Here is a 48,777-nt window from a genome sequence, read left to right on the forward strand (position 1 = left end):
CGGATCACAAGACCCGGACGGGGTTATAAATTTGGCATTGAACATAGTGCACGCTGTTGAGTTCTCAAGAATCGGACACATCCCGCCTCCACACCACAAGAGGTGCTTCACAACGGAAGTGATCGAAGATGTTGTACCGAGAGCCGGCCTGATTCAGGCGGGCCGTTCGATTTGTTCGTGTCGCCGAGACCGGGTAGGCTTATCAGAACCGAAGTCCCGATCGCCTCCGTGGCAACTCGACTAACTTAGCACATCCGCAGGCCGTGTCAAGTCGGCGTCTTCGTGATGCTTGGCGTCGGATCCGGAGATCGTCTCGCCGTCATCGTGCGCAGCCTAAGCCGTGCACCGAAGCCGAGGACCTGGGTCCCGCGGAGGCTTTGCATCTTACGCTCGCGATCCGCCGCCATCAAGAGACGAATCTCTAACAGGCTTGAGAGCGAGGGGATGGTCATCGCTTGAGGGGGGCCGGCGGGTCACGATGCTCTGCATCCGACTCTCGCTGTCCGCTCCTTTGGGCTGACGAGGAGTTACATTACGTCGAGGTTTCGCGGCCCTGCAAATCGCTCGTCGCCCGGGCGTGTCGCGATCCGGGCTCCTCTCGGCGCGGACCGGGTCCGCGTCAGGAGACGAAGGCGCCGGCGAAGCTCTTCTTGCCTCGGCGCAGCACCGCGATCCCGTCGATCAGCGGGAGGTCGCCGAGCACGGCGGCGTCGTCCGACACCGCGGTGTTGTTCACCGAGAGACCGCCCTGGCCGATCGCCCGGCGGGCCTCGCCGAGACTCGCGACGAGTCCGGCCTCCACGAAGGCCTGCACCACCGGAGTCGCCGCGGTCGCCTCGACCGTCGTCACCGCCTGGAGTGCTCCCCGCAGGATCCCCGCGTCGATGCCCTCCAGCGACCCACGACCGAAGAGCGCCGAGGAGGCCGCGATCACCGAGGCCGTCACCGCCTCCCCGTGCACGAGAGTGGTGACCTCGCTCGCGAGCGCGCGCTGCGCCTCCCGCTTGAACGGTGCTTCGACGCTCGCCTGCTCGAGCCGCTCGATCTCGGTGCGCGGCAGGTAGGTGAAGGTCTTCAGCCGGGCCGCCACATCGCGGTCGTCGGTGTTGAGCCAGAACTGGTAGAACGCGTACGGGCTGGTGAGCGACGGGTCGAGCCAGACGGCGTTGCCCTCGCTCTTGCCGAACTTCGTCCCGTCGGAGTTCATCACCAGCGGCGTCCCGATGGCGTGCACCGAGACCCCCTCCGTCCGGTGGATCAGATCGGTCCCGCTGGTGAGGTTGCCCCACTGATCGCTGCCACCCGTCTGCAGGACGCAGCCGTACTGGCGGTAGAGCTCGAGGTAGTCCAGCCCCTGCAGGATCTGGTAGCTGAACTCGGTGTAACTGATCCCCGCGTCGGAGTTCAGGCGCGCGCTGACCGCGTCCTTCTTGAGCATCGTGCCCACCCGGAAGTGCTTGCCGATCTCCCGGAGGAAGTCGATCGCCGACAGCGGCGCCGTCCAGTCCAGGTTGTTCACCAGCCGCAGCGGGTTCTCCCCCTCGGTCGAGAGGAACCGCGACACCTGCGCCTGCAGGCGGGACACCCACTCGACCACCGTCTCGCGGGAGTTGAGCGTCCGCTCGGCCGTCGGCCGGGGGTCCCCGATGAGCCCGGTGGATCCGCCGACGAGACCGAGGGGACGGTGCCCGGCGAGCTGGAGCCGGCGGAGCACGATCAGCTGCACCAGGTTGCCCAGGTGCAGGCTCGGCGCGGTCGGGTCGAAGCCGCAGTAGTAGGTGATCGGGTCTCCGGCGAGGAGTTCGCGCAGTGCTGCCGCGTCGGTCGACACGTGGATCGCGCCACGCCAGACGAGCTCGTCCCAGACGTTCTCGAACGAGGGATCGAGCGACGGGGTGGTCGCGGATCCGCGGGAGTCCTGATCGGTCACCCGTCCAGGGTAGCGCGAGGCCGGCGGCTCGCTCGGCGTGGGATCAAGTCCGAGAGCTTGATGTCGTGGCATCAAGCCGTGATACTTGATCGAGGAGGTCATTGTGTTCGTCATCACCGCCGATCAGCGCGACAGTCGTCACGACGACGACCGGGTCGAGCAGGCGATCGCTGCTCTGCTCGACTCGGAGGAGTCGTCCTTCGTGCTCCCTCCCGAGCGCACCGCGGGCGACGAGTTCCAGTTCGTGCTCGACCGCGCCGAGGCCGTCGTGTCCGTGGTCCTCGCGCTCCACCGCTCCGGGCACTGGAGCATCGGCCTCGGCATCGGCGCGATCGAGCGGCCGCTGCCCCGGACCACCCGTGCCGCCCGCGGAGCGGCGTACTTCGCGGCGCGGCGCGCGGTCGAGGCGGCGAAGGGACGGGCGACCCGCTTCTCCCTCGACCCCGATGCCTCCGGCTCCGATCCGTCCGGCCACGGCTCCCCCGACGACGCCTTCCCCTCGGTCGGCGACGCCCAGGCTCTGTTCGATCCGCTGCTCCACCTCCGGGACTCGCGGACCCCGGCCGGCTGGGAGATCGTCGACCTCCTGGACGCGGGGCTCACGCAGAAGGAGGCGGCCGAGCGTCTCGCCGTCACCCCCCAGGCGGTCAGCCTCCGGGTGCGGACCGCGAGCGCGCGCGCCGACGGACCGGCACGGGACGCCCTCGCCCGGCTGCTGACGGTGGTCGACCGTACGCTCGACCCCGACGCGGCGGCGAGCACCGACCCGTCGCAGCGCGGATCGATCGAGACGGACGCAGCTTCCGCTTCCGCTTCCGTTTCCGCTAGCGCTTCCGCTTCCGCTTCCGCTTCCGCTTCCGAGAGGACACCCCGATGACGGCACTCCGCACCGCACTGCCCGAGACCTTCGCCGTCGCCGCGCAGTCCGCCTCCTGGACCGGAGTGCTCCTGGTGCTCCTCGCCGGAGTCGCGGGCGCCGTCCTCGCGGTGCGCCTGCGCCGCCCCTCGCTCGGCTGGATCAGCATCGGCGCCGCGGCCGCCGCCTTCCTGCTGACCGGCGTGGCCGGCGCCTCCGCTCCCCCGGCGCTCGCTCTCGCCGTCGTGGTGCTCGCCTTCGCACTCGCGGTCCTCGGCGGCGGGCCGGTGGTCCTGCTCACCCTCGATCTGGCGACCACCGACTCCCGCAGCGGTGCGCACGGGGGCATCATGATCGCGGCCGCTCAGCGTCCGGGGACCCCCGGGGTCGCTCCGTCGGCGATCGGCCAGCCGATCGAGGTGCTGCGCGGCGGCACCACCATCGGCGTGCTCGAGCGGATCGCCACCGCGGGCGCCCTGCTCAGCGGTCTGCCGGAGGGCGTCGCCGTGATCGTCGCCGTCAAGGGCGTCGGCCGCTTCAGCGAGCTGGCGTCCCCCGAGGCACGCGAGCGCTTCATCATCGGCACGCTCGCCAGCCTCGCCTGGTCCGCGGCGCTCGGGATCCTCGCGCGGCTCTACCTGGCGGGCTGACCGCCGCCGGCGTCCGGGCGACGCCGGGCCACCGCCCGCCGGTAGGGCGAGACCGATGGATCTCCGGGGATCGAGAACCGCCAGGGGAAGGCGGCGTCGCCGCCCTCGCCGGAGACCCCGGTCCGGGCGGACGACTCGATCGGCACCGGCGACTCGCGCGGCAGCAGCTCGAAGGAGAGAGCCATCGGATCGCCCGACTCCGCGAGGGTCACCCCCAGCGCCTTGGCGAGCCGCGCCGGACCGCGGGCGACGTCGCGGGAGCGCACCGGACCCCGGCGCTGCAGGGCCAGCTCCTCCCCCCACGACCACCTCGCCGGCACGCAGCAGCACCGCGGACGCCGTGCCGGCCGGCGAGCAGACCAGGTTGACGCAGGTGTGCATGCCGTAGCTGAAGTACGCGTAGACCGTGCCCGGCTCCCCGAACATCGGCGCATTCCGCGGCGACCGGCGCCGGTGCGCGTGCGAACCCGGGTCCTCGCCGAGTCCGAGGTACGCCTCGACCTCGGTCAGCCGGACGCCGACGACGCCCTCGCCGGTGCGGTGCAGCAGCACCGCTCCGAGCAGATCGGGAGCGACCTCGAGAGCCGAGCGCGACAGGTCGAGCGGCTCCGGCATCCCTAGAAGAAGCTCTGGCCCGAGACCACGGTGACGATGATGACCGCGATGATCACGACACCCGCGACGACGACGAGGGTCCGCTGCTGCCACGGCGGCAGCGGCGGACGGCCGTCGTCGCCGGGCGGGCCCTGGAGGGTCACGACGCGTCCCCGCGGAGGGCGGACCGGACGACGCGTACGCGCTCGGTCAGCTGCGCGAGCTGCTCCGCCACCCGGTCGGGTGCGGTGCCGCCGACCCCGTCGCGGCTGGCGACCGAGCCCTCGATGCTGAGCACCGAGCGGACGTCGGGGGTCAGCAGGGGCGACACCGAGCGCAGCGCCTCGTCGTCGAGGTCCTCGAGACCGAGGCCCCGGGTCTCGGCGAGCTTGACCAGCTCGCCGGTGATCTCGTGCGCGTCGCGGAACGGCACGTGCTTCTTGACCAGCCATTCCGCGACGTCGGTCGCGAGCGAGAAGCCCTGCGGGGCGAGCTCGGCCATCCGCTCGGTGTGGAAGGTCAGCGTGGCGATCATCCCGCTGAACGCGGGGAGGAGCACCTCGAGCGTCGTCACCGAGTCGAAGACCGGCTCCTTGTCCTCCTGCAGGTCGCGGTTGTACGCGAGCGGGAGCGCCTTCAGCGTCGCGAGCAGGCCCGTCAGGTTGCCGAGCAGCCGACCCGCCTTGCCGCGCGCGAGCTCGGCGATGTCGGGGTTCTTCTTCTGCGGCATGATCGACGACCCGGTCGAGTAGCCGTCGTCGAGGGTGACGAAGGCGAACTCGCGCGTGTTCCAGAGGATGATCTCCTCCGCGATCCGCGAGACGTCGATGCCGATCATCGCGCTGACGAAGGCGAACTCGGCGACGAGATCGCGGCTCGCGGTGCCGTCGATCGAGTTGGGCACGCTAGCGGCGAAGCCGAGCTCGCGGGCGACCGCCCCGGCGTCGAGCCCGAGGGTCGAGCCGGCGAGGGCACCGGAGCCGTACGGCGACACGTCGGCGCGGACCGCCCAGTCGCGCAGCCGCTCGAGGTCGCGCAGCAGCGCCCAGGCGTGCGCGAGGAGGTGGTGCGCGAGCAGCACCGGCTGCGCGTGCTGCAGATGCGTGCGGCCCGGCATGATCGCTGCGGGGTGCGCAGAGGCCTGCGCGGCGATCGCGTCGATCAGCTGCACCACCAGCTCGGCGATGACGGCGGCGTGGTCGCGGAGGTACATCCGCACGAACGTCGCGATCTGGTCGTTGCGCGAGCGCCCGGCGCGCAGCTTGCCGCCGAGCTCCGGGCCCGCCTCGAGCATCAGGCCGCGCTCGAGTGCGCCGTGCACGTCCTCGTCGGCGTCGTCCGCGGTGAAGCGGCCCTCGACCACCGCCGAGCGCAGGCGCTCGAGCGCGTCCAGCATCCCGGTCAGCTCGACGTCGTCGAGGTAGCCGGCGGTCGCGAGGGCCCGGGCGTGCGCACGGGAGCCGGCGATGTCGTACTCGGCGAGCTGCCAGTCGAAGTGCGTCGACTTCGAGAGCGCGGCCAGCTCGGGCGACGGGCCGCCGGCGAACCGGCCTCCCCAGAGCGCGCCGGCCTCGCCCGCGCGGGCGGAGGGTCGTTCCGTCATGGTTCTCCTCGGGGTCGGCTGTCGAGTCTACTGAGCGGCGTCGGGCGTGCCGGCGCGCTCGAGGAGCCAGACCAGCAGGGCCTTCTGGGCGTGCAGGCGGTTCTCCGCCTCGTCCCAGATCACGCTCTGCGGGCCGTCGATCACGTCGGCGGTCACCTCGTAGCCGCGGTCGGCCGGGAGGCAGTGCAGGAACAGCGCGTCGGACGCGGCGGCCGCCATCGTGTCCGAGTCGACGCGGTAGTCGCGGAAGGTGGCGACCCGCGCGGCCTTCTCCTCCTCCTTGCCCATCGACACCCAGGTGTCGGTGATCACGATGTCCGAGCAGGCGGCGCCCGCGGCCGGGTCGGTCGTGGTGGTGGCCGAGCCGCCGGTGGTGGCCGCGATGCGCTGGGCGTCCGCGAGCACGGCCGGAGCAGGAGCGTAGTCCGCGGGCGAGACGATCCGGACGTGCATCCCCGCCGTCGCGCCGGCCAGCAGGTAGGAGTGCGCCATGTTGCTCGCGCCGTCGCCGAAGAAGGTCAGCGTGAGGCCGGCGAGGCGGCCGCGGTGCTCGCGGATCGTCAGCAGGTCGGCGAGCAGCTGGCACGGGTGGAACTCGTCCGAGAGCGCGTTGACGACGGGGACGCGGGTGCCCGCCGCCATCTCCTCCAGCCCGGACTGCGCGTAGGTGCGCCAGACGATGGCCGCGACCTGGCGCTCGAGCACGCGCGCGGTGTCGGAGGCGGTCTCCTTGCCGCCGAGCTGGCTGCTCGCCGTCGAGATGATCAGCGGGCTGCCGCCGAGATCGGCGATGCCGACGGCGAAGGACACCCGGGTGCGGGTGGAGGACTTGTCGAAGATGACCGCGACGGTCTGCGGGCCGGCGAGCGGCGTCCGCGAGAAGCGGTCGCGCTTGAGCTCCAGGGCGAGATCGAGGATCTCGGCCTGCTCGGCGGGGGTGATGTCGTCGTCGCGGAGGAAGTGGCGGGTCACGGCTGCGGTTCGCTTTCGATCGGGGAAGGAGGTCGGGTCGTTCAGGCGTCGAGCGCCTGCGCCGCGCGGCCGAAGCGGGCGACGAACTCGTCGACGTCGGCGGCGGTGATGATGAGGGGCGGAGCGATCCGGATGCTGGACTCGTTCGGCGCGTTGACGATGAGTCCCTCCGCCATGGCGGCCGCGGCGAGCCGGGCGGCGACGGGCTCGCTGAGCGCGATGCCGAGCAGGAGACCGGCGCCACGCACGCCCGCGATCAGCGGTGAGCCGAGGCCGAGCACACCCGCGGTCAGCTGCGCCCCGCGCTCCCGGGCGTTCCGGAGCAGGTCGGCGCGCTCGATCTCGCCGATCACCGCGCCGGCGACCGCGGTCGCGAGCGGGTTGCCGCCGAAGGTGCTGCCGTGGTGGCCCTTCTGCAGCAGCTCGGAGGCCGCGCCGAAGGTGACCAGGGCTCCGACGGGGAAGCCGCCGCCGAGTCCCTTGGCGAGGGTGATCGCGTCGGGGAGGATGCCGGCCCGCTGGTAGGCGAACCAGCTGCCGGTGCGGCCGATGCCGGTCTGGATCTCGTCGACGATCAGCAGGGCGCCCCGCTCCCGGGTCAGCTCCCGCGCCCGCTTGAGGAAGCCGTCCGGCAGCGGGATCACGCCCGCCTCACCCTGGATCGGCTCGACGATCAGCGCGGCGACCGACTCGTCGATCGCGGCCTCGAGGGCCTCGACCGTCGCCTCGATGTGCTCCACTCCACCGGGCATCGGCTCGAACGGCGCGCGCATCGCGGCCTTGCCGGTCATCGCGAGAGCGCCCATCGTGCGACCGTGGAAGGCGTTCTGCAGCGCCAGGATCCGATGCCGGCCGCCGGCCGCGTGCAGGCGGGCGAGCTTGAAGGCCGCCTCGTTCGCCTCGGTGCCGGAGTTCGCGAAGTAGACGCGGCCCGCCTCGCCCGCGCCGGTGAGCTCGCGGAGCTTCTCGGCCAGCCGGATCTGCGGAGCGGTGGCGAAGTAGTTGGAGACGTGCGCGAGCGCGCCGGCCTGGCGGCTCACGGCCTCGACGAAGACCGGGTGCGCATGGCCGAGCGAGTTCACCGCGATCCCGCCGAGGAAGTCGAGGTACTCGCGGCCGTCGACGTCCCAGACCCGGCAGCCCTCGCCGCGCTCGAGGACGGCGAGCGGAGCGGCGAAGGTCTGCATCATCGCGGCGGCGTAGCGGTCGCGGGCCTCCGCGGTGCGGGCGGAGACGGATGCGGGATCGGAGGCGGGGACCTCGGGAGCGGGGACGCCGGGAGCGGTATCGGTGGACATGTCGAGCCTTTCGAGCAGAAGCGGACCGGCCGGGAGGGCCGTCGGTGCGCGCACCCCGTCGGGGCGGCGCTCGGAGCCGGGGCCGCTGGTGGTCAGCGGCCCGACGTTCGCTCCCGGTCGCGGGGGTCGGCCGAGGCGACGACCTCGGTGCCGACGCCCTCGGAGGTGAAGACCTCGAGCAGCATCGAGTGCGGGACGCGGCCGTCGATGATCGCGGCCTTCGGCACGCCGCCGCGGACCGCGTCGAGGCAGGCCGTCATCTTGGGGATCATCCCCGACTCGAGCGACGGCAGCAGCGCCGCGAGCTCGTCGGACGCGATGTGCGAGACGAGCGAGTCGCGGTCGGGCCAGTCGGCGTAGAGACCGGGGACGTCGGTGAGGATCACGAGCTTCTCCGCGCCGACGGCGACGGCGAGCGCGGCCGCGGCGGCGTCGGCGTTGACGTTGAGCGACTGCGTCGGGTCGTCGGAGTCGGGCGCGATCGAGGAGACGACCGGGATGCGGCCGGCGTCGAGCTGGGCGAGGACGGCCGCGGGGTCCACGGAGATCACGTCGCCGACCAGGCCGAGGTCGTGCTCGACCCCGTCCAGGACCACGCCGCGCCGGCGGCCGACGAAGAGGCCGGCGTCCTCGCCGGAGATGCCGGCGGCCAGCGGCCCGTACTCGTTGATCCGCCGGACGATGTCGCGGCTGATGCTGCCGGTGAGCACCATCCGCACGACCGCCATCGCCTCGGGGCTGGTCACCCGGTAGCCGCCGCGGAACTCGCTGGCGATGCCGAGGCGGTCGAGCATCGCGGAGATCTGCGGACCGCCGCCGTGCACGACGACGGGGCGGATGCCCGCGTAGTGCAGGTAGACGATGTCCTGCGCGAAGGCGCGCTGGAGCTCCTCCGACACCATGGCGTTGCCGCCGAACTTGATCACCATCGTCCTGCCGTGGAACCGCTGCAGCCAGGGCAGCGACTCGATCAGGGTGCCGGCCTTGACGGCCACGGCATCGCGCAGCGCGAGCGTCTCGGCGTCGGTGGGGTCCCCGGTGCTCACCGGGTTCTCGGAGGCCCTCGGATTCTTGTCGGCCATCAGCTGGAGTACGCCGAGTTCTCGTGGACGTAGTCGTGGGTGAGGTCGTTGGTCCAGATCGTCGCCGTGGCGTCGCCGGCGTGCAGATCGATGTCGACCGAGACCTTGCGCGGGGCGAGGTCGACCAGGTCGCGGCTCGCGTCGGGCTCGCCGGCCCGGCAGACCTGCACGCCGTTCATCGCCACGTCGATGCCGTAGGGGTCGAACTGCGCATCGGTGGTGCCGACCGCGGCCAGCACCCGGCCCCAGTTGGGGTCGTTGCCGAAGATCGCGGCCTTGAAGAGGTTGCTCCGCGAGACCGCGCGGGCGACGACGACGGCCTCGTCCTCGGTCGCGGCGTTCAGCACCCGGATAGCGACGTCGTGCGCGGCGCCCTCGGCGTCGGCCTGGAGCTGGAGTGTGAGATCGCGGCAGACCTCGGTGAGCGCGGCGGTGAAGTCGGCCGCCTCGGGGCGCACCCCGCTCGCGCCGCTCGCCAGCAGCGCCACGGTGTCGTTCGTCGACATGCAGCCGTCCGAGTCGAGGCGGTCGAAGGTGACCCGGGTCGCCGCCCGCAGCGCGGTGTCGAGCTCGGAGGAGTCGAGGACCGCGTCGGTGGTGATCACGACGAGCATCGTCGCGAGCCCGGGTGCGAGCATCCCCGCGCCCTTGGCCATGCCGCCGACGGTCCAGCCCTGCTCGGAGCGGACGGTCGCCTGCTTGGGCACGGTGTCGGTCGTCATGATCGCGCGGGCCGCGTCCTCGCCCGCCTCCGGGCCGGTCGCGCCCGGGAGAGCCGCCGAGGCCTCGGTCACCCCGGCCGTCAGCTTGCCGAGGTCGAGCTGATCGCCGATGAGACCGGTGGAGCAGACGAGCACGTCGCCGGCCGAGACGCCCAGGCTCCCGCCGACGGCCTCGGCCGTCGCGTGGGTGACCTGGAAGCCCGCGGCGCCGGTGTAGCAGTTGGCGCCGCCGGAGTTGAGGACGATCGCCGAGACGACGCCGTCGCGCATGACCTGCTCGCTCCAGAGCACCGGGTTCGCCTTGCAGCGGTTGCTGGTGAAGACCGTCGCGGCGTTCTGCAGCGGGCCGAGGTTGTGCACGAGGGCGAGGTCGCGGGCGCCGGTCGACTTGAGACCGGCGACGACGCCGGCCGCGGCGAATCCTGCTGCGGCGGTGATGCTCACGGCGCGACTCCGTTCGTGCTCAGGCCGAGGGTCTCCGGGAGACCGAGGGCGATGTTGGTCGACTGGATCGCGGCACCGGCGGTGCCCTTGACCAGGTTGTCGAGCGCGGTGACCACCACGACGCGGCGGGCGCGCTCGTCCACGGCGACCCCGATCAGCGCCGTGTTCGCGCCGACGGTGTCCGCCGTGCGCGGGAAGGTCCCCTCCGGCAGCAGCTGCACGAAGGGCTCGTCGGCGTAGGCCGACTCCCACGCAGCCCGCACATCCTGCGCGGACACTCCCGGCGCGAGCCGAGCGGTCGAGGTCGCGAGGATGCCGCGCGACATCGGCACCAGGATCGGGGTGAACGAGATCGAGACCGGACCGGCACCGGCGAGCGCGAGGTTCTGCCGGATCTCCGGGTTGTGCCGGTGCCCGCCGCCGATGCCGTACGCGTGCGCCGAGCCGAGCAGCTCGCTCGCGAGCAGATCGGTCCGCAGGCTCTTGCCCGCCCCGGACGGGCCGACGGCGAGGACCGAGACCAGGTCGGCGGCCTCGATCACGCCGGCGTGCAGCCCCGGCGCGAGGCCGAGCGTGATCGCGGTGACGTTGCAGCCGGGCACCGCGATGCGGCGGACCCCCGCCAGCACGTCGCGCTGCCGGCCGGTGCCGGGCAGCATCAGCTCGGGCAGGCCGTAGGGCCAGGCGCCCGCGAACTCGCCACCGTAGTAGTCGGCCCAGTCCTGCTCGGCCGTCAGCCGGTGGTCGGCGCCGCAGTCGACGACGAGCACGTCGTCGGGGAGCGTCGCCGTGATCTCGCCGGACCTGCCGTGCGGCAGCGCGAGGAAGACGACGTCGTGGCCCGCCAGGTTCTCGGTCGTCGTGTCGACGAGCTCGAGGTGGCGCAGCGAGCGCAGGTGCGGCTGCACCGCGGCGAGGGGCTGGCCGGCGTTCGAGTGCGCCGTGACCGTGCGCACCTCGAACTCGGGGTGATCGGCGAGCAGGCGGAGCAGCTCGCCGCCCGCGTACCCGCTCGCTCCGGCCACCGCCACGGAAAAAGTCATGCCCGAGAGCCTAGTCGCTGGCGGGACCCGCCCTGGCCCGGTGGCCGCGGGCGGCCGCCGACCGGAGCCGGCGGCCGCCCGCTCACTCGCGCGGGGTCGCGCCGAAGCGCTCGGCGGCGAGCGCGGTGCCGCTCTCCTTCGCCGCGCTGGCCTCGGCGGCGGTGAGCGTCCGGTCGGCGGCACGGAAGCGCAGCGCGAAGGTCAGCGACTTCGAGCCCTCGGGGACGCCCGCACCGCGGTAGTCGTCGACCAGGCGGATCGCCTCGAGCAGCTCGCCGGCGCCCTCGGCGACGGCGGCCTGCAGGTCGGCGGCCGGCACGGCGACGGGCACGACCAGCGAGAGGTCCTGCGTCGCGGCGGGCAGCGCCCCGACCGGGCGCGCCACCACGAGGCGGCCGGCGCGGGCGATCAGCGGATCGAGGTCGAGCTCGACCACCGCCACGCGGTGCGGCAGGTCGAGGTCGTCGGCGAGCGACGGGAGCAGCTCGCCGGCGTGGCCGACCACGGCGCCGTCCAGCAGCACCTCGGCCGTGCGGCCCGGGTGCAGGGCGGCGTGCGAGCCCTGGCGGATCTCCAGCTGCACGCCTGAGGCGGCCGCGACGTCGCGCACGACGTCGAGCGCGTCGCGCCAGTCGAAGTCGCGCGCGGCCACTCCCGGCTGACGCTCGAGCGCCGAGCCCGTCAGCAGCGCGGCCACGTGCAGCGGCTGCCGCGGGATCCCCGCGTTCAGCGCCGCCTCGATCTCCGCGGACGGACGCGCGCCGGCGAGGGGCAGCCCCTCGGAGCCGAACGGAGCGCCGCTCTGCGGCAGGAAGACCGAGCCCATCTCGTAGACGGCCAGGTCGACGAGACCGCGCGAGCGGTTGCGGGCCGCGACCTGCACGAGTCCGGGGAGGAGGGAGAGCCGCAGCTGTCCCGCCGTCGCGTCCAGCGGGTTCGCCAGCGAGACCTGCTGCACCGGCTCGCCGTCGACGGAGCCGAAGCGGTCGTTCATCGATCGGGAGAGGAACGGGTAGGACAGCACCTCGGTGAGCCCGGCGGCCGCCAGCGACTGCGCGACCGTGCGGCGCAGGCGCTGACCGGGCGTGAGGCCGTGACCGGGAGGCGCGACGGGGAGGATCGACGGGATGCGGTCGTAGCCGGTGATCCGGGCGACCTCCTCCGCGAGGGTCGAGCGGTCGGTCAGGTCGGGCCGCCAGCTCGGCGGGGTGACGAGCAGGCCCGCTCCCCCGGCCTCGACGCTCGCGCCGATCTCGACGAGGGCGCCGCGGATCTCCTCGGGCGTGTACTCGAGGCCGATCAGGCCGGAGATGTAGCCGTCGGGGAGCTCGATCGCCGACGCCGTGTCGGAATCGGCGAGCACCGAGCCGAGCTCGTCGGCGGTGCCGCCCGCGAGCTCGACCAGCAGCTGCACCGCGCGCGCGGCGGCGACCGGCGCGACCAGCGGGTCGACGCCGCGCTCGAAGCGTCGCGAGGCCTCGCTCGGCAGCTTGTGCCGGCGGGCCGTGCGGGCGATCGAGACCGGATCGAAGTTCGCGGCCTCGATCAGGACGTCGGCGGTCGTGTCCGTGATCTCGGTGCGGGCACCGCCCATCACGCCGGCGAGCCCGATCGGCCCGCCGTCGTCGGTGATCAGCAGGTCCTCGTGGTGCAGGCGGCGGGTCTGGCCGTCGAGCGTCTCGAGCGTCTCGCCGGCGCGAGCGCGGCGGACGACGATGCCGCCCTCCAGGCGCTCGAGGTCGTAGCCGTGCAGCGGCTGCCCGAGCTCGAACATGACGTAGTTGGTGATGTCGACGACCAGCGAGATCGAGCGCACGCCGGCCAGGCGCAGGCGCGCGATCATCCACGGCGGGGTCGGCAGCGACGGGTCGATGCCGCGCACCACGCGGGTCACGAAGACGGACGAGCCGACGCGACCGCGGATCGGCGCCTCGTCCTCGACCGCGACGGGGAAGACGGGGGCGGAGTCGAGCCGCTCGGGCGCGGTGATCGCCAGCGCGGGGTCGCGGAAGTCGGCGCCGGTCGCGTGGGCGTACTCGCGGGCGATGCCTCGGATCGAGAAGGCGTAGCCGCGGTCCGGGGTCACGTTGACCTCGACGGCGGCGTCGTCCAGCCCGAGCAGCGCGATCGCGTCGGTGCCGACCTCGGGGTCGATGCCGAGGCTCGCCAGCCGGAGGATGCCCTCGTGGTCGTCGCCGAGGCCGAGCTCGCGGGTGGACGCGATCATCCCGTCGGACACGTGACCGTAGGTCTTCCGCGCCGAGATCGGGAACGGGCCGGGCAGCACGGCGCCGGGCAGCGAGACCACGACCTTGTCACCGGCGGCGAAGTTGTGCGCGCCGCAGACGATGCCGCGGACGTCGTCGCCGCCGTCGGCCGCGCGCTCCCCCTCGGGCGCGACGCGGACGGTGCACCAGTTGATGGTCTTGCCGTTCTTCTGCGGCTCGGGCACGAGGTCGAGGACCTCGCCCACCACGACGGGGCCGGAGACCTCGAAGCGGTGGACGTCCTCCTCCTCCAGGCCGACCGACACCAGGGCCGCGTGCACGGCCTCGGTCGTGACGCCCTGCTCGAGGTCGACGTACTCGCCCAGCCAGCTCAGCGGGATGCGCATCAGATCACCATCCCGTACTGCTTGCTGAAGCGGACGTCGCCCTCGACCATGTCGCGCATGTCCTTCACGTCGTTGCGGAACATCAGGGTCCGCTCGATCCCCATCCCGAAGGCGAAGCCGGAGTACTCGTCCGGGTCGATGCCGACCGAGCGCAGGACGTTCGGGTTCACCATCCCGCAGCCGCCCCACTCGATCCAGCGGGCACCGCCGACGAAGGTGGGGTGCCAGATGTCGAGCTCGGCGCTCGGCTCGGTGAAGGGGAAGTAGTTGGGGCGCAGGCGGATCTTCGCCTCGTCGCCGAACAGGAGGCGGGCGACGTGCTCGAGGGTGCCGCGCAGGTGCGCCATCGTCAGGCCGCGGTCGACGGCGAGGCCCTCGAACTGCGTGAAGACGGGGGTGTGCGTGGCGTCGAGCTCGTCGGTGCGGTAGACGCGGCCGGGCGCGATCACGTAGATCGGCGGGGTGCGCTCGAGCATCGAGCGGATCTGCACCGGCGAGGTGTGAGTGCGCAGGACGAGGTGCGACTCGACCGGGTCGACGAAGAAGGTGTCCTGCATCGCGCGGGCCGGGTGGTCCTCGTCGAAGTTCAGCGCGTCGAAGTTGAACCACTCGTTCTCGAGCTCCGGCCCCTCCGCGATCTCCCAGCCCATGCCGACGAAGACGTCGGCGATCGACTCCTGGAGGAGCGAGAGCGGGTGGCGGGCGCCCTGGCGCACGAAGCTCGCGCCGGCGGTGACGTCGACGCGCTCGGCATCGAGTGCCGCGGCCTGCTCGGCCTCGACCAGCTCCGCCTCGCGCTCGGCGTACGCGTCGCCGACCTGCTTGCGGGCGCCGCCCACGAGCTTGCCGGACGCCGCCTTGAACTCCGGCGGCACGGAGCGCATCAGCGCGTTCAGTCGGGCGAGGGCCGAGCCCTCGCCGAGGTGGGCGGTGCGAGCCGCCTTCAGTGCGGCGGAATCGGCGGCCGCGCGGATCGCGGTGAGCGCCTCCGCGGTCGCCGCCGAGACGGCCTCGTCGGTGATCGGGTTGCTGTCAGACACGATCCCCCAGTGTAGGGATGCCCCGCGCGGCCCGCTCGCCGCGGCGGGCGGACGCGATGGCCGATCGCCGATCCGGCCGAGTCATGCTGATCGAGTAGCCGGCGCAGCCGGCGTATCGAGCGGGGAAGCCGCTTCGCCTTCCGGTGGTGAGGGAAAGGACGCAACTGCGCCGCGTCATGTTGGTCGAGTAGCCCCGCAGGGGCGTATCGAGACCCGCCGTTGCCAGCATGGGGGGGTCTGCAGACTCGTCTTTTGACGATGGTGGATCTCGATACGCCCGCTCCGCGGGCTACTCGATCAGCATGGCTTTACCCATGCGGACTAAGTGATCTTTCCTCGGAGATCCTCGACAAGGACGGGCGGCCACCAGTCCTCCTCGCGCAGCGGTGGGTCTCGATACGCCCCTCCGGGGCTACTCGACCAGCATGTGCATGGATATCGAATGGGAATCCTGCAGATCGCCGACCGCCCTCGAGGCGAACGCGTGAATCGCGTGCCAGCGATTCGCGCTAGGCGCTCGCAGGACGCTCTCGGGGACACGACCGCCTCGGTGGCCGACCGCGGTGGGGATCGCCGCAGGCGATCCCCACCATCGGGTTCAGTCCTGGGCGGCGATCAGTGCCGTGTCGGTCGTCGCGCGGACCGCCGGGTGGCCGGTGCCCTTGCGGCCGCCGGTCTTGGTGCGGATCTCGACCCACTTGGCGATGCCGGAGAGGATCAGGCAGATGCCGATGTAGATCGCGCCGACGACGATGGCGGCGGGGATGATCGGGCTGTCCAGGCTCGGCTGGTTGCCGAGGTAGCGGGCGTAGTAGAGCAGCTCGTTGTAGGTGATGATCGAGCCGAGCGCCGTGTCCTTGAGGGCGACGACGAGCTGGGCGATGATCACGGGCAGCATCGACCGGATCGCCTGCGGGAAGAGGATGAGCCGCATGACGCCCGCCTTGCGCAGGCCGATCGCGTAGCCCGCCTCCTTCTGGCCGCGCGGGAGGGCCTCGATGCCGGCGCGGAAGATCTCGGAGAAGACGGAGCCGTTGTAGAGCGTGAGCGCGATGACCACGGCGAGGTACGGCGTGAGCTTGAGCCCGACGAACGGGAGCCCGTAGTACATCAGCATCATCAGGATGAGGACCGGGATGGCGCGGAACAGCTCGATGAAGAGCGTGACCGGGATGTTGATCCAGCGGCGGTCGGAGAGGCGGCCGATCGCCAGCAGCAGGCCGAGCACGATGCTCGCGACGCCGGCGGTGGCGAAGGCGGCGAGCGTCTGCCCGAGAGCGGCGCCGATGCTCTGCCAGACCAGCGGGTAGCCGAACGCCCGCCACTTGGCCGGCGAGAACTGGCCGGACTCGGCGAAGCGCCAGAGCACGAAGGCCAGCAGCGCCACGAGGACGAGGACGACGACGGCGCCGATGACGCGGTTGCGGGCGACCGCGCGGGGTCCGGGGTTGTCGAAGAGGACGGAGCTCATCGGGCGACCCTCCACTTCTTCTCGAGCTGACGTTGGAGGAGGGAGAGCGCGGTGACGAGGACCACGAAGACCAGGGCGACCCAGAGCACGACGATGAGGCTGTTCTCGCCGCGCTCGTTGAGCACGCGGACGATCGTGCCCGCCTCGGCGACCGAGAAGCCGGCGGCGACCGTGGTGTTCTTGAGGAGGGCGATCAGCACGCTCATCAGCGGCGGGATGACCGAGCGGAACGCCTGCGGCAGCACCACCTGGGTCATCGTGAGCCCGAAGTCGAGGCCGATCGCTCGAGCCGCCTCGGCCTGGCCGATCGGCACCGTGTTGATCCCGGAGCGGAGCACCTCGGCGACGTAGGTCGCGGTGTAGATGCTCAGGGCGGCGATCGCGAGGTTCGTGTACTCGACGTCCGGCAGGTCGAGCTTGGGGTAGCCGAAGGCGAAGAAGAACATCAGCAGCGTCAGCGGCGTGTTCCGGATGGTGTTGACGTAGACGGTGCCGACCGCTCGCGCGATCGGGACGGGCGAGACGCGCATCGCTCCGACCACGGTGCCGAGGAGGAGGGCGAAGACGAGCGACACGACGAACAGCAGCAGGGTGTTGCCGAACGCGGGGACGAACACGTCGAGGTTGTTCAGGAGAACATCCATGCTGCGTGCCCTTTCATCGGGGAGGTGGAAGCGGTCGCCGGTGCGGCGCGGGGCAGAGGAGGTCCCGGGGCGAGGCGCGACGCGCCGCCCCGGGACTCCTCAGGGGTGTCGGCCTAGTACGCGTCGACCGCGGGCTGCTCGACCGTGGTGCCGGACTGGCCGAGGGTCTCGTCGTAGATCGCGCTCCAGGTGTCACCGCCGTCGGTCAGCATCTCGTTGATGAAGCCGCGCAGTGCGGTGTCGTCCTTCGCGAGGCCGATGCCGTAGAGCTCGGTGCTGAAGGGCTCACCGACGACCTTCAGGTCGTCCGGGCGCTGGGCGGCGTAGCCGATCAGGATCGCGCCGTCGGTGGTGACCGCGTCGACCTGGCCGTCGGCCAGGGCGTCGACGCACTGCGAGTAGGTGTCGAACTCCTCGGTCGGGACCTCGGGGTAGTTGGTGCGGATGTTCTGGATCGGGGTGGAGCCGGTCGCGGAGCACACGGTGGTGTCGGCCGAGAGGTCGTCCGGACCCGTGATGGTGTCGTTGTCCGCGGCGACCAGCAGCTGCTGCCCGGTCTCGAAGTACGGCCCGGCGAAGCCGACCTGCTCCTTGCGCTTGTCGGTGATCGAGTAGGTGCCGACGTAGTAGTCGATGTCGCCGTTCACGATCGACGCCTCGCGGTTGGCCGAGGGGATCGGCTGGTACTCGATCTTGTCCTCGGAGAAGCCGAGGGAGGCGGCGATCCACTTCGCGATCTCGATGTCGAAGCCGGAGCGCGTGCCGGTCGCGGCGTCGAGGTAGCCCAGACCGGGCTGGTCCTCCTTGACGCCGATGGTGACCGTGCCGTCCTCCGTCATGGCGTCGAAGGTCGGGCTGCCCTCGAGGGTGACGTCGGTGGCGACCTCGTAGGCCGCTCCGCTCCCCTCGGAGCCGGAGTCGGAGCCGGCGCCGGTCCCGGAGTCACCGGCGCAGCCGGCGAGGGTGAGGGCCGCTGCGGCGAGTCCCGCGGTCATGAACATGAGCTTGGTGCGCATGATCGTCCTTCCTGGGGTGTGGCCCGCTGGAGCGGGCGATGTCCGGTCGCTCCCGGGGGTTCGGGGGGCGACCTGTCGAACGGCGGCCGAGGCGGAGTCCGTCCGCGGCGCCGGCGACCTAGTGGGTGATCAGCTTCGAGAGGAAGTCCTTGGCGCGGTCGGTCCGGGGAGCGGTGAAGAACGACTCGGGGTCGGTGTCCTCGAGGATCTCGCCGTCGGACATGAAGACGACCCGGTGCGCGGCCTTCCGGGCGAAGCCCATCTCGTGGGTGACGACGATCATCGTCATGCCCTCTTCGGCGAGGCCGACCATGACGTCGAGGACCTCGTTGATCATCTCGGGGTCGAGCGCCGAGGTCGGCTCGTCGAAGAGCATCACCTTCGGCTTCATCGCGAGGGCGCGGGCGATGGCCACGCGCTGCTGCTGACCGCCGGAGAGCTGGGCGGGCGTCTTGCCCGCCTGATGGCCGACGCCGACGCGGTCGAGCAGCGCCTGCGCCTCCGCCTCGGCCGCCTTCCGCGAGAGCTTGCGGACCTTGATCGGCCCGAGCGTGACGTTCTCGAGGATCGTCTTGTGCGCGAAGAGGTTGAAGGACTGGAAGACCATGCCGACGTCGGCGCGCAGGGCGGCGAGCCCCTTGCCCTCCTCCGGCAGCGTCTGACCGTCGATCGAGATCGTGCCGCCGGAGATGGTCTCCAGCCGATTGATCGTGCGGCAGAGCGTGGACTTGCCCGACCCGGAGGGACCGAGGACCACGACCACCTCGCCGCGGTTGATCGTCAGATCGATGTCCTTCAGCGCCTGGAACTCGCCGTAGTGCTTCTGGACCCCGTCGAGGACGACGAGGGGCTCGCGGGCGGCAGCGGACGATCGCCCGGCCTGGGAGGGTGCTTCCATTCCGTCAGAGAATCACACGGGCATGGGTGGGTCAAATCATGAGCGGATTCTTAACCAGAGCGCAACAACCGGGGCTCGCTCCCAGCCTCATACCATGCCGAGGTGCTCTTCTCTCAGTTCTGGCGTGAAACGTCTCAGGTCGAGTGCACGTCGGGTCGTCAGGAGCGGAGCGCGAAGGCGCTCTCGTAGAGGCAGACCGAGGCGGCGGTGGCGAGGTTGAGCGACTCCGCGGCGCCGTAGATCGGCACGGCCACGACGCCGTCCATCAGCTCGAGCGACTCGTCCTCGAGGCCGCGGGCCTCGTTGCCGAACACCCAGACCGTCGGCTGCGCGAGGTCGCCCCGGGCGCGCACGTCGAGCAGGCCCTCGCCCTTGACGTCGGCGGCGACGGCGCGGAGGCCTGCGGAGCGCAGCCTCTGCAGCACGTCGGGCAGCTCTGCGCCGACCGCGACGGGCAGGTGGAACAGCGAGCCCGTGGTCGAGCGGACCACCTTGGGGTTGTAGAGGTCGACGGAGCGGCCGGTCAGCACGACGGCGTCGGCGCCCGCGGCGTCGGCCGCGCGGATGATCGTGCCGAGGTTGCCCGGGTCGCGGACCTCCTCCAGCACGGCGACGAGGCGCGGCTCGGAGGCGACGACGTCCTTGAGGGAGGTCGGGAACTGCCGGCAGACGGCCACGAAGCCCTGCGGCGTGACGGTGTCGGCCATCGAGTCGAGGACGTCCTCGGTCACGTACTCGATCTCGACCTCCGCCTCCTCAGCTGCGGCGACGATCTCGGGGTGGCGCTCGAGCGCGGTGGGGGTCGCGAACGACTCCATCAGCAGCTCGGGCCGGTAGCGCAGCGCCTCGGACATGGCCTGCGGGCCTTCGAGGAGGAAGAGCCCCGACTCCTGCCGTGCCGGACGCCGGGTGAGCTTGGCGACGGAGCGGACACGGGGAGAACGGGGGTTGTCGAGCATGCGGCGAGCCTATCGGCGCACCGTCGCGGGGCCCGGTCGACACGTCGCCCGCGGGGAAGGCTGACCCGCGGGAAGGAGGTCCTGCGACAACCGGGTCCTGCGGGAACGACGAAGGGGGCCACGACTCTCGTCGTGACCCCCTTCGGGGAAGTGCTGCGGACTACGCGGCCTTCGGGGCCGAGGTGTCGGCCGGCAGTGCGGCCTTCGCGCTCGCCACGAGGGCGGTGAAGGTCGCGGGCTCGGTGATCGCGAGGTCAGCGAGGATGCGGCGGTCGACCTGGATGCCGGCCAGGGCGAGGCCCTGGATGAAGCGGTTGTAGGTCAGGCCGTTGGCGCGGGACGCGGCGTTGATGCGCTGGATCCAGAGGCGGCGGAACTCGCCCTTCTTCGCGCGGCGGTCGCGGTACGAGTAGACGAGGGAGTGGGTGACCTGCTCCTTGGCCTTGCGGTACAGACGCGAGCGCTGGCCGCGGTAGCCCTTGGCGCGCTCGAGGATGACGCGACGCTTCTTGTGGGCGTTGACCGCCCTCTTGACTCTTGCCATTTCTCTTTCTTCCTTACGATCCGGGTCGGTTGTCGAGGACTACGGCGGCAGCGGACTGCCGCGGTGGTCGACTACAGGCCGAGAAGCTTCTTGGCGACCTTGGCGTCCTGCGGGGCGAGGACCTGGTCCTGGTTCAGGCGGCGGGTGCGGACGCTGGACTTCGACTCCAGGTTGTGACGCATGCCGGCCTGCTGCTTCATGAGCTTGCCGGAGCCCGTGACCTTGAAACGCTTCTTGGCACCCGAGTGGGTCTTCATCTTGGGCATGTTCTCTCCTTGTCGACGTCGCACGCGCACTCGGCGGGCGAAACTGGTGCCCCGCGAGCGGGGCGTCCACCGGCCCCGAGGACGGGGCGGCGAAGTATCAGACGGATTCGGACTCGGCCGATTCCTCTTCGGGGGTGTTGGCCTCGCGACGAGCGGCGCGCACGGCGTTCGCCTCGGCCTTCGCCTCGGACTTGTTCTTCAGCGGGCCGATGACCATCACCATGTTGCGACCGTCGATGGTCGGGGTGGACTCGACCTGGCCGAACTCGGACACGTCCTCCGCGAAGCGCTGCAGGAGCCGCACGCCCATCTCGGGGCGGGACTGCTCGCGACCGCGGAACAGGATCATGGCCTTGACCTTGTCGCCGGCCTTCAGGAAGCCCTCGGCGCGCTTGCGCTTGGTCTCGTAGTCGTGCTTGTCGATCTTCAGGCGGAAACGGACCTCCTTGAGGATCGTGTTCGCCTGGTTGCGACGGGCTTCCTTGAGCTTCTGGGCCTGCTCGTACTTGAACTTCCCGTAGTCCATGATCTTGGCGACGGGAGGCTTGGAGTTGGGAGCAACCTCGACCAGATCCAGGTCTGCGTCCTGCGCGAGTCGCAGGGCGACCTCGATTTTCACGACGCCGACCTGTTCTCCGGCGGGACCCACGAGGCGGACCTCGGGGACGCGGATTCGGTCGTTGGTACGGGGATCGCTGATTGCGTTTCTCCTCTGATCTCGGTGAGTTGCTGCTCTGCGGCCGGATTCTTCGTCCGGCGCATCCCGAGAGAGGTGATTCCCTGTGCGAAGCGCGTCTACCGCGCTGCGCTGCACCCTACGACGCGCTCCCCGAGACGTGTCTCGAGGACCGCAGCCCTGCCCCCGTTGCCGGAGGCGGAGTGCTTCTGACCCGGTAACCTAGTGAAGCGGTCAAGCGCGGGTGGGAGAATCTCCACTTTCGAACCGAGGACATGCCTCGGAGCCCGCATCACCATAGCAGACTTCCGGCCGGAAGGGCAGCGGGCGGCGCCCGCCACTCGCCCTCCCCCGCTAGTGCCCCCTCGAGCACCGCCTCGGGGTCCTCGCGAGCGCCGGACTCACCGAACGAGGGACCCATGGCTCAGCACGACGACGATTACGCCCGACGGTTCGGCGACGACTCCGACGTGGAGGCGACCCGCGACATCGCCGAGGTGCCGGCGGTCGAGATCATCACGACCGCCGCGGTGCACCTGATGAGCGCCGCCGCGGTGAAGTGCGGTCTCGCCGACGAGCCGGGCGCGCAGGTCGACCTCGACGAGGCGCGCAAGCTGATCAACGCCCTCGCCGGCCTGGTCACGGCGGGTGCCCCCGACATCAGCGACATGCACGCGCGCAGCCTGCGCGACGGACTGCGAACGCTGCAGCTCGCCTTCCGCGAGGCCTCGCCGATCGCCGACCCGATCGGCAAGGGCCCCGGCGAGAAGTGGACCGGCCCGGTCACCTGAGCGGCGGCGCCCGGGTCAGCCCGTCGGAGCGGACGCCAGCTGAAGGGTCATCGAGTCGACCCGGGCGGCCACGATCTCGTCGGCGGCCCAGCGCTCGCCCAGGCGCGCGACCAGCTCGCCGAGCGCCGAGCGGTCGAGACCGGGCCGCAGCTCCAGCACGATGACGAGCTCCGGTCCCGTCAGCCGCTGACGGCTGTCGCCCGGCTGCACGGCGAGCGAGACGACGGCGTCCTCCCCGTCGGCGCTCGCCCGCAGCGCGGTGAGGACCTCCGGATCGGCCGGGCTCGATCGCCACGGCGAGCCCTCGGCGATCGCCCAGAGCGCCGGGCGCCGGACGGCGAACTCGTGCGGCGAGGCGGGGTCGAGGACCATCAGCTCGGTCTCCTCCGCCACGGCGGCCAGCGCCGCCCGCCGGCCGTCGACCGGGACGGGGCGCGCGAGGCGGTCCCAGCGCCGCATCGCCTCGACGTCACTGAAGACCGGGAGGACGGTGCGGCCGTCCGGCCCGGCGACCGTCACGATCGACAGCTCCTGCGACTTGTCGGCGCGGAGCCCGGCGACCCCCTCGGCCTCCTCGCCGAGCTTCGCGACCAGGGGGATGAGCAGGCGCGAGACGCGCAGCGCGTCGACCACCGCCTCCGGGCCCGCGTCGCCGGCGCCGAACGAGCGCAGGGCAGCGACCAGGGCCTCGGGCGCACTGCCGTCGTCGTCCGTCGAGGCGCTCTGCTCGAAGTGGCGGCCGGCCCACGGGGTCCCCGCCGAGTCGGTCAGGTGCGCGGGGAGCGCCCGGCCCTCACCCGAGGACGTGCCGGTCACTCGGAGGCGACGTCGAGCGCCTCGGCGAGCGTGAACGCTCCGGCGTAGAGCGCCTTGCCGACGATCGCGCCCTCGAGGCCCTGCGGCACGAGGTCGCGGAGCGCCGCGATGTCGTCGAGGTTGGAGATGCCGCCCGAGGCGATGACGGGGCGGTGGGTGCGCGCCATGACCTGCTCGAGCAGCTCGAGGTTCGGGCCCTTGAGGGTGCCGTCCTTGGTGACGTCGGTGACGACGTAGCGGGTGCAGCCGGCCTCCTCGAGGCGCTCGAGGACCTGCCAGAGGTCGCCGCCCTCCTTGGTCCAGCCGCGGGCCGCGAGGGTGGTGCCGCGCACGTCGAGGCCGACGGCGATCTGGTCGCCGTACTGCGCGATGACGCTGGCGGCCCACTCCGGGTTCTCCAGGGCGGCGGTGCCGAGGTTGATGCGCTTCGCCCCGGCGTTGAGCGCGGACTCCAGGCTGCGGTCGTCCCGGATGCCGCCGGAGAGCTCGACGCTGACGCCCTTGACCTGGCGGATGACCTTCTTCATGATGCCGTGGTTGTCACCGCGGCCGAAGGCGGCGTCGAGATCGACGAGGTGGATCCACTCCGCGCCCTGGTCGGCCCAGTCGCCGGCCGCGTCGATCGGGTCGCCGTAGTTCGTCTCGGTGCCCGCCTCGCCCTGCGTCAGGCGGACGGCCTTGCCGCCGGCCACGTCGATCGCGGGGAGAAGGACCAGGCCCGGGGCCTTGGTGAACTCGCTCATCGTCATCCTCAGTCTCGGAGCTGGTGCGGCCGCGGCGCCACTGGAGCCGCCGACCACCGGCCGATCCTAGTTCGTGCGGAGCCCGCCCAGCCAATTCGAGAGCAGGCGCAGACCCGCGGCACCGGACTTCTCGGGGTGGAACTGCGTCGCCGAGAGCGGGCCGTTCTCGACCGCGGCGATGAAGGGGCCGCCGTGGTCGGCCCAGGTGACGGCCGGGCGCGGGAACGGCGGCATGACGTCCAGCGTCCACTCCCGGGCGCCGTACGAGTGCACGAAGTAGAAGCGCTCGTCCTCGATGCCGTCGAACAGCCGCGAGCCGGTGGGCACGTCGACGGTGTTCCAGCCCATGTGCGGCACGACCTCGGCGGGGAGCAGGTCGACCGTTCCCGGCCACTCCCCCAGGCCCTCGCTCTCGACGCCGCGCTCGACGCCGCGCTCGAAGAGCACCTGCATCCCGACGCAGATGCCGAGCACCGGGCGACCGCCGGCGAGGCGCTTCTCGATGATCTCGCCGCCGCGCGCCGCCGTCAGCGCCGACATCACCGCACTGAACGCGCCGACCCCCGGGACCAGCAGGCCGTCGGCCTCGAGGGCGCGGGTGCGGTCGGAGGTCAGCTCGACGTCGGCACCGGCGAGCTCGAGCGCCTTGACGGCCGAGTGGACGTTGCCGGAGCCGTAGTCGTAGACGACGACGGACGGCCGGGCGCCGCTCACAGCGCGCCCTTCGTCGACGGCACCCCGGCGACCAGCGGATCGAAGGCCTTGGCCTGGCGGAACGCGCGCGCGAACGCCTTGAACTCGGCCTCGGCGATGTGGTGCGGGTCGCGCCCGCCGAGCACGGTGACGTGCACGGTCAGACCGGCGTTGAAGGCGATCGCCTCGAAGACGTGGCGGACCATCGAGCCGGTGAAGTGGCCGCCGATCAGGTGCAGCGCGAAGCCCTCCGGCTCGCCGCCGTGCACGAGGTAGGGACGGCCGGAGATGTCGACCACGGCCTGGACCAGCGCCTCGTCGAGCGGCACGAGGGCGTCGCCGAAGCGGGAGATGCCGGCCTTGTCGCCGAGCGCCTGCTTGATCGCGGTGCCGAGCACGATGCCGATGTCCTCGGCGGTGTGGTGGATGTCGATCTCGATGTCGCCGGTGGCGCGGACGGTCAGGTCGGTCAGCGAGTGCTTCGCGAACGCCGTCAGCAGGTGATCGAAGAAGGGCACGCCGGTGGAGAGGTCCGCGACACCGGTGCCGTCGAGGTCGATCGAAAGCTCGATGCTCGACTCGCTGGTGGCACGACGGAGGGAGGCGGTGCGCCCGGGAGCGGCGCTCGAGGAGGTCATGGTCTCCAGTGTATTCGGGGGCCGCGGACCCACCGGGCGGCTATTCGCGGGCCAGGGCGACCGCGGGGTCCGCCGACGGGGCGGGTAGCGCGGCGACCGCCTCGAGGAAGGCGGTGGTCTCGGCCTCGGTGCCCGCGCTCACTCGCAGGTGGTTCGGGATGCCGACGTCGCGGATCAGGATGCCGCGCGCGAGGAGCGCCTCGAACGTCGCTCCGGGGTCGGCGACGCCGCCGAAGAGGACGAAGTTGCTGCCGGTCTCGTGCGGGGTGTAGCCGAGCTCGCGCAGTCCGTCGATCATCCGGTCGCGCTGGACGATGATCTGGCCGACCATCGCGAGCATCTCGTCCGCGTGGGCGAGCGCCGCGGTCGCGGCCGCCTGGGTCAGTGCGGAGAGGTGGTACGGCAGGCGCACGAGGCGGAGGGCGTCGACGACGGCGGGGTCCGCGGCGAGGTAGCCGAGGCGGACGCCGGCGAAGGCGAAGGCCTTGCTCATCGTGCGGGAGACGAGCAGGCGAGGGCGGCCCTCGAGGAGGCTCAGGGCGGTCGGCGCGTCACGGCCGGCGAACTCGGCGTAGGCCTCGTCGACGACGACGATGCCGTCGGTCGCGTCGTAGACGGCGGCGATCGTCTCGAGGTCGAGCGGGGTGCCGGTGGGGTTGTTCGGCGCGCAGAGGAAGACGATGTCCGGGCGCTCCCGGCGCACCGCGTCGGCGGCGTACGACGCGGACACGCGGAAGTCGTCCTCGCGGTCGACGCCTACCCAACGCGTGCCGCTGCCGGAGGCGAGGATCGAGTACATGGAGTAGGTCGGCGAGAAGCCGAGCAGCGACCGTCCGGGGCCGCCGAAGGCCTGCAGGATGTGCTGGAGCACCTCGTTCGAGCCGTTGGCAGCCCAGATCGAGTCGGCGGTCAGACCGTGGCCGAGGTAGCCGGCCAGGGAGTCGCGCAGCTCCCGGAACTCGCGATCGGGGTAGCGGTTCACCGTGCGGAGGGCGACGGACACCCGCTCGACGATGTCGGCGATGACGTCGTCGGGGACGGGGTGGGTGTTCTCGTTGACGTTGAGGGCCACGGGCACGACGGCCTGCGGAGCGCCGTAGGGCTGCTGACCGCGCAGGTCGTCGCGGAGGGGGAGATCGTCGAGAGTCGTCACCCCGGAATGGTACCGGGGCACTCGGTGCGCTCGATCAGTCCGCGAGGTCGTACTGCGCCGGGATCGCGAGGCGCTGCCCGGGCTCGAGGCCGGCGTTCGCCAGCTGGTTGAGCGACTGGATGTCGTAGACGACGTCGCGCGGGTCGGAGTCCGGTGCGAGCTCCTCCGCGAGGGACCAGAGGGACTCGCCGGCGCGGACGGTGACGTACTGGAACTCGACGTCGGCGCTCTCGCCCGAGGCGACGGCTCCGCCGCCGTTGAGTCCGAAGACGAAGGCGCCCGCGACGAGGGGCAGGGCGCCGAGCGTCGCGAGGACGGCGCGACCACGACGGGTCAGGCGCAGGCGGGTGCGCGCACCGGGCTGCTCGGCAGGGGTGACGTGCTGCGCGGAGGGCTGGTGCTGCGCGATGGTGGAGGGCTGTGCGGTCATGGTGATCGCTCCTTTCAGCAGGGGTTCGGGCCGGGGCCTCGGCCGGGAGGACCCGGTCCGAACCTCTGTTCCGAATATATCTTCGAATACCGCGCCGGGCAAGACCCGGTCGCGTCGCATCCGTTGCTTGATCGCGCGACACACTCGAACGAATGTTTCGAACGCGGACCCCCGCCGGATACAGTTTCGAGAGTCCGCAGTCAGTACAGCAGCGACCACCGACATCGGTGCTCGACGCGGACGGAGAGGGCGCGCACGCGGCGTGCGCACCGAGAGAGGGACGATCGTGAGCGACGCGCAGACGGCCGGGGCGAAGGCGGCCAGGACGACGACTCCGGCGCCGAAGGCGAAGGCGGCGGCGAAGCCCGCGGCGGGCCGCCGCCGGAAGAATCTCAGCGCGAAGCAGCTCGCGATCCTCGACGCCATCCAGCGCTCGGTGTCCAGCCGCGGCTATCCGCCGAGCATGCGGGAGATCGGCGACGCCGTCGGCCTCGCCTCGCTCTCCAGCGTGACCCACCAGCTCAACCAGCTCGAGCTGAGCGGGTATCTGCGCCGCGATCCCAACCGCCCCCGGGCGCTCGAGATCCTCATCGACGTGCCGAGCTCGACCGAGGACGACGGCTCGTTCGAGTCGACGGCGACGGTCGCCGACGCGGCGATGGTGCCGCTGGTGGGCCGGATCGCGGCGGGCGTGCCGATCATGGCGGACCAGCAGATCGACGAGGTCTTCCCGCTCCCCCGCCAGCTGGTCGGCAAGGGCGAGCTCTTCATGCTCAAGGTGGTCGGCGAGTCGATGATCGACGCCGCCATCTGCGACGGCGACTGGGTCGTCGTCCGCTCGCAGCGCACCGCGGAGAACGGCGAGATCGTCGCCGCGATGCTCGACGGCGAGGCGACCGTCAAGGTCCTCCGCCAGCGCGACGGCCACACCTGGCTGCTCCCCCGCAACTCCAACTTCGAGCCGATCCTCGGCGACGAGGCCGAGGTCCTCGGCAAGATCGTCGCGGTGCTCCGCTCCGTCTGACGCGGCGGCGCACACGCGCAGGAGGGGCGGACGGCATCGAGCCGTCCGCCCCTCCTGCGTTCACCGGGACGCACGGCGAGCAGCTCGCGCAGCGTGACGACGAAGCGCCCGCGACCGCGGAGGTGATCCGTGGTCGCGGGCGCTACAGGAGCGGGTGCCGGCTCCGCCGCTACGCCTCGACGGCGGCGACGGGGGCCGCGAACTCGCCGAGCGAGCCGGCCAGGTCCTCGTGCACGAGCGCGTGGACGTGCGTGCCGCCCTCGACGTACTGCGTCGAGAGGATCCGGCCGTTGCGGTGCAGCGAGGAGACCACGTCGCCGCGGTCGTACGGCACCAGCAGGTCGATCTCGATCTGAGGCTCCGGCAGGATCTCGGCGATCTTCGCCTGGAGCTCGTCCATCCCCTCGCCGGTGCGCGCCGACACGAAGACGCCGCCGGGGGCGAGACCGCGCAGAACGAGCCGCTGGCCCTCGTCGACGAGATCGGACTTGTTGAACGCGATGATCTCGGGGATGCTCCGTGCGCCCACCTCGCCGATGACGTCGCGGACGGTCGCGATCTGCCCCGCGGGGTCCGGGTGCGAGGCGTCGACGACGTGGACGATGATGTCCGAGTCGGCGACCTCCTCCAGGGTCGAGCGGAACGCCTCCACCAGCTGGTGCGGCAGGGCGCGCACGAAGCCGACGGTGTCGGCGAGCGTGTAGCCGCGCCCGTCCGGGGTCTCGGACTTGCGGATCGTCGCGTCGAGGGTCGCGAAGAGCGAGTTCTCGACGAGCACGCCCGCGTGCGTCATCCGGTTGAGCAGGCTGGACTTGCCGGCGTTGGTGTAGCCGGCGATGGCGACCGACGGCACCGCGTTGCGCTTGCGGTTGGCGCGCTTCGCCTCCCGGGCGGGCTTCATCGCGGTGATCTGCTTGCGCAGGCGCGCCATGCGGGTGTGGATGCGGCGGCGGTCGAGCTCGATCTTCGTCTCACCCGGACCACGCGAGCCCATGCCGGCGCCGGCGCCGACCTGGCCACCGGCCTGGCGGGACATCGACTCGCCCCAGCCGCGCAGGCGCGGCAGCAGGTACTCGAGCTGCGCGAGCTCGACCTGCGCCTTGCCCTCGCGGCTCGTGGCGTGCTGGCTGAAGATGTCGAGGATGACGGCCGTGCGGTCGATGACCTTGACCTTCACCACGTCCTCCAGCGAGCGGCGCTGGCTCGGAGCCAGCTCGGTGTCGGCGACGACCGTGTCGGCGCCGAGGGCGGCGACGAGCCCGGCGAGCTCCTCGGCCTTGCCCTTGCCCAGGTAGGTGCTCGGGTCGGGGTGCGGCCGGCGCTGGAGCAGACCGTCCAGGACGGTCGCTCCCGCGGTCTCGGCCAGGGCAGCGAGCTCGTGCAGCGAGTTCTCCGCGTCCTCGATCGAGCCCTGCGAGTAGACGCCGATCAGCACCACGTTCTCGAGGCGCAGCTGGCGGTACTCGACCTCGGTGACGTCCTCGAGCTCGGTGGAGAGGCCCGCCACGCGCCGCAGCGCCTGCCGGTCCTCGCGATCGAACTGATCGCCGTCGCTGGTCTGCTCGGCGTCGCGCTCGACATCGCCTCCGGCGCTCTGCAGCGCCTGGGCTCCGCCCGCGACGAACCGCGAATATCCCGACGAGCGCGACTGCGCGTTCGCCAGGACCCGCGAGACGACGTCCACGGCCTCGGTCGTGTCGGTCTCGTTCAGGTCTTCCGTCATCCGGATAACACTAACTCCTCAGCTGTTGATAAGTTCACTTCTCATGGCCGCCGAGCACTACTTCACCAGCACTCCCGACGGCGACCTCCGACCCCGGAGGATCAGCGCCCGGATCGCCGGCCGCGACCTCGAGGTCACGACCGCCGGCGGGGTGTTCAGCCCCGGCCACGTCGATCTCGGCACCCGGGTCCTGCTGGACGCGGTCCCCGACGCCCCCGCGAGCGGGGACCTCCTGGATCTCGGCTGCGGCTGGGGACCGATCTCGCTCGCCCTGGCGCTCGGCTCCCCCGACGCCCGGGTGTGGGCGGTCGACGTCAACCAGCGGGCGCTCGAGCTCGTCCGCCGCAACTGCGCAGAACTCGGTGTCTCCAATGTCAACGCCGTGCTGCCCGAGGATGTTCCCGAGGACGTCCGCTTCGCCGCCGTCTGGTCGAACCCGCCGATCCGGGTCGGCAAGGCCGAGCTGCACGCACTGCTCGAGCGCTGGCTGCCGCGCCTCGAGCCGGACGCGGAGGCCTGGCTCGTCGTCCAGCGCAATCTCGGCGCCGACTCGCTGCTGACCTGGCTGACCGAGATGTTCGAGGGCCGGCTCGAGGTCGACCGGATCTCCTCGGCCAAGGGCTTCCGCGTCATCCGCACCACGCGCACCGCCTGATCGCGGGAGTCGGCCGCGCTCGCCGGAACGGATCGGTGGTGCGCCGGTCGATCGACCGATCGATCCCCAGCTAGTCGATCCGGATCGTGCCGGTGTAGACCAGGTCGGCCGGGCCGGACAGGCCGACGTGCTCGCCCTCCTCGGTCGGGAACATCGTCACGCCCAGCGTGCCGCCGGGGACCTCCACGCGCCAGGACTGCGGAGCGCGCGCTCCGGCCCAGTAGCGCACGGCGAGGGCCGCCGCGGCGGCGCCCGTACCGCAGCTGAGCGTCTCGCCGCTGCCGCGCTCGTGGACGCGCATCCGGATCCGGCCGATGCCGTCGTGCACCAGCGGCTCGCCCGGCACGACGAACTCCACGTTCGCCCCGTCGGCCGGCTCCGGCTCGATCTGCGGGATGTAGCTGAGGTCGGCCTCGTCGAGCTCCTCGTCGTTGCTCAGCGCGACGACGATGTGCGGGTTGCCGAGGTCGAGCCCGAGACCGGGACGCGGCACCTTCAGCTCCTTGGCCCGGACGAGCGGCTCGCCGCCGGCCAGCTCCCAGCGGCCGAGGTCGACCTGGAAGCCGGCGCCGCTGCGGGTGACGTCGCGGACCCCGGCGCGCGTGCCGATGGGGAGGGTGTCGCCCTGCTCGAGGGTCGCCAGACCGCCGGCGAGCAGGAACGCCGCGTAGACGCGGATGCCGTTGCCGCACATCTCGGCGATCGAGCCGTCGGCGTTGCGGTAGTCCATGAACCACTCCGCCTCCGGCTCCTGCTCGAGGGCGGCCGCGCCGTCGGCGAGGGCGCGGGAGCGGACCGCGCGGATGATGCCGTCGGCGCCGACGCCGAAGTGCCGGTCGCAGATCATCGCGATCTGCGCGGGCGAGAGGTCCACCTCACCGTCCGGGTCGCTGAAGAGCACGAAGTCGTTGCCGGTGCCCTGGCCCTTGGTGAAGTGCAGCTCGATCGTCATGGCGCTCAGCCTAGCGAGGCGCTGCAGCCCCGACCTGGGCGAGGGCGAGCGCCTGCTCGAGGAGGTCAGGAGCGTCAAACGGGAGCCAGTGCGCCGCCCGGTAGCGGCGGAACCAGCTGTTCTGCCGGCGGGCGTAGCGGCGGGTGAGCGCCTGGGTGGAGGCGATCGCCTCATCCTGGGTCAGCTCGCCCGAGCGCTGCGCGAGCGCCTGGGCGTAGCCGATGGCCCGGCTGGCGGTGACGCCCCGCTCGATGCCGAGCGGCACGAGGCGCTCGACCTCGTCGAGCATGCCGCCTGCCCACATCCGCTCGACCCGGCGGTCGAGCCGCTCGACGAGGACGTCCCGCGGTGCGGACAGCGCGAGGACCGTGCTCGAGCGCCACGGGACGGGGGTGTCCGACATCAGCGCGCTGTTCGGCGAGCCGGTGAGCTCGGTGATCTCGAGAGCGCGCACGATCCGTCGGACGTTGTGCGGGCCGATCCGCGCGGCGACCTCGGCGTCGATGGCGCGGAGCCGCTCGAAGAGCACCGCGGACCCCTCGCGCTCGGCCGTCTCCTCGAGGGACCGCCGGAGCGCGGGATCGGTGCCGGCGAAGGAGAACTCGAAGATCACGCTCGAGACGTAGAGGCCGGAGCCGCCGACGAGGATCGGGGTCGCGCCGCGCGCCAGGACGTCGTCGACGACCGCACGGGCCTCGCGCTGATACCGGGCGACGGAGGCGTCCTCGGTGACGTCGAGCACGTCGAGCAGGTGGTGCGGCACGCCCTGGCGTTCCTGATGCGGGAGCTTCGCGGTCCCGATGTCCATGCCGCGGTAGAGCTGCATCGCGTCGGCGTTGACGACCTCGGCCGCACCGCCGGACGCGCGGATCGCGGCGGCGAGGGCGAGCGAGAGGTCGGACTTGCCGGTGCCCGTGGCGCCGACGACGGTGAGGAGGGCGGGCGCCGCCCGCTCAGCGCTCGCCATCGAGGGCGTCGTAGATCGGCGTGGTCAGCGTCTCCGGCGCGGCCGGCGTGGTCGGGCGGAGGCGGAGCGAGGGCAGGCCGAGCGAGACCCTCGGTGCTCCCGTGGTGTCCGGCGCGGCGGGGACGCCGCAGGACTCCGTCTGCGCGCGGTCCCAGGCGTCGCCGGCGCGGGTGCGGCGGACCTGCAGCGGAGCACCGTCGATCGAGTCGGCGATCAGGTAGAAGGGCGCGGCGCGGGTGACCTCGACGCTGACGACGTCGCCGGGGCGCGGCTGCTCGGAGCCGGCCGGGACGTCGAAGTGGACGAGGCGGCTGTCCTCGGCGCGGCCGCTGAGTCGGTGCGTCTCGCTGTCGCGGCGGCCTTCGCCGGTCGCGACGAGCACCTCGACCCGGCGCCCGACGACCGTGCGGTTCTCGCTCTCGCTGATCGAGTCCTGCAGCGCGGCCAGGCGCTCGAAGCGCTCCTGGACGACGGCCTTCGGTATCTGGTCGGGCAGCGTCGCCGCGGGCGTCCCCGGGCGGATGGAGTACTGGAAGGTGAAGGCGGAGGCGAAGCGGGCCGCCTCGACCACGCGCAGGGTCTCCTGGAAGTCGGCCTCGGTCTCGCCGGGGAAGCCGACGATGATGTCGGTGCTGATCGCCGCGTGCGGGATCCGGTCGCGGACGCGGTCGAGGATCCCGAGGAAGCGCTCGGAGCGGTAGGAGCGGCGCATCGCCTTGAGGATGCGGTCGGAGCCGGACTGCAGCGGCATGTGCAGCTGCGGCATGACGGCCGGCGTCTCGGCCATCGCGTCGATGACGTCGTCGGTGAAGGCGGCCGGGTGCGGGCTGGTGAAGCGGATCCGCTCGAGGCCCTCGATCGTGCCCGCGGCGCGGAGCAGCTTCGAGAACGCCTGCCGGTCGCCGAACTCGACGCCGTAGGAGTTCACGTTCTGGCCGAGGAGGGTGACCTCGATGGCGCCGTCGTCGACGAGTGCCTGGATCTCGGCGAGCACGTCGCCGGGACGGCGGTCCTTCTCCTTGCCGCGCAGTGCGGGGACGATGCAGAAGGTGCAGGTGTTGTTGCAGCCGACCGAGATGGACACCCAGCCGCTGTAGGTCGAGTCGCGCTTGGTCGGCAGCGTCGAGGGGAAGACGTCGAGCGACTCGAGGATCTCGAGCTGGGCCTCGTCGTTGTGCCGGGCCCGCTCGAGCAGTCTCGGCAGCGCCCCCATGTTGTGCGTCCCGAAGACGACGTCGACCCACGGAGCCTTCTCGAGGATGACGTTCTTGTCCTTCTGCGCGAGGCAGCCGCCGACGGCGATCTGCATGCCCTCGTGCCGGCGCTTCACCGAGGCGAGGTGGCCGAGGTTGCCGTAGAGCTTGTTGTCCGCGTTCTCGCGGACGGCGCAGGTGTTGATGACGACGATGTCGGGCTCGGCGCCGTCGGCCGAGACGTAGCCGGCCGCCTCGAGCGAGCCGCTCAGCCGCTCGGAGTCGTGGACGTTCATCTGGCAGCCGAAGGTGCGGACCTCGTAGGTCCTCGGCCGCGCATCGACGAGGGGGGAGGTCACCGGACCGAGCGTGCTCATGGTGTGCGATTCTACGCGCCGCTCCGGCCGCCTCTCGGCGACCGGAGCGGCGCGGTCGTTCAGCGGAAGCGGACGCTCGAGCCGGGCTTGCGCACCGTCTCGCGGACGACGCGCTGCACCAGTGCGCCGGCGTAGCCGCGACGAGCGAGGAACCCGGAGAGGCGGCGCTCGGCGACCTCATCGGAGAGCGACCGCAGGCTCGGCAGGCGCTTGCGCGCGAGCTCCATCGCGGTGCGGTACTCGTCGTCGCCGTCGAACTCGTCCAGCGCCGTCGCGATCGCATCCGGGTCGAGCTTGCGGGCGCGCAGCTCCTGCATGATCGACGAGCGACCGAGCTTCTTGCGCTCGCGCAGCTGGATCACCAGCGACTCCGCCATCTTGTAGTCGTCGAGATAGCCGAAGCGGGTGAAGCGCTCGAGGATGTCGATCGCGTCCTTCTCGGCGACGCCCTCGGTGTAGAGGCGCGCCTCGACCTCGGCGACCGAGAGGCTCTTGCGCGACAGGCCGCGGACGATGCGGTCGGCGATCTGCTCGGGGTCGGGCTCCTCGGGGAGATCCTCCGCGAAGGAGTCCTCCTCCGGGGAGTCGTCCTCTGCGACGTCCGCCGCGGAGCCGTCCGATCGGGACGACCGGCCCGGAGCCCTTGAGGGCGCCGCGTCCCGACGCGCGACGTGCGCCGAGAGCTCTGCGATCGCGTCGACAGCGGGCTCGACCGCCTCGGCGGCCGCCCCGTCGTCCTTGACCCAGGGGAGGAAGGCCACGGGCCGACCCTGTGCCCCCTCCGCAGCCTTCTCCCCCACGGGCTACGCGCCCTTGCGGACGGGCGGCTTGGTCTCGCGGACCGGCTGCTTCGTCTCGATCGCGACCGGGGCGGCGTCGACCACGGCGTTCGGGTCGGCGACGACGCCGAGCTTGATCAGGATGCGCTTCTCGATCTCCGCCGCGATGTCCGGGTTGTCGATGAGGAACTGGCGCGCCTTCTCCTTGCCCTGGCCGAGCTGGTCGCCGTCGTAGGTGTACCAGGCGCCCGACTTGCGGACGATCTCGTGCTCGACACCGAAGTCGATCAGGCTGCCCTCGCGGGAGATGCCGATGCCGTAGAGGATGTCGAACTCGGCCTGCTTGAACGGCGGCGCCATCTTGTTCTTGACGACCTTGACGCGAGTGCGGTTTCCGACCGCGTCGGTGCCGTCCTTCAGCGTCTCGATGCGGCGGATGTCGAGGCGGACCGACGCGTAGAACTTCAGCGCCTTGCCGCCCGCGGTGGTCTCGGGGCTGCCGAAGAAGACGCCGATCTTCTCGCGGAGCTGGTTGATGAAGATCATGGTGGTGTTCGTGGTGTTCAGGCCACCGGTGAGCTTGCGGAGGGCCTGCGACATCAGGCGGGCCTGGAGGCCGACGTGCGAGTCGCCCATCTCGCCCTCGATCTCGGCGCGGGGCACGAGCGCCGCGACGGAGTCGATGACGATGAGGTCGATGGAGCCGGAGCGCACGAGCATGTCGGCGATCTCGAGCGCCTGCTCGCCCGTGTCCGGCTGCGAGACGAGGAGCGAGTCGATGTCGACGCCGAGCTTCTTGGCGTACTCGGGGTCGAGCGCGTGCTCCGCGTCGATGAAGGCCGCGATGCCTCCGTTGCGCTGGGCATTGGCGATCGCGTGCAGGGTCAGCGTGGTCTTTCCCGAGGACTCGGGGCCGTAGATCTCGACGATGCGGCCGCGCGGGAGTCCGCCGATCCCGAGCGCGACGTCGAGCGCGATCGAGCCGGTCTGGATCACCTCGACGGGGGCGCGGTCGTCGCTGCCGAGGCGCATGACGGCGCCCTTGCCGAACTGGCGGTCGATCTGGGCGAGTGCGGTCTCGAGGGACTTCTCGCGGTCTGAGGAACTGGGCATGGCCGTCTCGCTCTCGTGTCGTGGTGGTATCGCCTACAGGCTGTCGTGTCGTACCGGAGCCGTTCGCGGGCGAGTGCCCCTGAATGCGGTCCCGGCCGGTTGCGACAAGGCGGTGAAGCAGTCCGTGTGACTGATGTCGACGGTAGGCCCGACCACCGACATCGGCGCCGAGCCAGACCGCTTCTGTGGAGACGGAGGCGATCCTGCTTCTGGTGAGGAGCTTAGACCCGTTCGAACAGGGATTCGATGCTGGCGCGCCCGGCGTGTCGAACACGACTTCGGGCGGCAGGCGACCTCGGGAGCCGCCCGGCGTCAGTGCCGGCGCTTCGCCGGGTCGATCCCGTGCCAGCGGCCCTCGGGGACGTCGTTGGCGCGGCACAGCGCGATCCAGACCTCTCGGGGCTCCGCACCGTCGCGGAGGGCCTTCTGCGCGGTCCTCCCGCCGAGCTCGGTCAGCACGAGGTCGGACACGAGGACGCGCGCGTACGCGTCGCCGAACTCGTCGTCGACCAGCTGCTGGAACTCGCTCAGGCGCATGCGTCCACGGTAACAAGCCGAACCGGGGCGGAAGCCCGGAGGGTTCGGGCGGGTGCGTCTCCGGGAACGACGAAGGGCGCCGGAGCCGGAGCTCGGGCGCCCTTCGCGAGGTGCGGTGCGGTGGGTGGGAAGAGGACGGATCCGCTACTGCGAGACGAGGTCCGCGTCGAATCCGGCGACCATGTCGGCCGGGATGGTGTCGGGGATCGTGTCGATCCCCTCGATGACCGCGAGACGGTCGCCGACCTCGCGCATGATCACCGAGATCGGGGTCTCGAGCGCATCGGCCACCGAGGCGAGAATCTCGGACGACGCCTCCTTCTGACCGCGCTCGACCTCGCTGAGGTAGCCGAGAGCGACACTCGCCTTGCTCGCCACCTGGCGCAGGGTGCGACCTTTCTGCAGGCGAAAGTCCCTGAGGACATCGCCGATCTCCTGACGAACTAGAACCACTGGACCCTCCTTCTCCACGTCAACCGCTTCTCGCGCACCGCTTCGAGGAATGCCGGAGCATCGGATTCGAAGGGGATGTGTAAGAGAGAGCCGGATAGCTGTTCACTACCCGGCTCGTGTGAGTCGACTCTAATACCGGATGACTGGACTTTGCGTGTGAGCGACGTCAGATGTAACCCGGCCGAAACCCTGCGCATTCCACGATTCCGAGGCGGTTCGGGGACTCTCGGACGTCACACGGCCGAGGCCGCGAGCTCGCCGGCCAGATCGAGTGCCGCGGCGACGGACGCGGCGCGGATCTCGAGCCGCCCGCCCTCGAAGCGGTGCTCGCGCACGAGCTCGACCTCGCCCAGGACCGCCGCGACGAACACGGTGCCGACGGCCGCTCCGCCCTGCGGCTCCGGGCCCGCGACCCCCGTCGTCGCGACGCCGACGGTCCTCGCGCCGGCCTCGCCGAGCTGCCGGGCGACGCCGCGCGCCATCTGCACGGCGACCACGGGGTGGACGGGTCCCTCCTGCGCCAGGAGCTCCGCGTCGACCCCGAGCAGGCGGTGCTTCAGATCAGTGGCGTAGGACACCACTCCCCCGCGGTAGACGGCGGAGGCGCCGGGCACCTCGACCAGGGCGGAGCTCAGCGCCCCGCCGGTCAGGGACTCCGCGACCGCCAGCGCGAGACCGCGCTCCGCGAGTGCCCGCAGCAGCTCCTCGGCGCTCATCGGCGCCCGCGGGCCGCGCGACTCTGGCGCGCCGCGTCGGCGAGGTAGTCGATGCCGGTCACGACGGTGAGGACGACCGCGGCCGTCATCGTGATGCCGTTCAGCCAGTGCACCCACTCGCCGAGGAAGGTCCAGAGCGGCAGGAGCGCGAGCGAGATCGCGACGGACTGCACGATCGTCTTCAACTTGCCGCCGCGGGAGGCGGGGATCACCCGGTCCGAGAGGACGGCCATCCGGAAGACGGTGATGCCGATCTCGCGGACGAGGATGACGATCGTGACCCACCAGGGCAGCTCGGCGAGGATCGAGAGGCCGACCAGCGCGGCGCCGGTGAGCACCTTGTCCGCGATCGGGTCGAGCAGCTTTCCGAGGTCGGTGACCAGCCCGCGGCTGCGCGCGATGTGACCGTCGATCCCGTCGGTCGCGATCGCGACGATGAAGAGCAGCGCGGCCGCGATGCGCACGCCGCCGTCCTCGCCGTTGTCGGCCAGGAGCAGCCAGAAGAACACCGGGGCGAGCAGGATGCGCACAACGGTGATCGCGTTGGGCAGGTTCCAGTTGCTCGGGGTGGCGTCGGCGTGCGCGGTGGGGCTGGTCATCGGTCTGAGCCGTTCCTCGTGATCGGTCGATTCGGCGGCGTGCTCGGCGTGCTCATCGCTCAGTCGCGCCCCGTCAGCGCCCAGGCATCGTCGTCGGAGCCCTCGTCGTCGTCGTGGTAGTCGGTCGCGACCGGGCCCGAGGGCTCCGCCAGCGGATCGGCGTAGGCGTCGGGTGCGGTCGGCGACGGCGCGGCGGCGTGCTCGCCGGGCTCCTCGCCGCGCATCCGCGAGAGGACCCCCGGCAGCTGCTCGGCGGTCACCAGCACGTCGCGCGCCTTCGACCCCTCGGAGGGGCCGACGACCTCGCGGGACTCGAGCAGGTCCATCAGGCGGCCCGCCTTCGCGAAGCCGACGCGGAGCTTGCGCTGCAGCATCGAGGTCGAGCCGAACTGCGTGCTGACCACGAGCTCCGCCGCCGCCATCAGCAGCTCGAGATCGTCGCCGATGTCGGAGTCGATCTCCTTGCGCTGCGCCTGGACCGTGATGTCCTGGCGGTACTCCGGCTGGGCCTGCCGCGTGACGTGCTCGACGACCTTGGCGATCTCCTCCTCGCGGACCCAGGCGCCCTGGACGCGCATCGGCTTGTTCGTGCCCATCGGCAGGAACAGGCCGTCGCCCTGGCCGATGAGCTTGTCGGCGCCGGGCTGGTCGAGGATGACCCGCGAGTCGGTGACGCTCGTCACGGCGAAGGCCAGGCGGCTGGGCACGTTCGCCTTGATCAGGCCGGTGACGACGTCGACGCTCGGCCGCTGGGTGGCGAGCACGAGATGGATGCCGGAGGCGCGGGCGAGCTGGGTGATGCGGACGATCGAGTCCTCGACGTCGCGCGGGGCGACCATCATCAGGTCCGCGAGCTCGTCGACGACCACCAGGAGGTAGGGGTAGGGGCGGAGGACGCGGTTGCTGCCCGCGGGGAGCTTGATCTCGCCGCTGCGCACCGCCGCGTTGAAGTCGTCGATGTGCCGGTAGCCGAACGACGCGAGGTCGTCGTACCGCATGTCCATCTCCTTCACGACCCACTGCAGCGCCTCGGCGGCCTTCTTGGGGTTCGTGATGATGGGCGTGATCAGGTGGGGGACGCCGCCGTAGATCGTGAGCTCGACGCGCTTGGGGTCGATCAGCACCATCCGGACGTCCTGCGGGCTCGCGCGCATCAGCAGGCTCGTGATCATCGAGTTCACGAAGCTGGACTTGCCGGAGCCGGTGGAGCCGGCGACGAGGAGGTGCGGCATCTTGGCGAGGTTGGCCACCACGTAGCCGCCCTCGACGTCCTTGCCGACGCCGATCGTCATCGGGTGGGTCGACGTCGTCGACGCGGCGGAGCGCAGGACGTCGCCGAGCGAGACGATCTCGCGGTCGGTGTTCGGGATCTCGACGCCGATCGCGCTCTTGCCCGGGATCGGCGAGAGGATCCGCACCTCGTTGCTGGCGACCGCGTAGGAGAGGTTCTTGCTCAGCGCCGTGACGCGCTCGACCTTGACGCCCGGGCCGAGCTCGATCTCGTAGCGGGTGACCGTCGGGCCGCGGGAGAAGCCGGTGACCGTCGCATCCACGTTGAACTGCTGGAGCACCTCGGTGAGCGCGCGGACCATCTCGTCGTTCGCCGCCGAGCGCGCCTTCGACGGCGTGCCGGTGGAGAGGGCGGAGGCGGACGGCAGACGGTACGGGGTCTCCTCCTCGAAGGAGGAGTCGAAGTCGGCGGTGGGGTCGGCGACGACGGGGGCGATCGGGCCGGTCTCGATCACCGGCGGCAGCGGGACCGCGGGGGCGACGTCGAGGTCGTCGAGCGCGATCACGCCCGTCGCGTCGTCGTCCACCACGCCCAGCGGGATGCGGGTGGTCGCGCTCTGATCGTGGCGGGCCAGGGCGGCCTCGGCCGACTCGGCCTCGGAGATCACCTCGGTCGCGTAGGAGCGGGTGGGCGGGTCGGCCGGCTCGTCGCGCTCGGCGGACGCCGGCTCCTCGAGCGCGGTGTCGAAGCCCTTCGCGCGGCCGCGGCCCTTCCGGCCCTTCGGCACCTCGTCCTCGTCGCCGAGCGCGTCGATCGGCAGCTCGGCCTGGACGGTCGGCTCGTCCTCGCGACCGGAGTCGGTGCGGCGCCACCAGGGCAGCTCACCGCCGTCCTCCTGCTCGTCCTCGGCCTTCCCGCTCTCGGCCTTCGCGGCCGCCTTGCTCGCGGCCCTCTCGGCCTTGAGGCGCGCGCGCTCCTCGTCGTCGAGGACGGGGGCGCCGAAGAGGTAGCCGTAGAGCTCGCGCGAGCGGGCGGCGATCCGGTTCGGCGGGGTCTTGGTGATGATGAAGAGGGAGAGCAGGACGACCAGGGAGAGGAGCACCGTGGCGCCCGGCACGGTCGCGATCGCCACGAGGGGCGCGCCCACGAGCCAGCCCAGGACACCACCGGCGGCGGCCATCTGCTCGATGCCCGATCCCGGCTGCGGCGCGCCGAGGTGCGCGTGGCAGAGCCCGGCGGAGGAGATCAGCAGGACGGCGAGGCCCACCCCGATGCGGCCGTTGTCGTCGACCGATCGCGGGTGGCGGAACAGCCAGAGCGAGAAGAGCAGCAGCACCACGGGGAGGACGTAGGCGACGCGGCCGAACAGGCCGCCGAAGCTCCAGGCGTCGAGCACGAGGGCGACCGGGTCGGTCGCGAGGAACCACTCCACCACCGCGCCGGTGATTGCGAGCAGCAGGAGCAGGAAGGGGACGCCGTCGCGGCGCTCCTCCTTCGCCAGGCGCTCCGGACCGAGCGCGCGGGCGGCACCGCCGGCCAGGTGCGCCAGCGCCATCCAGACGGTGACGAGCGAATTCGTGCGCGGGGTCGAGCTGAACGCGACCGTGCTCTTCTCGGACGATCCCCGCCCGGAGCCGCGGCCGGAGCGCGGAGTGCTCGAGCGCGCGGGGGCGCTCGCCTTCGCGCGGGAGGTCGTCTTCGGAGTCGTCGCCATAGGGCCCACCGTACCCGCCGCCTCCGTCATCGCCGCGGACCCGCGCCGGAGGGCGGCGGGCGTGCGGCGCCCGCACCGCGCCCGCACCGCGCCTGCTCAGCGCAGCGTCGCGACCATCGTCTCCGCGTCGCCGCGGTCGGCCACCGCGCTGAAGCCCTCGCTCCGGTAGAGCCGTCGGGCGAAGTTGTCCGTCGACACGTTGAGCGAGACGCGCGCGTAGCCGGCGGTGCGTGCCTGATCCAGTGCGGCGCGCAGCAGCCCGCGGCCGATGCCCTGCGCGCGCCAGACCGGCCGCACCCCGAGGGTCAGCTCGGGCACGCCCGCGGCGACGAACCCGCGACCGGGTGCGGCGGCGCTGAAGAGGCGGAACCAGCAGGCGCCGATCCGCTCGCCGTCGGCGGTCTCGGCGACCGAGCCGAGATCACCCGGGCGGGGCCAGCCGGCGACGTAGCGGCGGGTCGACTCCTCCTCGAGGACGTCGATGCGGGTGCGGGCCGCCGTCCAGTTCCAGTTCGCGGCGTCCACGAGCATGTCGGCGAGGAAGGGGGCGTCCTCGCGGCGGGCGGGGCGGATCGAGTGGTCCATGCGCGGTCTCCGTGGGGGATCGGGTCTGGCATGAGGTGCGGACGGGTGCCCGGGGGCGGGTGACGGTGCGGGAACGGGCCGGAGCGTCGGGGGCGCTCCGTCCGTCGGGTCAGGCCTCGATGACCAGGGGGACGATCATCGGGCGGCGGCGGTAGGTGGTGTTCACCCAGCGGCCGACCACGCGGCGGATGCTCTGCGAGAGCGCGTGCTGGTCGCTGACTCCGCTCTGCACCGCCTCCTCGAGGGCCTTCGCGATGCGCGGCTTCACGTCGTCGAAGACGCGGTCGTCCTCCGCGAAGCCCTTGGCGTGGATCTCGGGACCGACCACGATCCGGCCGGTGCCCGCCTCCACGACGACGATGATCGAGATGAAGCCCTCCTCGCTGAGGATGCGGCGGTCCTTGAGGTCGGCGTCGGTGATCTCGCCGACGGACGAGCCGTCGACGTAGACGAAGCCGAGGTCGAGCTGGCCGGCCACGGTCACCACGCCGTCGCGGAGGTCGAGCACCGTGCCGTCCTCGGCGATGATCGTGTTCTCCTCCGCGATGCCGGTGGCCTGCGCGAGCTTCGCGTTGGCGACCAGGTGGCGGTACTCGCCGTGCACCGGCAGGACGTTGAGCGGCTTGAGGATGTTGTAGCAGTAGATGAGCTCGCCGGCGGCGGCGTGACCCGAGACGTGCACCTTCGCGTTGCCCTTGTGCACGACGGTGGCGCCGAGCCTGGTCAGGCCGTTGATCACGCGGTAGACGGCGTTCTCGTTGCCGGGGATGAGGCTCGACGCGAGGATGACGGTGTCGCCCTCGCCGGGCTGGATCTGGTGGTCGAGGTTCGCCATCCGGCTGAGCACCGCCATCGGCTCGCCCTGGGAGCCGGTGGACATGTAGACGATCTCGTCCTCGGGGATGTCGCCGGCCTTCTTGACGTCGATCAGCACGCCCTCCGGCACCTTCAGGTACCCCAGGGTGGCGGCGATCCCCATGTTGCGGACCATCGAGCGGCCGAGCAGCGCCACGCGGCGGCCGTTGGCGTGCGCGGCGTCGAGCACCTGCTGCACCCGGTGCACGTGGCTGGAGAAGCTCGCCACGATCACCCGGCGGGTCGCCTTCGCCATCACGCTCTCGATGACCGGGCCGATGTCGCGCTCGTTCGGCGTGAAGCCGGGAACGTCCGCGTTGGTCGAGTCGACCATGAAGAGGTCGATGCCCTCCTCGCCGAGGCGGGCGAAGGCGCGGAGGTCGGTGATGCGCCCGTCGAGAGGGAGCTGGTCCATCTTGAAGTCGCCGGTGTGCAGCACCGAGCCCGCGTCGGTGATGATCGCGACGGCGAGAGCGTCCGGGATGGAGTGGTTGACGGCCACGAACTCGAGCTCGAAGGGCCCGAGGTTCTCGACGTCGCCCTCCTTCACCGCGAGCGTGTACGGCTTGATCCGGTGCTCCTTCAGCTTCGCCTCGACCAGCGCGAGCGTCAGGGTCGAGCCGATCAGCGGGATGTCCCGCTTGAGCTTGAGGAGGTAGGGGACGGCGCCGATGTGGTCCTCGTGGCCGTGGGTCAGCACGACGCCGACGATGTCCTCGAGGCGGTCCTTGATGGGGGTGAAGTCGGGGAGGATCAGGTCGACGCCCGGCTGGTTCTCCTCCGGGAAGAGCACACCGCAGTCCACCACGAGGATCTTGCCGTCGATCTCGAAGACCGTCATGTTGCGGCCGATCTCGCCGAGGCCGCCGAGCGGGATGATGCGCAGAGTGCCCGCCTCGAGCGCGGCAGGAGTGATCACGGGACTGGGCATGCGCCCTCCTCTTCCTCGGTCGGGAGTCGTCCGTGCCGCTCGTGCGGCGTCAGCGTGTGGTGCCGGCGACCTTCGGCAGCGCGCCGCCCGCGGCGGCGTTGCGGTCGGGCCGGAAGTTGCGGAAGTCGACGCCGGGGATGTCCCGCACGAGGCCGAGCTCGTCCTCGATCAGCGCGGCCTCCGACTCCTCGGGGCCGACCAGCGGCAGGCGCACGCGGGGCGAGGAGATGCGGCCGAGGCCGTGCAGGATGTACTTCGCCGCGACGGTGCCGGGGACGTGGGTCATCACGGCGCGCACGAGCGGCTCGAGCTGCTGGTGCGCGAGGGTCGCAGCCTTGAGGTCCCCGGAGTTCACGGCGTCGACGATGGTGCGGTACGGCGAGGCGGCGATGTTGGCGGTGACGCCGATCAGGCCGGTGGCGCCGATGGCCAGCTCGGGCAGGACGTTGGCGTCGTCGCCGCAGAAGTACATCAGATCGGTCTGGTTGAGGACGCGGCTGACCTCGGAGAGATCGCCCTTGGCGTCCTTCACGGCGAGGATGTTGGGGTGCTTCGCCGCGCGGAGGATCGTCTCGTAGCGGATGGGCACGCCGGTGCGGCCGGGGATGTCGTAGAGGATGACCGGGAGGTCGGTCGCGTCGGCGATCATCCGGAAGTGGGTGAGGATGCCGGCCTGGGTGGGCTTGTTGTAGTACGGCGTGACGATCATGTTGCCGTCGGCGCCGGCCTTCTCGCTCTGGCGGGCGAGCTGCATCGCGTGCGCGGTCTCGTTCGAGCCACCGCCGGTGATGATCTTCGCGCGTCCCGCGGCGACGGACTTGCCGACCTCGACGAGCCGGATCTTCTCCGGGTCGGTGAGCGTGCTGGTCTCGCCGGTGGTGCCGGTGACGACGATGCCGTCGGCGCCCTTCGCGATGCAGTCGTCGATGTGCTTCTCGACGCCGGGCCAGTCGACCTCGCCGTCGGCGGTGAACGGGGTGACCAGGGCGACCAGGACCTGGCCGAAAGGATTCTCCGGAGTTGACACGAGCCCAGGGTAACGGGTCGGCGCTCAGGCGTCCCGCGACGTCGGTCAGCTGGTCTGCAGATGCCGTATTCGCGGCGGGTGGGTCTCGATACGCCCCTCCGGGGCTGCTCGACCAGCATGAACCGCGGGCCCACCGGGCCGCTCGACCAGCAGGAATCAGGGGCGAGGCGAGGCTCTCGGAGTTCTCGCTGATCGAGTAGCCAACGCAGCGGGCGTATCGAGCGGAGGAGGCGCCTCCGGCGCCAGCGCGGGGCGGGGAAGAGACCGACGTCCTTGGGGTAGGTGGGTCTCGATACGCCCCTGCGGGGCTACTCGACCAGCATGTCTGCGCGCGTCTCTGCCAAGTAGATCGACCGCCGCCGGGAGGCGGGTCTGCGGCCCGGGTCCCGATACGCCCCTCCGGGGCTGCTCGACGAGCCTGATCCGCCGTTGTTCCGGACCTCGGGTCCTACGGGGCGACGCGGCCGTTCGCGGTGAAGGCGGCGGCGGTGAGGGGCATGAGCTGCTCGAAGTGCTGCTCCATCTGCTCGGCGGCCATCTCGATCTCGCGCTGCGGGAAGGAGGGGAACGTCGAGTCCTCGCGCTTGGTGCGCAGGGAGAGGAAGTTCATCAGCGAGCGGGCGTTCAGCGTCACGTACATCGAGGAGTAGATGTTCAGCGGCAGGACGATGCGGGCGACCTCGCGGGCAACGCCCTCCTGGAGCATCCGCTGGTACGCCTCGAAGGCCTGGGTGCTGGCGCGGCGCGTCTCGGCGACGACGAGCTCCGTCTGCTCGGGGGTGCCGGGCTCGAAGGAGTAGGCGCCGGGCTTGCCGACCTGGACGAGGTTGCGCTGCGGGCCGGGCACGTAGAAGACGGGGCGGAGCTCGCGGTAGCGGCCCGACTCCTCGTTGTAGGAGGCGATGCGGTGCCGCATGAACTCGCGGAAGACGAAGATCGGCGCCTGCACGTAGAAGGTCATCGAGTTGTGCTCGAAGGGCGAGCCATGGCGGTCGCGCATCAGGTAGTTGATCAGGCCGCGGTCGCGCTTGCCCTGCAGCTCGCTGTCGGCCGACTCCTCGTCGAGGGCGCCGGCGAGGGTCTTCTCGCCCTGCGTCGAGACGCGGGCGGCGAAGAGCACGTCGGAGTCGTGGGCACTGGAGCGGACGAGCTCGACCACGACATCGGAGCGGAAAACGGGGCTGTCGGGTTCGCTCTGCTCGGTCACGGCTTCGACGATAGAGCACGGTCCGTCGACGCAGAGCGCAATGAACGGGCGTGCAGGGACGCCGGCGCCTACCGTGATCGCGTGGACCCTCTCCAGATCGCGGCCGCACTGCTGGGCCTCGTCGCGCTCGGAACCGCCCTCGGGCTGCTCCGGCGGCGCGCGGCCGGGCGTGTCTGCGCCCGGCCCGCCGCCTCCGCCGAGCGCATCGATCCGGCCGCGCTGGTCGACGGCGCGGTCCTCGGCCCGCGAGCGACGATCGTGCAGTTCTCCACCGAGTACTGCGCCCGCTGCCCGGCGGTGCACCGGATGCTCGCCGACGTGTCCGCCGGTCGCGACGGCGTCGTGCACCTCGACGTCGACCTGACCCGCCGGGCGGACCTGGCCGACCGCTTCCGCATCCTGCAGACCCCGACCCTGCTCGTGCTCGACGCCGACGGCGTGGCCCGCAGCCGCATCGCCGGCGCTCCGGCGCGGGCCGTCGTCCTCGCCGAGCTCGACCGACTGGAGACAGCATGACCACCGCCCCGCCCGCCGGCTCCGTCGATCCGCGTGGACCGCGCTTCGCCGCCTCCGTCACCGCCGTGCTGCTGCTCGCTGCCGTGGGACTCGGGCTCGCGGCGCCGGTGCCGGCGGACTCCGTCGCCCGGCTCGTCCAGCCCGGCTTCCTGCTGCTGGCGGTCCTCGCGGCGCTGTTCGCCTGGTCGGCCTCCCGCGGTGTCGGCTCGGGGCCCTGGGCGGTCGTCTTCCGCCGCCTCATCCGGCCCCGCCTCGCTCCGCCGACGGACTGGGAGGACGCCCGCCCGCCGCGCTTCGCCCAGCTGGTCGGGCTGCTCGTCACCGCCGCGGGAGTCGTCCTGCACCTCGCCGGAGTGCCGGGTGCGGTCCCCGTCGCCGCCGCGATCGCCTTCCTCGCCGCCTTCCTCAACGCGGCGTTCGGCCTCTGCCTGGGCTGCGAGCTCTACCTGCTCCTGGTGCGTGCCGGGGTCCTCGGCCGCACGGCCGGCTCCCGGGCCTGAGGCCCTAGGCTGAATCCGCTTCGCGGGCGGCCCGCGACGGGCCTCGGGAGGCACCATGAGCGAATCGACCGCACGGCACTCGGACCAGGACGGGACCGGCGGCGCCGGCGACTCCCCCCGGCGCTCCACCCGCACGGCGGCACCGCGGCCGGCCGTGCCGCCCGGCGAGGCGCCGGACACGGCGACCCGCGCACAGGAGGAGACCGCGGCTCCGAAGCGGCTGCGGGTCCTGATCTCCGGGGCGAGCGGCATGATCGGCTCGGAGCTGGTGCGCCAGCTCCGCTCGGACGGGCACGAGATCTTCCGCCTGGTCCGCCACGCCCCGACCAGCCCGGACGAGTTCCACTGGGCGCCCGCCTCGCACATGCTCGACTTCAGCGTGCTCGACCGCGTCGACGCCGTGATCAACCTCTCGGGCGCCTCGATCAGCCGCCTCCCGTGGACCTCCTCGTACAAGCGCGAGATCCTCGACTCGCGAGTGCAGGCCACGCAGACCATCACCGACGCGATGCGGATGGCGTCCACTCCCCCGTCGATCCTGCTCAACGCCTCGGCCGTCGGCTACTACGGCGACCGGCCGGGCGAGGAGCTGACCGAGGAGTCCCCCCGCGGCGAGGGCTTCCTCGCCGACGTGGTCGAGCGCTGGGAGCAGGCGGCGCTGCTCGCCCCCGAGACCGCGCGCGTCGTGACGGTGCGCACCGGGCTCGTGCTCGGGAACGGCGGTGCGCTGAAGCCGCTGCTGCCGCTGACGAAGCTGGGGCTGAGCGGCCCGCTGGGCGGCGGACAGCAGTACTGGCCGTGGATCAGCCACTACGACGAGGCCGCCGCGATCCGGCACCTGCTGACCTCGTCGCTCTCCGGCCCGGTCAACCTCGCGGGGCCCGAGGCCGCGACGGCGAACGAGGTCATGAGCACGCTGGCCGAGCTGCTGCACCGGCCGTTCAAGCTGCCCGTCCCCGAGAAGATCATCGAGCTCGCACTGCGCGACGCGGGGCACGAGCTGCTGCTCTCGAGCCAGCGGCTGGTGCCGCAGCGGCTGCTCGACGACGGCTTCGTCTTCCGGCACCGCACGGTCGCCGAGGCGCTGCAGGCGGTGCTGGCGGACTGAGCGCCGCCGATCAGGCGGGCCGCTCGCGCTCCAGGGCGATCGAGCGGCGGATCGCCCCGCGGGCGCGCTTGCGGTCACCGCTCGCGTCGTAGGCGAGGCCGAGCCGGTACCAGGCGCGCCAGCTCTCGGGGTCCTCGTCGACGTCGGCCGCGTAGCGCGGGAAGAGCGCGTCGGCCTCGGTCCGGTCGAGTCGGCCGGTCGCGCTGGATTCGAGGACCTCGGCGGGCAGGGCGTCCTCGGACTCGAGGCGCCGGGCCAGCTTCTCGGCGCGGACGCCGAAGGAGATCTCGCGCACGAGCCCCCAGACGCCGACCCCGCCGAGGACGAGCAGGCCGACGCCCATCACGATGCCCGGCACCGTCCCGGCGGCGAAGGCGACGTACGAGTACTGCAGGCAGACGAAGAGGTAGAGCGCGAGGAGGACGGCCATCAGGCCGACGCCGATGCGGGTCCTCACGGGGTGCTCGTGGCGGCCGCGGCCTGACCGGAGGGCGCGTCGTCGCTGATCGCCGGCTCGTCGCGGACCTGCTCGGCCAGGGGTGCGGCGTCGAAGGCGGCTCGGAGGTCGATCAGCGCGTCGAGGCCGACGATCACGCCGGTGGTGCTGCGGACGGCGTCGAGGGCGCGGAGGATGCCGGCCTCGTAGGACGCGGAGGACGTGGTGTCGTGGCGGATCGTGACCGTCTCGCCGGTGCCGCCGAAGACCACCTCCTGGCGCGCCTCGACTCCGGGCAGGCGCAGGCTGTGCACCGGGATGCTCGCCACCTGCTGGCCGCGGGCGCGCTGGTCGGTGTGCGGCGCCTGGACGGGGCCCAGCTCGGCGCGCGCGCGGAGCAGGAGCTCTGCGGTGCGCACGGCGGTGCCGGAGGGCGAGTCGACCTTGCGCGCGCCGTGGGTCTCGACGATCTCGACCGCGTCGAAGAAGCGCGCCGCGACGGTGGACAGCGCGGTGGCGAGGACCGAGCCGAGCGAGAAGTTGGGGATGATCACGACGCCGGCGCCGGGCTGGGCGTCGACGCTGCGGCGGAGCGCCGCGATGCGGTCACCGGTCCAGCCGGAGGTGCCGACGAGCACCTTCCTGCCGTTCGCGACGGCGAGGTCGACGATCTGCTGGCTCACCGCGGGAAGCGTCATGTCGACGACGACGTCGGCGGCCAGCATCTCGCGCGGGTCGCTGCGCGAGCCGAGCCGGGCGACGAGGTCGAACTCCTCCGAGGCCTCGAGGAGCGAGCAGGTGAGGGAGCCGAGTTTGCCGGTTGCACCGACGACGGCGACGGAGGTGGTCACCGTGCCAGCCTAACGACCGCGGGTGACGCGGGGCTGCTGGTGGCGGTGGATCTCGAAGCTTCTATTTGTCAAGGTCGGCAGAGGAGTGGGAAGAGTTCGCGGCAGAGGGCTCGTTTGAGGAGGCGGAGGATGTCTTTCTTTG

At 71.7% G+C, this 48,777-nt stretch carries 49 protein-coding genes and 1 pseudogene; 8 read left to right on the forward strand and 42 right to left on the reverse strand.

Annotation, left to right across the window (positions count from 1 at the left end; translation table 11 throughout):
• Nucleotides 1–619: 619 nt before the first annotated feature.
• Nucleotides 620–1,930: a tyrosine--tRNA ligase gene (gene tyrS, locus EDF17_RS19150; RefSeq protein ID WP_243732980.1), complete on the reverse strand. Its 1,311-nt coding sequence runs from the start codon at nt 1,928–1,930 to the stop codon at nt 620–622.
• 103 nt (nt 1,931–2,033) lie between these two features.
• On the opposite strand from tyrS, the gene EDF17_RS20060 reads away from it, so the two are divergent.
• Entirely contained in the window at nt 2,034–2,807 is a 774-nt protein-coding gene (locus EDF17_RS20060; RefSeq protein ID WP_166649754.1) for a DNA-binding protein, read from the forward strand.
• A complete protein-coding gene (locus EDF17_RS19160; RefSeq protein ID WP_123444506.1) occupies nt 2,804–3,436 on the forward strand; it encodes a hypothetical protein in 633 nt (210 codons plus the stop codon). Before EDF17_RS20060 ends, EDF17_RS19160 begins: the two co-directional genes overlap by 4 nt.
• Here EDF17_RS19160 and EDF17_RS19165 read toward each other — a convergent pair.
• The 18 genes and pseudogenes from EDF17_RS19165 to infC all read right to left on the reverse strand — a co-directional run bounded on the left by EDF17_RS19165 (nt 3,421) and on the right by infC (nt 21,346).
• Nucleotides 3,421–4,051, reverse strand: a pseudogene (locus EDF17_RS19165) (DNA-3-methyladenine glycosylase). The gene EDF17_RS19160 and the pseudogene EDF17_RS19165 sit on opposite strands and share 16 nt — an antisense overlap.
• A 2-nt stretch (nt 4,052–4,053) precedes the next feature.
• Complete coding sequence (locus EDF17_RS20065) at nt 4,054–4,194, reverse strand: hypothetical protein (RefSeq protein WP_159422422.1); 141 nt, start codon at nt 4,192–4,194, stop codon at nt 4,054–4,056.
• Nucleotides 4,191–5,633: an argininosuccinate lyase gene (gene argH, locus EDF17_RS19170; RefSeq protein WP_123444507.1), complete on the reverse strand. Its 1,443-nt coding sequence runs from the start codon at nt 5,631–5,633 to the stop codon at nt 4,191–4,193. The genes EDF17_RS20065 and argH overlap by 4 nt, the downstream gene beginning before the upstream one ends.
• A 27-nt stretch (nt 5,634–5,660) precedes the next feature.
• The gene (gene argF, locus EDF17_RS19175) at nt 5,661–6,605 is read right to left on the reverse strand and encodes an ornithine carbamoyltransferase (protein WP_123444508.1); all 945 of its coding nucleotides are present in this window, start codon (nt 6,603–6,605) and stop codon (nt 5,661–5,663) included.
• 41 nt (nt 6,606–6,646) lie between these two features.
• Complete coding sequence (locus tag EDF17_RS19180; protein WP_123444509.1) at nt 6,647–7,903, reverse strand: acetylornithine transaminase; 1,257 nt, start codon at nt 7,901–7,903, stop codon at nt 6,647–6,649.
• Nucleotides 7,904–7,995: 92 nt separating this feature from the next.
• On the reverse strand, nt 7,996–8,985 hold the full coding sequence (gene argB / locus EDF17_RS19185) for an acetylglutamate kinase (RefSeq protein WP_123444510.1): 990 nt from the start codon (nt 8,983–8,985) through the stop codon (nt 7,996–7,998).
• Entirely contained in the window at nt 8,985–10,151 is a 1,167-nt protein-coding gene (gene argJ / locus EDF17_RS19190) for a bifunctional glutamate N-acetyltransferase/amino-acid acetyltransferase ArgJ (RefSeq protein WP_123444511.1), read from the reverse strand. The genes argB and argJ overlap by 1 nt, the downstream gene beginning before the upstream one ends.
• Nucleotides 10,148–11,194: an N-acetyl-gamma-glutamyl-phosphate reductase gene (gene argC / locus EDF17_RS19195; RefSeq protein ID WP_123444512.1), complete on the reverse strand. Its 1,047-nt coding sequence runs from the start codon at nt 11,192–11,194 to the stop codon at nt 10,148–10,150. Before argC ends, argJ begins: the two co-directional genes overlap by 4 nt.
• Before the next feature lie 82 nt (nt 11,195–11,276).
• On the reverse strand, nt 11,277–13,808 hold the full coding sequence (gene pheT, locus EDF17_RS19200) for a phenylalanine--tRNA ligase subunit beta (protein ID WP_123444513.1): 2,532 nt from the start codon (nt 13,806–13,808) through the stop codon (nt 11,277–11,279).
• Nucleotides 13,808–14,848, reverse strand: a complete 1,041-nt coding sequence (pheS, locus tag EDF17_RS19205) for a phenylalanine--tRNA ligase subunit alpha (protein ID WP_123444514.1) — start codon at nt 14,846–14,848, stop codon at nt 13,808–13,810. Before pheS ends, pheT begins: the two co-directional genes overlap by 1 nt.
• 598 nt (nt 14,849–15,446) lie before the next feature.
• Nucleotides 15,447–16,319, reverse strand: coding sequence for an amino acid ABC transporter permease (locus EDF17_RS19210; protein WP_123444545.1), 873 nt, complete (start codon nt 16,317–16,319; stop codon nt 15,447–15,449).
• On the reverse strand, nt 16,316–16,963 hold the full coding sequence (locus EDF17_RS19215) for an amino acid ABC transporter permease (protein ID WP_123444515.1): 648 nt from the start codon (nt 16,961–16,963) through the stop codon (nt 16,316–16,318). Before EDF17_RS19215 ends, EDF17_RS19210 begins: the two co-directional genes overlap by 4 nt.
• A 113-nt stretch (nt 16,964–17,076) precedes the next feature.
• On the reverse strand, nt 17,077–17,979 hold the full coding sequence (locus EDF17_RS19220; RefSeq protein WP_123444516.1) for a glutamate ABC transporter substrate-binding protein: 903 nt from the start codon (nt 17,977–17,979) through the stop codon (nt 17,077–17,079).
• A gap of 118 nt (nt 17,980–18,097) precedes the next feature.
• A complete protein-coding gene (locus EDF17_RS19225; RefSeq protein ID WP_123444517.1) occupies nt 18,098–18,877 on the reverse strand; it encodes an amino acid ABC transporter ATP-binding protein in 780 nt (259 codons plus the stop codon).
• Between the two features lie 158 nt (nt 18,878–19,035).
• The gene (locus tag EDF17_RS19230; RefSeq protein ID WP_123444518.1) at nt 19,036–19,836 is read right to left on the reverse strand and encodes an RNA methyltransferase; all 801 of its coding nucleotides are present in this window, start codon (nt 19,834–19,836) and stop codon (nt 19,036–19,038) included.
• Between the two features lie 160 nt (nt 19,837–19,996).
• Nucleotides 19,997–20,380, reverse strand: coding sequence for a 50S ribosomal protein L20 (gene rplT / locus EDF17_RS19235; RefSeq protein ID WP_123444519.1), 384 nt, complete (start codon nt 20,378–20,380; stop codon nt 19,997–19,999).
• Nucleotides 20,381–20,451: 71 nt separating this feature from the next.
• A complete protein-coding gene (rpmI, locus tag EDF17_RS19240) occupies nt 20,452–20,646 on the reverse strand; it encodes a 50S ribosomal protein L35 (protein WP_056042364.1) in 195 nt (64 codons plus the stop codon).
• Between the two features lie 97 nt (nt 20,647–20,743).
• Nucleotides 20,744–21,346, reverse strand: coding sequence for a translation initiation factor IF-3 (gene infC / locus EDF17_RS19245; RefSeq protein WP_123444546.1), 603 nt, complete (start codon nt 21,344–21,346; stop codon nt 20,744–20,746).
• A gap of 395 nt (nt 21,347–21,741) precedes the next feature.
• Between infC and EDF17_RS19250 the strand changes: the two genes are divergently transcribed.
• Nucleotides 21,742–22,113, forward strand: a complete 372-nt coding sequence (locus tag EDF17_RS19250) for a DUF1844 domain-containing protein (RefSeq protein WP_123444520.1) — start codon at nt 21,742–21,744, stop codon at nt 22,111–22,113.
• Nucleotides 22,114–22,128: 15 nt separating this feature from the next.
• Here the strand turns inward: EDF17_RS19250 and EDF17_RS19255 are convergent, their stop codons facing one another.
• From EDF17_RS19255 to EDF17_RS19280, 6 genes are all read right to left on the reverse strand, one after another.
• Nucleotides 22,129–22,929 carry an SseB family protein gene (locus EDF17_RS19255; RefSeq protein ID WP_243732981.1) on the reverse strand — a complete coding sequence of 267 codons (801 nt, stop codon included), beginning with the start codon at nt 22,927–22,929 and terminating at the stop codon, nt 22,129–22,131.
• Nucleotides 22,926–23,672 (reverse strand): bifunctional 1-(5-phosphoribosyl)-5-((5-phosphoribosylamino)methylideneamino)imidazole-4-carboxamide isomerase/phosphoribosylanthranilate isomerase PriA, encoded by a 747-nt coding sequence (gene priA / locus EDF17_RS19260; RefSeq protein ID WP_123444548.1) that lies wholly within the window; start codon nt 23,670–23,672, stop codon nt 22,926–22,928. The genes EDF17_RS19255 and priA overlap by 4 nt, the downstream gene beginning before the upstream one ends.
• Before the next feature lie 66 nt (nt 23,673–23,738).
• Nucleotides 23,739–24,386 carry an imidazole glycerol phosphate synthase subunit HisH gene (hisH, locus tag EDF17_RS19265; RefSeq protein ID WP_123444521.1) on the reverse strand — a complete coding sequence of 216 codons (648 nt, stop codon included), beginning with the start codon at nt 24,384–24,386 and terminating at the stop codon, nt 23,739–23,741.
• Complete coding sequence (gene hisB / locus EDF17_RS19270; RefSeq protein WP_123444522.1) at nt 24,383–25,003, reverse strand: imidazoleglycerol-phosphate dehydratase HisB; 621 nt, start codon at nt 25,001–25,003, stop codon at nt 24,383–24,385. Before hisB ends, hisH begins: the two co-directional genes overlap by 4 nt.
• A 40-nt stretch (nt 25,004–25,043) precedes the next feature.
• Nucleotides 25,044–26,156, reverse strand: a complete 1,113-nt coding sequence (locus EDF17_RS19275) for a histidinol-phosphate transaminase (protein ID WP_123444523.1) — start codon at nt 26,154–26,156, stop codon at nt 25,044–25,046.
• Nucleotides 26,157–26,190: 34 nt separating this feature from the next.
• Complete coding sequence (locus EDF17_RS19280) at nt 26,191–26,586, reverse strand: LysM peptidoglycan-binding domain-containing protein (RefSeq protein ID WP_185019934.1); 396 nt, start codon at nt 26,584–26,586, stop codon at nt 26,191–26,193.
• A gap of 286 nt (nt 26,587–26,872) precedes the next feature.
• Here EDF17_RS19280 and lexA point away from each other — a divergent pair, with 286 nt between their 5' ends.
• The gene (gene lexA, locus EDF17_RS19285; protein WP_123444550.1) at nt 26,873–27,610 is read left to right on the forward strand and encodes a transcriptional repressor LexA; all 738 of its coding nucleotides are present in this window, start codon (nt 26,873–26,875) and stop codon (nt 27,608–27,610) included.
• 169 nt (nt 27,611–27,779) lie between these two features.
• On the opposite strand, the gene hflX is transcribed toward lexA, so the two are convergent.
• Entirely contained in the window at nt 27,780–29,333 is a 1,554-nt protein-coding gene (gene hflX / locus EDF17_RS19290; protein ID WP_123444524.1) for a GTPase HflX, read from the reverse strand.
• A gap of 43 nt (nt 29,334–29,376) precedes the next feature.
• On the opposite strand from hflX, the gene EDF17_RS19295 reads away from it, so the two are divergent.
• Entirely contained in the window at nt 29,377–29,988 is a 612-nt protein-coding gene (locus tag EDF17_RS19295; protein WP_123444525.1) for a methyltransferase, read from the forward strand.
• 70 nt (nt 29,989–30,058) lie between these two features.
• Here the strand turns inward: EDF17_RS19295 and dapF are convergent, their stop codons facing one another.
• From dapF to thyX, 14 genes are all read right to left on the reverse strand, one after another.
• Entirely contained in the window at nt 30,059–30,940 is an 882-nt protein-coding gene (dapF, locus tag EDF17_RS19300) for a diaminopimelate epimerase (protein ID WP_123444526.1), read from the reverse strand.
• Between the two features lie 10 nt (nt 30,941–30,950).
• Complete coding sequence (miaA, locus tag EDF17_RS19305) at nt 30,951–31,907, reverse strand: tRNA (adenosine(37)-N6)-dimethylallyltransferase MiaA (RefSeq protein WP_123444527.1); 957 nt, start codon at nt 31,905–31,907, stop codon at nt 30,951–30,953.
• The gene (gene miaB / locus EDF17_RS19310) at nt 31,894–33,477 is read right to left on the reverse strand and encodes a tRNA (N6-isopentenyl adenosine(37)-C2)-methylthiotransferase MiaB (RefSeq protein WP_123444528.1); all 1,584 of its coding nucleotides are present in this window, start codon (nt 33,475–33,477) and stop codon (nt 31,894–31,896) included. Before miaB ends, miaA begins: the two co-directional genes overlap by 14 nt.
• Before the next feature lie 59 nt (nt 33,478–33,536).
• The gene (locus tag EDF17_RS19315; protein ID WP_166649755.1) at nt 33,537–34,238 is read right to left on the reverse strand and encodes a regulatory protein RecX; all 702 of its coding nucleotides are present in this window, start codon (nt 34,236–34,238) and stop codon (nt 33,537–33,539) included.
• A 42-nt stretch (nt 34,239–34,280) separates the two neighbouring features.
• Entirely contained in the window at nt 34,281–35,369 is a 1,089-nt protein-coding gene (gene recA, locus EDF17_RS19320; protein ID WP_123444530.1) for a recombinase RecA, read from the reverse strand.
• A 312-nt stretch (nt 35,370–35,681) separates the two neighbouring features.
• On the reverse strand, nt 35,682–35,906 hold the full coding sequence (locus tag EDF17_RS19325; protein WP_123444531.1) for a DUF3046 domain-containing protein: 225 nt from the start codon (nt 35,904–35,906) through the stop codon (nt 35,682–35,684).
• A 144-nt stretch (nt 35,907–36,050) separates the two neighbouring features.
• Nucleotides 36,051–36,359: a helix-turn-helix transcriptional regulator gene (locus EDF17_RS19330; protein ID WP_123444532.1), complete on the reverse strand. Its 309-nt coding sequence runs from the start codon at nt 36,357–36,359 to the stop codon at nt 36,051–36,053.
• 233 nt (nt 36,360–36,592) lie between these two features.
• Nucleotides 36,593–37,075: a CinA family protein gene (locus EDF17_RS19335; protein ID WP_123444533.1), complete on the reverse strand. Its 483-nt coding sequence runs from the start codon at nt 37,073–37,075 to the stop codon at nt 36,593–36,595.
• Nucleotides 37,072–37,674, reverse strand: a complete 603-nt coding sequence (gene pgsA, locus EDF17_RS19340) for a CDP-diacylglycerol--glycerol-3-phosphate 3-phosphatidyltransferase (protein WP_123444534.1) — start codon at nt 37,672–37,674, stop codon at nt 37,072–37,074. The genes EDF17_RS19335 and pgsA overlap by 4 nt, the downstream gene beginning before the upstream one ends.
• 59 nt (nt 37,675–37,733) lie before the next feature.
• Nucleotides 37,734–40,619 (reverse strand): DNA translocase FtsK, encoded by a 2,886-nt coding sequence (locus EDF17_RS19345; protein ID WP_123444535.1) that lies wholly within the window; start codon nt 40,617–40,619, stop codon nt 37,734–37,736.
• 96 nt (nt 40,620–40,715) lie between these two features.
• Complete coding sequence (locus EDF17_RS19350; RefSeq protein WP_123444536.1) at nt 40,716–41,204, reverse strand: GNAT family N-acetyltransferase; 489 nt, start codon at nt 41,202–41,204, stop codon at nt 40,716–40,718.
• A 109-nt stretch (nt 41,205–41,313) separates the two neighbouring features.
• Nucleotides 41,314–42,990 carry a ribonuclease J gene (locus EDF17_RS19355; protein WP_123444537.1) on the reverse strand — a complete coding sequence of 559 codons (1,677 nt, stop codon included), beginning with the start codon at nt 42,988–42,990 and terminating at the stop codon, nt 41,314–41,316.
• A gap of 49 nt (nt 42,991–43,039) precedes the next feature.
• On the reverse strand, nt 43,040–44,017 hold the full coding sequence (gene dapA, locus EDF17_RS19360) for a 4-hydroxy-tetrahydrodipicolinate synthase (protein ID WP_123444538.1): 978 nt from the start codon (nt 44,015–44,017) through the stop codon (nt 43,040–43,042).
• A gap of 448 nt (nt 44,018–44,465) precedes the next feature.
• The gene (thyX, locus tag EDF17_RS19365; RefSeq protein ID WP_123444539.1) at nt 44,466–45,224 is read right to left on the reverse strand and encodes an FAD-dependent thymidylate synthase; all 759 of its coding nucleotides are present in this window, start codon (nt 45,222–45,224) and stop codon (nt 44,466–44,468) included.
• An 81-nt stretch (nt 45,225–45,305) separates the two neighbouring features.
• On the opposite strand from thyX, the gene EDF17_RS19370 reads away from it, so the two are divergent.
• The 3 genes from EDF17_RS19370 to EDF17_RS19380 are packed head-to-tail and all read left to right on the forward strand — an operon-like array spanning nt 45,306 to nt 47,348.
• Complete coding sequence (locus EDF17_RS19370) at nt 45,306–45,740, forward strand: thioredoxin family protein (protein ID WP_123444540.1); 435 nt, start codon at nt 45,306–45,308, stop codon at nt 45,738–45,740.
• Nucleotides 45,737–46,240, forward strand: a complete 504-nt coding sequence (locus EDF17_RS19375) for a DUF4395 domain-containing protein (protein ID WP_123444541.1) — start codon at nt 45,737–45,739, stop codon at nt 46,238–46,240. Before EDF17_RS19370 ends, EDF17_RS19375 begins: the two co-directional genes overlap by 4 nt.
• 55 nt (nt 46,241–46,295) lie before the next feature.
• Complete coding sequence (locus EDF17_RS19380) at nt 46,296–47,348, forward strand: TIGR01777 family oxidoreductase (protein ID WP_123444542.1); 1,053 nt, start codon at nt 46,296–46,298, stop codon at nt 47,346–47,348.
• A gap of 10 nt (nt 47,349–47,358) precedes the next feature.
• Here EDF17_RS19380 and EDF17_RS19385 read toward each other — a convergent pair whose 3' ends face one another.
• A complete protein-coding gene (locus EDF17_RS19385; RefSeq protein ID WP_123444543.1) occupies nt 47,359–47,805 on the reverse strand; it encodes a hypothetical protein in 447 nt (148 codons plus the stop codon).
• The gene (gene dapB / locus EDF17_RS19390; protein WP_123444544.1) at nt 47,802–48,635 is read right to left on the reverse strand and encodes a 4-hydroxy-tetrahydrodipicolinate reductase; all 834 of its coding nucleotides are present in this window, start codon (nt 48,633–48,635) and stop codon (nt 47,802–47,804) included. Before dapB ends, EDF17_RS19385 begins: the two co-directional genes overlap by 4 nt.
• Nucleotides 48,636–48,777: the final 142 nt, after the last annotated feature.

It is taken from the genome of Rathayibacter sp. PhB1 (genome assembly GCF_004362935.1).
Classification (GTDB): domain Bacteria; phylum Actinomycetota; class Actinomycetes; order Actinomycetales; family Microbacteriaceae; genus Rathayibacter; species Rathayibacter festucae.

Bases quoted from the DNA above. Each gene is read 5' to 3' on its own strand.
- EDF17_RS19160 (WP_123444506.1), top strand. From the start codon at position 2,804: ATGACGGCACTCCGCACCGCACTGCCCGAGACCTTCGCCGTCGCCGCG.
- argH (WP_123444507.1), bottom strand. From the start codon at position 5,633: ATGACGGAACGACCCTCCGCCCGCGCGGGCGAGGCCGGCGCGCTCTGG.
- EDF17_RS19180 (WP_123444509.1), bottom strand. From the start codon at position 7,903: ATGTCCACCGATACCGCTCCCGGCGTCCCCGCTCCCGAGGTCCCCGCC.
- argB (WP_123444510.1), bottom strand. From the start codon at position 8,985: ATGGCCGACAAGAATCCGAGGGCCTCCGAGAACCCGGTGAGCACCGGG.
- argC (WP_123444512.1), bottom strand. From the start codon at position 11,194: ATGACTTTTTCCGTGGCGGTGGCCGGAGCGAGCGGGTACGCGGGCGGC.
- pheT (WP_123444513.1), bottom strand. From the start codon at position 13,808: ATGCGCATCCCGCTGAGCTGGCTGGGCGAGTACGTCGACCTCGAGCAG.
- EDF17_RS19210 (WP_123444545.1), bottom strand. From the start codon at position 16,319: ATGAGCTCCGTCCTCTTCGACAACCCCGGACCCCGCGCGGTCGCCCGC.
- EDF17_RS19215 (WP_123444515.1), bottom strand. From the start codon at position 16,963: ATGGATGTTCTCCTGAACAACCTCGACGTGTTCGTCCCCGCGTTCGGC.
- EDF17_RS19220 (WP_123444516.1), bottom strand. From the start codon at position 17,979: ATGCGCACCAAGCTCATGTTCATGACCGCGGGACTCGCCGCAGCGGCC.
- EDF17_RS19225 (WP_123444517.1), bottom strand. From the start codon at position 18,877: ATGGAAGCACCCTCCCAGGCCGGGCGATCGTCCGCTGCCGCCCGCGAG.
- EDF17_RS19230 (WP_123444518.1), bottom strand. From the start codon at position 19,836: ATGCTCGACAACCCCCGTTCTCCCCGTGTCCGCTCCGTCGCCAAGCTC.
- rplT (WP_123444519.1), bottom strand. From the start codon at position 20,380: ATGGCAAGAGTCAAGAGGGCGGTCAACGCCCACAAGAAGCGTCGCGTC.
- rpmI (WP_056042364.1), bottom strand. From the start codon at position 20,646: ATGCCCAAGATGAAGACCCACTCGGGTGCCAAGAAGCGTTTCAAGGTC.
- EDF17_RS19250 (WP_123444520.1), top strand. From the start codon at position 21,742: ATGGCTCAGCACGACGACGATTACGCCCGACGGTTCGGCGACGACTCC.
- priA (WP_123444548.1), bottom strand. From the start codon at position 23,672: ATGAGCGAGTTCACCAAGGCCCCGGGCCTGGTCCTTCTCCCCGCGATC.
- hisB (WP_123444522.1), bottom strand. From the start codon at position 25,003: ATGACCTCCTCGAGCGCCGCTCCCGGGCGCACCGCCTCCCTCCGTCGT.
- EDF17_RS19280 (WP_185019934.1), bottom strand. From the start codon at position 26,586: ATGACCGCACAGCCCTCCACCATCGCGCAGCACCAGCCCTCCGCGCAG.
- hflX (WP_123444524.1), bottom strand. From the start codon at position 29,333: ATGACGGAAGACCTGAACGAGACCGACACGACCGAGGCCGTGGACGTC.
- EDF17_RS19295 (WP_123444525.1), top strand. From the start codon at position 29,377: ATGGCCGCCGAGCACTACTTCACCAGCACTCCCGACGGCGACCTCCGA.
- dapF (WP_123444526.1), bottom strand. From the start codon at position 30,940: ATGACGATCGAGCTGCACTTCACCAAGGGCCAGGGCACCGGCAACGAC.
- miaA (WP_123444527.1), bottom strand. From the start codon at position 31,907: ATGGCGAGCGCTGAGCGGGCGGCGCCCGCCCTCCTCACCGTCGTCGGC.
- miaB (WP_123444528.1), bottom strand. From the start codon at position 33,477: ATGAGCACGCTCGGTCCGGTGACCTCCCCCCTCGTCGATGCGCGGCCG.
- recA (WP_123444530.1), bottom strand. From the start codon at position 35,369: ATGCCCAGTTCCTCAGACCGCGAGAAGTCCCTCGAGACCGCACTCGCC.
- EDF17_RS19325 (WP_123444531.1), bottom strand. From the start codon at position 35,906: ATGCGCCTGAGCGAGTTCCAGCAGCTGGTCGACGACGAGTTCGGCGAC.
- EDF17_RS19335 (WP_123444533.1), bottom strand. From the start codon at position 37,075: ATGAGCGCCGAGGAGCTGCTGCGGGCACTCGCGGAGCGCGGTCTCGCG.
- pgsA (WP_123444534.1), bottom strand. From the start codon at position 37,674: ATGACCAGCCCCACCGCGCACGCCGACGCCACCCCGAGCAACTGGAAC.
- EDF17_RS19345 (WP_123444535.1), bottom strand. From the start codon at position 40,619: ATGGCGACGACTCCGAAGACGACCTCCCGCGCGAAGGCGAGCGCCCCC.
- EDF17_RS19350 (WP_123444536.1), bottom strand. From the start codon at position 41,204: ATGGACCACTCGATCCGCCCCGCCCGCCGCGAGGACGCCCCCTTCCTC.
- EDF17_RS19355 (WP_123444537.1), bottom strand. From the start codon at position 42,990: ATGCCCAGTCCCGTGATCACTCCTGCCGCGCTCGAGGCGGGCACTCTG.
- EDF17_RS19375 (WP_123444541.1), top strand. From the start codon at position 45,737: ATGACCACCGCCCCGCCCGCCGGCTCCGTCGATCCGCGTGGACCGCGC.
- EDF17_RS19380 (WP_123444542.1), top strand. From the start codon at position 46,296: ATGAGCGAATCGACCGCACGGCACTCGGACCAGGACGGGACCGGCGGC.